The organism is Ruegeria sp. CDSA077, from assembly GCF_059612265.1.
The window spans coordinates 54,271-109,581 of the sequence record NZ_JBXWQG010000006.1; the positions used below are offsets into that span (position 1 = coordinate 54,271).

Annotated in this window: 57 protein-coding genes (1 of these 57 only partly in view); 36 read left to right on the forward strand and 21 right to left on the reverse strand. The window is 58.1% G+C overall.

The genetic code is table 11. From position 1 onward, the window contains the following. From AC2FLE_RS13215 to AC2FLE_RS13230, 4 genes are all read left to right on the forward strand, one after another. On the forward strand, positions 1 to 214 hold the final stretch of the coding sequence (locus AC2FLE_RS13215; RefSeq protein WP_496692539.1) for a hypothetical protein. It extends 275 nt beyond the left edge of the window; the window shows 214 of its 489 coding nt (coding positions 276–489); its start codon lies beyond the left edge, outside the window; it ends in the stop codon at positions 212 to 214. A 109-nt stretch (positions 215 to 323) separates the two neighbouring features. Beyond that, positions 324 to 941, forward strand: coding sequence for a ribonuclease HII (gene rnhB, locus AC2FLE_RS13220; RefSeq protein ID WP_496697563.1), 618 nt, complete (start codon positions 324 to 326; stop codon positions 939 to 941). A 106-nt stretch (positions 942 to 1,047) separates the two neighbouring features. After that, the gene (locus AC2FLE_RS13225) at positions 1,048 to 2,151 is read left to right on the forward strand and encodes a site-specific DNA-methyltransferase (protein WP_142637139.1); all 1,104 of its coding nucleotides are present in this window, start codon (positions 1,048 to 1,050) and stop codon (positions 2,149 to 2,151) included. A 145-nt stretch (positions 2,152 to 2,296) separates the two neighbouring features. Beyond that, positions 2,297 to 3,679, forward strand: coding sequence for an adenylate/guanylate cyclase domain-containing protein (locus tag AC2FLE_RS13230; protein ID WP_496697565.1), 1,383 nt, complete (start codon positions 2,297 to 2,299; stop codon positions 3,677 to 3,679). 84 nt (positions 3,680 to 3,763) lie between these two features. Here the strand turns inward: AC2FLE_RS13230 and AC2FLE_RS13235 are convergent, their stop codons facing one another. Continuing rightward, on the reverse strand, positions 3,764 to 4,900 hold the full coding sequence (locus tag AC2FLE_RS13235; RefSeq protein ID WP_496697567.1) for an alkane 1-monooxygenase: 1,137 nt from the start codon (positions 4,898 to 4,900) through the stop codon (positions 3,764 to 3,766). A 58-nt stretch (positions 4,901 to 4,958) separates the two neighbouring features. Further along, a complete protein-coding gene (gene mutY / locus AC2FLE_RS13240) occupies positions 4,959 to 6,014 on the reverse strand; it encodes an A/G-specific adenine glycosylase (RefSeq protein ID WP_496697569.1) in 1,056 nt (351 codons plus the stop codon). 81 nt (positions 6,015 to 6,095) lie between these two features. On the opposite strand from mutY, the gene AC2FLE_RS13245 reads away from it, so the two are divergent. Further along, positions 6,096 to 6,602 (forward strand): DUF721 domain-containing protein, encoded by a 507-nt coding sequence (locus AC2FLE_RS13245; protein WP_496677841.1) that lies wholly within the window; start codon positions 6,096 to 6,098, stop codon positions 6,600 to 6,602. A gap of 14 nt (positions 6,603 to 6,616) precedes the next feature. Continuing rightward, positions 6,617 to 7,279 carry a DsbA family protein gene (locus tag AC2FLE_RS13250; protein ID WP_496697571.1) on the forward strand — a complete coding sequence of 221 codons (663 nt, stop codon included), beginning with the start codon at positions 6,617 to 6,619 and terminating at the stop codon, positions 7,277 to 7,279. A 36-nt stretch (positions 7,280 to 7,315) separates the two neighbouring features. Here the strand turns inward: AC2FLE_RS13250 and lpxK are convergent, their stop codons facing one another. Genes lpxK through AC2FLE_RS13270 form a run of 4 tightly spaced genes read right to left on the reverse strand, consistent with a single transcriptional unit; the run spans position 7,316 to position 11,666 of the window. Next, entirely contained in the window at positions 7,316 to 8,314 is a 999-nt protein-coding gene (gene lpxK, locus AC2FLE_RS13255) for a tetraacyldisaccharide 4'-kinase (RefSeq protein ID WP_496697572.1), read from the reverse strand. After that, entirely contained in the window at positions 8,301 to 9,536 is a 1,236-nt protein-coding gene (locus tag AC2FLE_RS13260) for a 3-deoxy-D-manno-octulosonic acid transferase (protein ID WP_496697573.1), read from the reverse strand. Before AC2FLE_RS13260 ends, lpxK begins: the two co-directional genes overlap by 14 nt. Then, positions 9,533 to 10,333, reverse strand: coding sequence for an inositol monophosphatase family protein (locus AC2FLE_RS13265; protein WP_496697575.1), 801 nt, complete (start codon positions 10,331 to 10,333; stop codon positions 9,533 to 9,535). The genes AC2FLE_RS13260 and AC2FLE_RS13265 overlap by 4 nt, the downstream gene beginning before the upstream one ends. Continuing rightward, positions 10,320 to 11,666, reverse strand: a complete 1,347-nt coding sequence (locus AC2FLE_RS13270) for a TldD/PmbA family protein (RefSeq protein ID WP_496697576.1) — start codon at positions 11,664 to 11,666, stop codon at positions 10,320 to 10,322. The genes AC2FLE_RS13265 and AC2FLE_RS13270 overlap by 14 nt, the downstream gene beginning before the upstream one ends. Positions 11,667 to 11,830: 164 nt before the next feature. Here AC2FLE_RS13270 and AC2FLE_RS13275 point away from each other — a divergent pair, with 164 nt between their 5' ends. Beyond that, positions 11,831 to 12,565 (forward strand): FkbM family methyltransferase, encoded by a 735-nt coding sequence (locus AC2FLE_RS13275; RefSeq protein WP_496697702.1) that lies wholly within the window; start codon positions 11,831 to 11,833, stop codon positions 12,563 to 12,565. 35 nt (positions 12,566 to 12,600) lie between these two features. Here the strand turns inward: AC2FLE_RS13275 and AC2FLE_RS13280 are convergent, their stop codons facing one another. Continuing rightward, on the reverse strand, positions 12,601 to 14,130 hold the full coding sequence (locus tag AC2FLE_RS13280) for a DUF2125 domain-containing protein (RefSeq protein ID WP_496697578.1): 1,530 nt from the start codon (positions 14,128 to 14,130) through the stop codon (positions 12,601 to 12,603). 139 nt (positions 14,131 to 14,269) lie between these two features. Here AC2FLE_RS13280 and AC2FLE_RS13285 point away from each other — a divergent pair, with 139 nt between their 5' ends. Genes AC2FLE_RS13285 through AC2FLE_RS13295 form a run of 3 tightly spaced genes read left to right on the forward strand, consistent with a single transcriptional unit; the run spans position 14,270 to position 16,352 of the window. Then, the gene (locus AC2FLE_RS13285) at positions 14,270 to 15,013 is read left to right on the forward strand and encodes an SDR family oxidoreductase (protein ID WP_496697703.1); all 744 of its coding nucleotides are present in this window, start codon (positions 14,270 to 14,272) and stop codon (positions 15,011 to 15,013) included. Then, a complete protein-coding gene (locus AC2FLE_RS13290) occupies positions 14,995 to 15,618 on the forward strand; it encodes an enoyl-CoA hydratase/isomerase family protein (RefSeq protein WP_496697579.1) in 624 nt (207 codons plus the stop codon). Before AC2FLE_RS13285 ends, AC2FLE_RS13290 begins: the two co-directional genes overlap by 19 nt. Next, the gene (locus tag AC2FLE_RS13295) at positions 15,615 to 16,352 is read left to right on the forward strand and encodes a VOC family protein (RefSeq protein ID WP_496697581.1); all 738 of its coding nucleotides are present in this window, start codon (positions 15,615 to 15,617) and stop codon (positions 16,350 to 16,352) included. The genes AC2FLE_RS13290 and AC2FLE_RS13295 overlap by 4 nt, the downstream gene beginning before the upstream one ends. On the opposite strand, the gene AC2FLE_RS13300 is transcribed toward AC2FLE_RS13295, so the two are convergent. After that, positions 16,353 to 16,649, reverse strand: a complete 297-nt coding sequence (locus tag AC2FLE_RS13300) for an HNH endonuclease (RefSeq protein WP_496697583.1) — start codon at positions 16,647 to 16,649, stop codon at positions 16,353 to 16,355. It lies immediately after the preceding gene. Positions 16,650 to 16,696: 47 nt separating this feature from the next. On the opposite strand from AC2FLE_RS13300, the gene AC2FLE_RS13305 reads away from it, so the two are divergent. Further along, positions 16,697 to 17,869 (forward strand): TIGR03862 family flavoprotein, encoded by a 1,173-nt coding sequence (locus AC2FLE_RS13305; protein WP_496697585.1) that lies wholly within the window; start codon positions 16,697 to 16,699, stop codon positions 17,867 to 17,869. Here the strand turns inward: AC2FLE_RS13305 and holA are convergent. The 4 genes from holA to AC2FLE_RS13325 all read right to left on the reverse strand — a co-directional run bounded on the left by holA (position 17,866) and on the right by AC2FLE_RS13325 (position 22,478). After that, on the reverse strand, positions 17,866 to 18,894 hold the full coding sequence (gene holA / locus AC2FLE_RS13310; RefSeq protein ID WP_496697586.1) for a DNA polymerase III subunit delta: 1,029 nt from the start codon (positions 18,892 to 18,894) through the stop codon (positions 17,866 to 17,868). The genes AC2FLE_RS13305 and holA overlap by 4 nt on opposite strands. After that, positions 18,891 to 19,394, reverse strand: coding sequence for an LPS assembly lipoprotein LptE (gene lptE, locus AC2FLE_RS13315; RefSeq protein ID WP_496697588.1), 504 nt, complete (start codon positions 19,392 to 19,394; stop codon positions 18,891 to 18,893). Before lptE ends, holA begins: the two co-directional genes overlap by 4 nt. Then, complete coding sequence (gene leuS / locus AC2FLE_RS13320) at positions 19,381 to 21,918, reverse strand: leucine--tRNA ligase (RefSeq protein ID WP_496697590.1); 2,538 nt, start codon at positions 21,916 to 21,918, stop codon at positions 19,381 to 19,383. Before leuS ends, lptE begins: the two co-directional genes overlap by 14 nt. A 71-nt stretch (positions 21,919 to 21,989) precedes the next feature. Further along, a complete protein-coding gene (locus AC2FLE_RS13325) occupies positions 21,990 to 22,478 on the reverse strand; it encodes a DUF3576 domain-containing protein (RefSeq protein ID WP_142637277.1) in 489 nt (162 codons plus the stop codon). A 283-nt stretch (positions 22,479 to 22,761) separates the two neighbouring features. Here AC2FLE_RS13325 and AC2FLE_RS13330 point away from each other — a divergent pair, with 283 nt between their 5' ends. Next, entirely contained in the window at positions 22,762 to 23,799 is a 1,038-nt protein-coding gene (locus AC2FLE_RS13330; protein WP_496692521.1) for a porin, read from the forward strand. Positions 23,800 to 23,901: 102 nt separating this feature from the next. After that, the gene (locus tag AC2FLE_RS13335) at positions 23,902 to 24,561 is read left to right on the forward strand and encodes a YggS family pyridoxal phosphate-dependent enzyme (RefSeq protein WP_496697592.1); all 660 of its coding nucleotides are present in this window, start codon (positions 23,902 to 23,904) and stop codon (positions 24,559 to 24,561) included. Here AC2FLE_RS13335 and AC2FLE_RS13340 read toward each other — a convergent pair. Together AC2FLE_RS13340 and ribA are read right to left on the reverse strand one after the other, a co-directional pair. Then, entirely contained in the window at positions 24,545 to 25,045 is a 501-nt protein-coding gene (locus tag AC2FLE_RS13340) for a L,D-transpeptidase family protein (RefSeq protein ID WP_496697594.1), read from the reverse strand. The genes AC2FLE_RS13335 and AC2FLE_RS13340 overlap by 17 nt on opposite strands. Continuing rightward, on the reverse strand, positions 25,042 to 26,136 hold the full coding sequence (ribA, locus tag AC2FLE_RS13345; protein WP_496689928.1) for a GTP cyclohydrolase II: 1,095 nt from the start codon (positions 26,134 to 26,136) through the stop codon (positions 25,042 to 25,044). The genes AC2FLE_RS13340 and ribA overlap by 4 nt, the downstream gene beginning before the upstream one ends. Before the next feature lie 163 nt (positions 26,137 to 26,299). Here ribA and AC2FLE_RS13350 point away from each other — a divergent pair, with 163 nt between their 5' ends. The 6 genes from AC2FLE_RS13350 to AC2FLE_RS13375 all read left to right on the forward strand — a co-directional run bounded on the left by AC2FLE_RS13350 (position 26,300) and on the right by AC2FLE_RS13375 (position 30,308). Further along, on the forward strand, positions 26,300 to 26,986 hold the full coding sequence (locus AC2FLE_RS13350; RefSeq protein ID WP_142637092.1) for a response regulator transcription factor: 687 nt from the start codon (positions 26,300 to 26,302) through the stop codon (positions 26,984 to 26,986). Between the two features lie 228 nt (positions 26,987 to 27,214). Beyond that, the gene (locus AC2FLE_RS13355) at positions 27,215 to 27,607 is read left to right on the forward strand and encodes a GFA family protein (RefSeq protein WP_496697596.1); all 393 of its coding nucleotides are present in this window, start codon (positions 27,215 to 27,217) and stop codon (positions 27,605 to 27,607) included. A 71-nt stretch (positions 27,608 to 27,678) separates the two neighbouring features. Then, entirely contained in the window at positions 27,679 to 28,467 is a 789-nt protein-coding gene (locus AC2FLE_RS13360; protein ID WP_496697598.1) for an exodeoxyribonuclease III, read from the forward strand. A gap of 75 nt (positions 28,468 to 28,542) precedes the next feature. Then, a complete protein-coding gene (gene trxA, locus AC2FLE_RS13365) occupies positions 28,543 to 29,457 on the forward strand; it encodes a thioredoxin (protein ID WP_281995418.1) in 915 nt (304 codons plus the stop codon). Between the two features lie 27 nt (positions 29,458 to 29,484). Continuing rightward, positions 29,485 to 30,126, forward strand: coding sequence for an LON peptidase substrate-binding domain-containing protein (locus tag AC2FLE_RS13370; RefSeq protein ID WP_496697599.1), 642 nt, complete (start codon positions 29,485 to 29,487; stop codon positions 30,124 to 30,126). Then, entirely contained in the window at positions 30,123 to 30,308 is a 186-nt protein-coding gene (locus AC2FLE_RS13375) for a Trm112 family protein (protein ID WP_496697600.1), read from the forward strand. Before AC2FLE_RS13370 ends, AC2FLE_RS13375 begins: the two co-directional genes overlap by 4 nt. On the opposite strand, the gene AC2FLE_RS13380 is transcribed toward AC2FLE_RS13375, so the two are convergent. After that, complete coding sequence (locus AC2FLE_RS13380; RefSeq protein WP_496697601.1) at positions 30,305 to 31,567, reverse strand: FAD-dependent monooxygenase; 1,263 nt, start codon at positions 31,565 to 31,567, stop codon at positions 30,305 to 30,307. The two genes, AC2FLE_RS13375 and AC2FLE_RS13380, sit on opposite strands and share 4 nt — an antisense overlap. A gap of 53 nt (positions 31,568 to 31,620) precedes the next feature. Between AC2FLE_RS13380 and AC2FLE_RS13385 the strand changes: the two genes are divergently transcribed. The 4 genes from AC2FLE_RS13385 to AC2FLE_RS13400 all read left to right on the forward strand — a co-directional run bounded on the left by AC2FLE_RS13385 (position 31,621) and on the right by AC2FLE_RS13400 (position 37,777). After that, positions 31,621 to 32,949, forward strand: a complete 1,329-nt coding sequence (locus AC2FLE_RS13385; protein ID WP_496697603.1) for an amidase — start codon at positions 31,621 to 31,623, stop codon at positions 32,947 to 32,949. 107 nt (positions 32,950 to 33,056) lie between these two features. Continuing rightward, positions 33,057 to 34,238, forward strand: a complete 1,182-nt coding sequence (locus AC2FLE_RS13390) for an aminotransferase class I/II-fold pyridoxal phosphate-dependent enzyme (protein ID WP_496697605.1) — start codon at positions 33,057 to 33,059, stop codon at positions 34,236 to 34,238. A 14-nt stretch (positions 34,239 to 34,252) separates the two neighbouring features. Then, the gene (locus AC2FLE_RS13395) at positions 34,253 to 37,141 is read left to right on the forward strand and encodes a DNA translocase FtsK (protein ID WP_496697607.1); all 2,889 of its coding nucleotides are present in this window, start codon (positions 34,253 to 34,255) and stop codon (positions 37,139 to 37,141) included. A 39-nt stretch (positions 37,142 to 37,180) separates the two neighbouring features. Continuing rightward, entirely contained in the window at positions 37,181 to 37,777 is a 597-nt protein-coding gene (locus tag AC2FLE_RS13400) for a LolA family protein (protein ID WP_496697608.1), read from the forward strand. Between the two features lie 12 nt (positions 37,778 to 37,789). On the opposite strand, the gene AC2FLE_RS13405 is transcribed toward AC2FLE_RS13400, so the two are convergent. Further along, complete coding sequence (locus AC2FLE_RS13405; RefSeq protein WP_496697610.1) at positions 37,790 to 38,371, reverse strand: transglycosylase SLT domain-containing protein; 582 nt, start codon at positions 38,369 to 38,371, stop codon at positions 37,790 to 37,792. 60 nt (positions 38,372 to 38,431) lie between these two features. Continuing rightward, positions 38,432 to 39,313 (reverse strand): AEC family transporter, encoded by an 882-nt coding sequence (locus tag AC2FLE_RS13410; RefSeq protein ID WP_496677830.1) that lies wholly within the window; start codon positions 39,311 to 39,313, stop codon positions 38,432 to 38,434. Between the two features lie 80 nt (positions 39,314 to 39,393). On the opposite strand from AC2FLE_RS13410, the gene hspQ reads away from it, so the two are divergent. Then, positions 39,394 to 39,720, forward strand: a complete 327-nt coding sequence (hspQ, locus tag AC2FLE_RS13415; RefSeq protein WP_142637073.1) for a heat shock protein HspQ — start codon at positions 39,394 to 39,396, stop codon at positions 39,718 to 39,720. A gap of 34 nt (positions 39,721 to 39,754) precedes the next feature. On the opposite strand, the gene AC2FLE_RS13420 is transcribed toward hspQ, so the two are convergent. The 3 genes from AC2FLE_RS13420 to AC2FLE_RS13430 all read right to left on the reverse strand — a co-directional run bounded on the left by AC2FLE_RS13420 (position 39,755) and on the right by AC2FLE_RS13430 (position 42,356). Further along, positions 39,755 to 41,332 carry a gamma-glutamyltransferase family protein gene (locus AC2FLE_RS13420; protein ID WP_496697612.1) on the reverse strand — a complete coding sequence of 526 codons (1,578 nt, stop codon included), beginning with the start codon at positions 41,330 to 41,332 and terminating at the stop codon, positions 39,755 to 39,757. 212 nt (positions 41,333 to 41,544) lie between these two features. Further along, positions 41,545 to 41,985: an ATP-binding protein gene (locus AC2FLE_RS13425; RefSeq protein WP_496692511.1), complete on the reverse strand. Its 441-nt coding sequence runs from the start codon at positions 41,983 to 41,985 to the stop codon at positions 41,545 to 41,547. A 32-nt stretch (positions 41,986 to 42,017) separates the two neighbouring features. Then, complete coding sequence (locus AC2FLE_RS13430) at positions 42,018 to 42,356, reverse strand: STAS domain-containing protein (protein ID WP_142637067.1); 339 nt, start codon at positions 42,354 to 42,356, stop codon at positions 42,018 to 42,020. A 100-nt stretch (positions 42,357 to 42,456) separates the two neighbouring features. Between AC2FLE_RS13430 and AC2FLE_RS13435 the strand changes: the two genes are divergently transcribed. The 3 genes from AC2FLE_RS13435 to AC2FLE_RS13445 all read left to right on the forward strand — a co-directional run bounded on the left by AC2FLE_RS13435 (position 42,457) and on the right by AC2FLE_RS13445 (position 44,752). Next, a complete protein-coding gene (locus AC2FLE_RS13435) occupies positions 42,457 to 43,629 on the forward strand; it encodes a thiolase family protein (protein WP_496697615.1) in 1,173 nt (390 codons plus the stop codon). A 73-nt stretch (positions 43,630 to 43,702) separates the two neighbouring features. Then, positions 43,703 to 44,158, forward strand: a complete 456-nt coding sequence (locus AC2FLE_RS13440; protein WP_496697616.1) for a GAF domain-containing protein — start codon at positions 43,703 to 43,705, stop codon at positions 44,156 to 44,158. A gap of 69 nt (positions 44,159 to 44,227) precedes the next feature. Then, positions 44,228 to 44,752 (forward strand): GNAT family N-acetyltransferase, encoded by a 525-nt coding sequence (locus tag AC2FLE_RS13445; protein WP_496697618.1) that lies wholly within the window; start codon positions 44,228 to 44,230, stop codon positions 44,750 to 44,752. Between the two features lie 39 nt (positions 44,753 to 44,791). Here the strand turns inward: AC2FLE_RS13445 and AC2FLE_RS13450 are convergent, their stop codons facing one another. Then, positions 44,792 to 45,133: a DUF1294 domain-containing protein gene (locus AC2FLE_RS13450; RefSeq protein WP_496697620.1), complete on the reverse strand. Its 342-nt coding sequence runs from the start codon at positions 45,131 to 45,133 to the stop codon at positions 44,792 to 44,794. 57 nt (positions 45,134 to 45,190) lie between these two features. On the opposite strand from AC2FLE_RS13450, the gene AC2FLE_RS13455 reads away from it, so the two are divergent. The 9 genes from AC2FLE_RS13455 to AC2FLE_RS13495 all read left to right on the forward strand — a co-directional run bounded on the left by AC2FLE_RS13455 (position 45,191) and on the right by AC2FLE_RS13495 (position 55,219). Beyond that, positions 45,191 to 45,760 (forward strand): helix-turn-helix domain-containing protein, encoded by a 570-nt coding sequence (locus AC2FLE_RS13455; protein WP_142637059.1) that lies wholly within the window; start codon positions 45,191 to 45,193, stop codon positions 45,758 to 45,760. After that, positions 45,760 to 46,383 (forward strand): LysE family translocator, encoded by a 624-nt coding sequence (locus AC2FLE_RS13460; protein ID WP_281973074.1) that lies wholly within the window; start codon positions 45,760 to 45,762, stop codon positions 46,381 to 46,383. The genes AC2FLE_RS13455 and AC2FLE_RS13460 overlap by 1 nt, the downstream gene beginning before the upstream one ends. A gap of 5 nt (positions 46,384 to 46,388) precedes the next feature. Further along, positions 46,389 to 46,769: a GFA family protein gene (locus AC2FLE_RS13465; protein ID WP_496697623.1), complete on the forward strand. Its 381-nt coding sequence runs from the start codon at positions 46,389 to 46,391 to the stop codon at positions 46,767 to 46,769. A 15-nt stretch (positions 46,770 to 46,784) separates the two neighbouring features. Further along, positions 46,785 to 49,235, forward strand: coding sequence for a GcvT family protein (locus tag AC2FLE_RS13470; protein WP_496697625.1), 2,451 nt, complete (start codon positions 46,785 to 46,787; stop codon positions 49,233 to 49,235). 19 nt (positions 49,236 to 49,254) lie between these two features. Then, positions 49,255 to 49,731: a cupin domain-containing protein gene (locus AC2FLE_RS13475; protein WP_496697627.1), complete on the forward strand. Its 477-nt coding sequence runs from the start codon at positions 49,255 to 49,257 to the stop codon at positions 49,729 to 49,731. A gap of 2 nt (positions 49,732 to 49,733) precedes the next feature. Beyond that, positions 49,734 to 50,786, forward strand: a complete 1,053-nt coding sequence (locus AC2FLE_RS13480; RefSeq protein ID WP_496697629.1) for an alcohol dehydrogenase family protein — start codon at positions 49,734 to 49,736, stop codon at positions 50,784 to 50,786. A gap of 12 nt (positions 50,787 to 50,798) precedes the next feature. After that, the gene (locus tag AC2FLE_RS13485; protein ID WP_496697630.1) at positions 50,799 to 51,689 is read left to right on the forward strand and encodes a homocysteine S-methyltransferase family protein; all 891 of its coding nucleotides are present in this window, start codon (positions 50,799 to 50,801) and stop codon (positions 51,687 to 51,689) included. Positions 51,690 to 51,701: 12 nt separating this feature from the next. Beyond that, positions 51,702 to 52,676, forward strand: coding sequence for a GlxA family transcriptional regulator (locus tag AC2FLE_RS13490; protein WP_496697631.1), 975 nt, complete (start codon positions 51,702 to 51,704; stop codon positions 52,674 to 52,676). Between the two features lie 89 nt (positions 52,677 to 52,765). Next, positions 52,766 to 55,219 carry a GcvT family protein gene (locus AC2FLE_RS13495; protein WP_496697632.1) on the forward strand — a complete coding sequence of 818 codons (2,454 nt, stop codon included), beginning with the start codon at positions 52,766 to 52,768 and terminating at the stop codon, positions 55,217 to 55,219. The last annotated feature ends 92 nt before the right edge of the window (positions 55,220 to 55,311 follow it).

Genomic DNA, 55,311 nt, shown 5'->3' on the forward strand with positions numbered 1-55,311 from the left:
GCGCTATAGTCTGCCGCAACGGTGCCTGGAAACCTTCAAGGGCTATGGCAAAAAGCGCCCGCTTCTGGGGACGCGCTGCTTGGATAAGCACTACAAATACGCCAATAGCCTGCCCAAAAAGTGCAAGGTCGGTTTCTGGAATGGCAATAAAGTCAAGCGGGCCTATGAACCCGCCTGCCTGCGCCAACAGGGATACCGCGTCGTTTACAAGTAATACGGTTCGAGCAGGAGTGGTGCCTTAGAAGCATCACGTCGGAGAGGGCAGCGATTGCTGTCCTCTCTTTTTTCTTGCGCAATGGGGGAAAACAGGATTTTCCCAAAACATGACTACACCAGATTATGAGATTGAAAAAGCCGCTCTTGCGCAGGGATATCTGCGGATTGCCGGTGTCGATGAGGTTGGCCGAGGTCCACTGGCCGGTCCTGTTGTGGCGGCGGCGGTGGTCCTGAACCCCGCGGAAATTCCCCAAGGTCTGAACGATTCAAAGAAACTCTCGGCCAAGCGCCGGGCCGCATTGGATACTGCCCTGCGTGGCTGCGCCGAATTCGCGGTGGCCGAGGCTTCGGTGGTCGAGATAGATGAACACAACATCTTGCGTGCCTCGCATCTGGCGATGGAGCGCGCGGTGGCGGCGCTGGATCCCCCCCCGGATTATCTGTTGATCGACGGAAATATGATTCCGCGCGGACTGGCCATTCCGGCGCAGGCAGTGGTCAAAGGCGATGCCCATTCCGTGTCGATCGCCGCAGCTTCGATCCTTGCCAAAAACTGGCGCGATCAACTGATGGTGGATTTGGCGCAACAGCATCCGGGATACGGCTGGGAGACAAATGCCGGTTATCCGTCAAAACAACACAAGGATGCGCTGCGAAATCTTGGTGTGACCCCTCACCATAGAGTTTCGTTCAAGCCCGTCCACAATATGTTGTATCAAGAGTAAATCGTAAGCCGCTGATTCAAAAAAGAAATTGACGGCGAATCGTCTTTGACTCATCCTTGTCTCAACCAAATGAGCGCATAAGCGCCGTGGAACTTGAGGCAGCGATATGACAACGACCACCAAAAAGGGCGCGACAGCGCTCCCTGTAAACACGATTCTATCCGGGGACTGCATCGAAGTGATGAACAGTCTGCCCGAGGCATCGGTTGACCTGATTTTTGCCGATCCCCCATATAACCTGCAGTTGAAAGGGCAACTGCACCGCCCCGATAACAGCCAAGTGGATGCAGTCGATGATCACTGGGACCAGTTTTCCAGCTTTGGCGTCTACGACCAGTTCACGCGGGAATGGCTGAAGGCGGCCCATCGCCTGCTGAAGCCCAATGGCGCGATCTGGGTGATTGGATCGTATCACAACATTTTCCGCGTTGGGTCTGCGTTGCAGGATGCTGGGTATTGGATCCTCAACGATGTAGTTTGGCGCAAATCGAACCCGATGCCGAATTTCCGTGGCAAGCGGTTCACCAATGCGCATGAGACAATGATCTGGGCCTCCAAGCGTGAAGGGGCGAAATACACCTTCAACTATGAGGCACTGAAAGCGTTGAACGAAGGCGTCCAGATGCGCAGCGACTGGGTGCTGCCGATCTGCACTGGCCATGAACGGCTCAAGGATGAAAACGGCGACAAGGCGCATCCGACGCAGAAACCGGAATCATTGCTGCACCGCGTGCTGGTTGGATCAACCAATCCGGGTGACGTTATTCTGGACCCGTTCTTTGGCACCGGGACTACGGGGGCCGTGGCCAAGATGCTGGGTCGCGAATTCATCGGGATCGAGCGCGAAGAAAGTTATCGCAAAGTGGCTGAAAAGCGCATCGCGAAAGTGCGTAAATTCGACCGCGAGGCGCTGGAGGTCAGCGCCAGCAAACGCGCCGAGCCACGCGTGCCCTTTGGCCAGTTGGTCGAGCGAGGCATGCTACGCCCGGGCGAGGAACTCTATTCCATGAACCAGCGTCACAAGGCCAAGGTCCGCGCCGATGGGACACTGGTGGGGCAAAATATCAAGGGTTCGATCCATCAGGTTGGCGCCCATCTCGAGAATGCGCCCTCCTGCAACGGCTGGACCTACTGGTGCTTCAAGCGCGACGGCAAAACCGTGCCGATCGACGTCTTGCGTCAGCAGATCCGGTCCGAGATGCACAACTGATAGACCAATACCGCCGGTGCCTGTGGCCTGACACAAGGCACTAAGCCTTGCCCCGCCGATCAACGGCGGGGTCTTTTGTTTCTTTCCCTGATGAGTTCCGATATGAGCCTAATGAAGCAATCGGCGCAGTGTAGGAGCTTTCGCAATGTCGGACACAGCAGCCAGCGAACCTCGGGCTAGGCGGTTCTTTTTCACCCGTCCGAACGAAGTAGAAATCGAGAATAAATACACCGAAGCTGCGCTGGAACGGCACAAGCGCGAGGGGCTGGAGCTTGCTGTCCGGGCCCGCTGGATCGCAATGGGTCTGACTGGCCTTTTGCTGATATACCTGAACCCGCATTGGGAGGTCCTTTGGTATCATTTCATCCTTTTGCTGATTTGCGCAAATGGTTGGATGATCCGACGGGCAGGCCGTGTGGGGCAATCTCGGACAGAGCTGCTACTAATCTTTGTTGACCTTTTGATTATGACTTTGGGAATGATCATTCCCAACCCGTTCAGCGATGATGTGCGCCCATTGGCAATGCAATTCCGGTTTGACAACTTTCAGTATTTCTTCGTCATTCTTGCAGCAGGAACCATGGCCTATTCCTGGCGCACGGTGATTGCCATAGGCACATGGACTGCAATAATCTGGACTACCGGATGGGTGATCGCCTGGTGGGTTGCGTTTCCGATTCCCGGCATAAGTGAGAAAGTGGCCGAGGCCTTGCAGGGGTATCCGGATGTAGCCGAGATGTTGGATCCAAATAGTTTCAGATCTTCGATCCGAATCCAGCAAGTGATTGTGTTCTTGATGGTGGCGGTGACGCTGGGCGTGTCGATGCGGCGGCTCAATCATTTGCTGATGACCAATGCTGGGTTGGAACGGGAACGAGCGAACCTGTCGCGATATTTCTCACCAAATGTGGTGGAGGAACTGAGCCAAAATGATGATCCGCTCAAACAGGTGCGAAAAGAGAATGTCGCAGTGCTCTTCATCGATATTGTGGGGTTCACCAAATATGCGGCGGGTCGTGATCCTTATGACGTGATCGAGGTGCTGCGTGGATTTCACGCCAGGATGGAGGCCGAAGTGTTCCGCCATCATGGGACATTGGACAAGTACTTGGGCGATGGTCTTATGGCAACTTTCGGGACCCCGGTGACGACACCGTTGGATGCGACCAACGCGGTATCCTGCGCGCGCGGCATGGTGACTGTGATTGACCGGTGGAACATAGAACGTAGACGTGCCGGAGAGCCCGAGATTCATGTTGGCATCGGTGTCCATTATGGCTCGGTTGTTCTGGGGGATATTGGCGCCAACCGTCTGGAATTTGCTGTGATCGGTGATGCGGTAAATGTCGCTGCGAAACTTGAGGCAATGACTCGCGAGCTGCAGGCCCGGATCGTGCTGAGTGATGCGGTGCGCCTGCAGCTTGAGCAGGAAGGGAGCAGTGCCTCCGAACTGACAGCCGAATTTACCGAAAACAAGAGCCACCCTGTGCGCGGTGTTGAATACCCTATGGATATCTGGGTGATGTAGCTTAAGGCTCTCTCGTCGATGGACCATGCATCAAAGACGCAGGGCCAGTCGTTGGGCCGGGCAGCGCGCCGAGGCACGCTGCGGTCAGGACCCTGGCATCGGGTTTTGTGACTTGTTGTAGGGTTGCCAGTCTGTGACTTCGGGGTAGTACCGGCGGCGCCAATCCCGCACACGGGGGTTCATGACACGCCGCCAGAGCGGTGGGATCATCGCGGCGATCGTCATCACTGGGTATCCGTAGGGCAGTTGCGGTGCGGTGTTCTGATCGTGATGTTGAAGCAGTGGAAATCGACGGTTGGGTTTGTAGTGATGGTCCGAGTGGCGCTGTAGATTGATCAGCAGCCAGTTCGACGCTTTTTGCGACGCGTTCCACGAATGACAGGGCAGGACGTGTTCGTACTTCCCCTGGCCCAGATATTTTCGGGTCAGCCCGTAATGTTCGACATAGTTCACCAGTTCAAGCTGCCAGATGGCGACGCCGGCCTGAATCAGAAACAGGACAAGGCCGGACCATCCGCCAATCAAACCTGCCAACGCCAGCAAGCCGCCCTGTAATATCCAATACCGCCAGAACGGGTTTGTGCGGTCCGTCCAGGGGCGGTCCTTGCGCGCCAGTTTCTCGCGCTCGGCATGAAAGGCGGAGGCCAGACATTGCCACAGAACACGCGGATAGAAGCGATGAAAGCCTTCGTTGTACCGTGCTGTTACCGGATCGCGCGGGGTTCCGACATAGCGGTGGTGAACCAGCAAATGTTCGGACCGGAAGTGCGAGTACAAGACCATGGCCAGCAGGATGTCGCCAAGCCCGCGCTCCAGCCGGCCCTTCTGGTGCATCAGTTCGTGGCTGTAGTTGATCCCAATCGTCCCCGACACCACACCCATGCCAAAGAACAGGCCGATCTTTTCTGGTGAAGACAGGTGAGAGCTGTGCGTCACATACCAAAGCAGCCCGTAAAGGGTCAGGAACTGTACCGGAACCCAGGCTTTGGTCAGCAGGATATACCAGCGCAACATGCTGTCCGGCGTCTCTGGGTCCGCATTTTCGAGGTCGAGCCCGGTGAGCTGATCCAGCGCGGCAAATATCCACCATGTTGAAAGCGGCACCAGCAAGACCCACCAGCCACCCACAAAGGCCGTGGCCCAAATCAATGGAATCAGCAAAAACGAGACCCAGAATGGAAGGGTGGATTGCCAGCGAGTCAATGTTTCAGATGCGATCATCAAAAGCTCCGGTCGACGCGGGACAGACTATCCGCAGGTCGTGTTTCAGCATAATGTGTTACTGGTTGCGCCAGAGGTCAAATGCCTTGCGCATGACCGTCGGCAGATCGCTAGGCCGAAAGGCATGTTTATCAAGCAAGATCACGTCCTCCGGTGCCGCAACGGGCGGTAAAGAGGTTGCCCAAACCTGCAGGATCAGGTGGAAATGCGTGAACGTGTGGCGCACTTCGCCCGGTAGAACGCGCCAGTCCGCCGCAAATGGCGCGGTGTCAGACGGCGCATCGGACCATTCGGATCCCGGCCATCCCAGCATACCGCCCAAAAGCCCTTTGTCTGGGCGGCGTTCAAGCAACATCGCCCCGTCCGCTGTCTGGGTGATGTAGACATGGCCATAACGTGTGGGTTTTGGCTTTTTCGGTGTTTTGCGGGGCAGATCGGCCTGGGTACCCGCAGCGCGGGAGCGGCAACGCGTGCGCATTGGACATATCCCGCATGCCGGGGATCTTGGGGTGCAGACAGTCGCACCCAGATCCATCACGGCCTGCGCATAGTCGCCCGGACGCACCGCTGGGGTCAATGCAGCTGCCCGTTGCTTGAGTTGTGGTTTTGACCCCGGCAGCGGATCGTGAATGTCGTATAGGCGGGCCATGACACGTTCGACATTGCCGTCCAACACGGTTTCCGGACGATCAAAGGCAATGGCTGCAATCGCGGCGGCTGTATACGGGCCTATGCCCGGCAGGTTCAGCAGCTCATCGTGTGAGTCGGGAAAACAGCCATCATGACTTTCAGCCACAACGCGCGCGCATTTCAGCAGATTGCGGGCGCGGGCATAATATCCCAGACCGGCCCATTCCCCCATGACCTGCTCGTCAGGCGCTGCGGCCAGTGATTCAACTGTCGGCCACCGGGATGTGAACCGCAGGAAATAGTCGCGCACCGCTGCCACAGTTGTCTGCTGTAGCATGACTTCGGACAGCCAAACCCGATAGGGGTCAGGACGCATTCCGGAAGACCTATCGGCAGGACCAATGCGCCATGGCATTTCACGAGCATTGCGGTCGTACCAGGCCAGCAACTCATCGCTGAAGTCAATTTCGTGGGTGTCACGCAAGTTTTACATATCTCCTTGTCGGGTTTCGCTGGCGCCCGGTGTTCTGCCCTTTACAATAGAGAGACAGGAGTTGGAAACCAGATGCAGCCCAGACGTTCTTCGACACGCGGATTTAAACGTACTGCGACATTGCTGAACGGCCAGATCAGGCGCGCCGGGGAAAGCCGGGGATTCGCCGTTTCACGCCTGTTGACCCATTGGGCCGAGATCGTGGGGCAGGATGTGGCCTCGATCGCGCGGCCGGTTAACGTGGGCTATGGCAAGGGCGGTATGGGGGCCACGCTGACGGTGCTGACCACCGGCCCGCAGGCGCCGATGCTGGAAATGCAGAAGGAACAGCTGCGCGGTAAGGTGAATGCGGTCTATGGCTATAATGCGATTAGTCGGGTGCGCATCACCCAGACGGCTCCTACAGGATTTGCCGAGGGGCAGGCCAGCTTCGACCACAAGCCGAAACAGGTGAAACCCACAATCGAACCAGAAATTGCAGCCGAGGCAGATCGGGCTGCGCAGGGCGTCCATGATGGCGATCTGCGTACAGCCCTTGAACGTCTGGGCCGTAACGTTTTATCCAAGCAAAAACGCTGAGAAAGGGCTGATTCATGAGCCGTATTGCAATCGGAATCTGCGCGGCTGTCGCCATAGCCGCAGGTGGCTGTTGGCTGTCGCTGTCAAATTCCTCTCCGTCCAACCCGCTGGTCAGCAGCGCCGAGGCACAACAGGCCGATCTGGACACTTCGACCATCATCGAAATGGTGCAAGGGTCCGCGGACGCGCCCGTCGAGATCATCGAATATGCGTCCTATACCTGTCCGCATTGCGCGAGTTTTCATCAGGGGCCGCTGAAGAAAATCAAAAAGGACTACATCGACACCGGCAAGGTCAAGTTTACCTACCGCGAAGTGTATTTTGACAAATACGGACTTTGGGCCTCGATGGTCGCGCGCTGCGGCGGCCCCGAGAAGTTCTTCGGCATCTCCGACTTGATCTACAAGGATCAGGCTGAATGGACCCGTGCCGGTGGACCTGCGGAGATCGTGGATGAACTGCGCAAGATCGGACGTTTAGCTGGGATCAGCAATGACCAGCTTGATGCTTGCCTGCAGGACGGAAATCGTGCGCAGACCTTGGTGGCCTGGTATCAGGAGAACGCAGAACGCGACGACATCAGAGCAACCCCATCCTTTATTGTGAACGGCAAGAAGGTCGACAATCAGTCTTACGAAGAATTCAAAAAGCTGATCGACGCTGAACTGGGCAGCTAAATCCAAACACGACCGGCCTGTCAGGGCCGGTCGTCTTCAGGGCGCGGGCGCGACCTGCAGTAGCAACTGTTTGACCCGGTCGCCCTCGTCCATATTCAGCCGGACGGGCAGGGTGATGACCTTGCTGCGAAACGCGGCTGGCAGACGAACCGCATCTTTTTCCGTTGTGACCATCTGAGCGCCCAGCAGGCGCGCTTCATTCTCTAGCCGTGTCATCAGGGCCGGTGTCAGGGGCTGGTGATCGTCCAGCGCCTCGGCCCGCAGCAGGGTGGCGCCCTGTTGGCGCAGGGTGGCAAAGAACTTCTCCGGATGGCCGATACCGGCAAAGGCCAGAACTGGCGTGTCGGTCCATTCCATTCCGGTCTGCAGCGGCTCGACCGCGCCGGTGGCATGCGGAACCGTCAGCATGTCGCCCCAGCGGGCGGCGAACCTTGTCTGCGCGTCTGTGCCGCCCAGCGACAGCACCAGATCGGCCCGTTGCTGCCCCACATCGACCGGTTCCCGCAGTGGACCCGCAGGCAGGCACAATCCGTTGCCGAACCCCCGCTCGGCATCCACTACGATGACCGAGAAATCCTTGGCGACCGAGGGGTTCTGAAACCCGTCATCCAACAGGATTACCGTTGCCCCGGCCTGGGCAGCGGCTTTTGCGCCAGCGGCGCGGTCCTTGGCCACCCAGACATCCGCAAATGCGGCCAGCAGCAGCGGTTCATCCCCGACTTCTGCCGCCGTATGTTTGCCAGGATCGACGCGCACAGGTCCTGTCAGTGCGCCGCCGTGGCCTCGGGTGACAACATGGGTCTGATGCCACGCGTCCCGCAGCTGTTCGATCATCCAGATCACGGTTGGTGTTTTGCCGGTCCCGCCTGCATTCAGGTTTCCAATGCAGATAACGGGGAGGCCTGGGTTGAAACCTGTTTCCGAGGCCAGCCTGCGGGCTGTCGCCGCCGCATAAACCCGTCCCAACGGGGACAGCAGCCGGGCCCTGAGGTCCAACTGATCCGGAGCGGTGTTCCAAAAGTCAGGTGCCCGCATCGTCGGTGCTCCGTTCGTCCAGATAGTCCTGTACCAGTTCGATCAGCTGATCTGATTGCGGCGCGCCGTCGGTCACGATCTGCCAGCCTGCTAAAGCCATATCCGCCGCGCGGTCAGGCGCAAGTAACTCTACCACGGCATCCCCAAGTTCGGTTGCGGTTCTGACCGTCAAAGCGGCGCCTGCCTGGTCCAACTGATCGTAGGCTGTCTGATGCTGGTCAACATGTGGGCCGTGTATGACAGCCGATCCCAGGGCGGTCGCACCAAACGGATCCTGTCCCCCGTCGCCCCGTTCGAGCGAGTTGCCGATAAAGGACACTGCCGAAACACGGTACCACAAGCCCAAATCCTCTGGGTCCGAGGACAAGACGACCTGTGTGGTATCTTCAATCATGCCGCCATCGTCCCAGTTGATGCAGCGCAAGTCCATGGCTTCGAGCCGCCGGTGCAGTGGGGCGGCTTCCTGTATGTCGGCGACATGCAGGATTAAGGTCAACCGGGGCAGCATCCGCATGGCCTGACGGTGGGCGCTGAGGACCGAGATGAACTCTTTATCCTTCACCCAGGCCGCAAGCCAGATGGGTCTGCTTGAAAAGGCGTGATTGGTTTCGATCAGTTCGTCTTCGGGCCACGGAGAAGGGTTCGGACTTATCAGCAGAGGAGGCGCCTCGCTGACCTTGGTGAAGGCGATTCCCAGTTTGCGGATCTGCCGGGCCGTTTCGTTGCTGGTAGCCAGAATTCGTTGAAAGCAATCGAGAGTGTACCGGCTGATATCGGGCAGCCACCGGGTCCCACGCGCGGTGTTCAGGTCGATTTCAGCTTCGATCAGGATCAACGGCACTTCGCGCTCGTGGGCACGGGTAATCACATTGGGCATCAGCCCGCCGCCAACCCAAATGCCAATATTCGGACGCCAATAGTCCAGAAACACCCGCGCGGCGCCGGTTTGTTCCGAAGGTAGGTTCACAAGAATGTATTTCGCGCAGTCCCACTGACTCAGGTCCGCTTCGGGTGGGGCCGACAGGACAACCGACAGGCCCGGGCGCGACTGCAGCAGCCTGTGGCAGAAATCCATCATCGCGCGAAGGCGACCCGGATTGGCGATGTGAATCCAGATCAGATCTCCTGATGGTCGGGGCACATAGGGTTGGTCCCCGTTGCCGGGTACGCCCCACGAAAGCACGCGATAGGCCGCCAGACTAAGGGATCGCGGTTTGCTCATGGCGCAATGCCCGCACTGTCTGGGTCAATCTGATCCGCCAGTTGCCGGTGCAATGGCGGGTTTGCCGCGATGACACCATTCAGGCGCGGATGTGGGTTGTTAAAGCGCAGTGGGGCGCCAAGCCGGTCCGTACATATGCCACCTGCCTCTTGGACGATCAAATCCCCTGCGGCGATGTCCCATTCCCAGCTGGGGCGCAGTGTCAACATTCCGTCAAAGCGACCCTGCCCGACCAATGCCAACCGATAGGCAAGCGACGGGCGATAGTTTCGACGGAATTGAGGAACCCGGCCCTCACACCAGTGCCGGCTGTCCAGATTGGGTTTTGCGGCCAGGATCTCGGCCGTCGTGATGTCTTGGGTGTCTGATACGACAATCGGCGCGCCGTTTAGTGTGGCCCCTTGGCCCTTGGCCGCCGCATACAACAGGTCACGCAAGGGCAGGTAAATGACCGCCGCCGTCACCTGACCATGTTCCGCCACAGCCAGGGAATGCGCCCAGGTCGAGGAACCTTCGGTGAAGCTGCGGGTGCCGTCGATCGGGTCAATGATAAAAACCCGGTCCCGGGACAGGCGATGCTGGGTGTCCTCGGTCTCTTCGCTGAGCCAGCCGTAACCCGGTCGCGCAGAGGGCAATCGCTGTTCGAGCATCGCGTTCACGGCCAGATCAGCCTCGGTTACCGGGCCTGCACCATCGGGCTTATCCCAGCGTTGTGCTTTTGCCCCGGAATACCGTGTTGCGATCTTTCCAGACTCGCGCGCGGCGTCAATCAGCAGGGGCAGGTCAGTTGCCGGCAAGTGTCATTCCCTCGATCAGCAACGATGGGACCACACGCGACAAATAGGGGCGGGCGTCATTCGCCGGAATAATCCGCAGAAGCATATCGAGCAGATTTCCGGCGATGGTGCATTCGTTGACCGGATGGGTGATCTCTCCGTTTTCGACCCAAAAGCCCGAAGCCCCACGAGAGTAATCCCCTGTATTGGGGTTGATGGTCGATCCGATCATCGACGTTACCAACAATCCTGTTCCCATATCGCGCAGCAGCTCTGCGCGGCTGTGCTCGCCCTGTGTCAGGCTCAGGTTCCAGTTGCTGGGCGACGGAGGCCCGGACACGCCGCGTGTCGCGTTCCCGGTCGAGGCCATCTCAAGCTTGCGCGCGCTGGACAGGTCCAATGTCCAGCCGGTCAGTACACCGTTTTCGATGATCGCGCGGCGTTGCGTGGGCAGGCCTTCGGCATCAAAGGGGCGCGACCCGGACATGCGCGGGCGATAGGGGTCTTCGATCAGCGAGAGATGTTCGGGCAGAACCTGTTGTCCTAGGCTATCCGACAACCAGGACGAGCCGCGCGCGATGGATGTGCCGTTGCTGGCGCCCAGAAGATGCCCGATCAGCGACGAGGAAATCCGTTCATCGAACAGAACCGGATAGACGCCTGTTGCAGGCTGGCGCGCGCCGACCTGTGCCACTGCACGTTCGCCTGCGGTCCGGCCAATCTCGTCCGGGCTGCGCAAATCGCTTTGGAAGGTGCGGCTGTCGCCGTCGTAATCCCGCTCCATCCCGGTGCCCCGGCCCGAGATTGCCACGCAGGAGGTCGACCGGCTGCTGCGCTCATACCCGCCGGAAAAGCCGTTGGTGGCGGCCAGATGCACGCGGTGGGTGCCATAGGCGGCTGCGGCATCCGACACTTGTGTGACACCGTCGACCGTAAGCGCCGCGGATTCCGCCGCCAGAGCGTCCTGCAAAAGGTCTTCGGCCGTGGGTTCCGGTGCGGGATCGCGCAGTTCCAGCGCCTGAATATCCCAATCCCGGATCAGCTGGTCCTCATTCGCCAGACCGGTAAACGGGTCTTCGGGCGCTTCGCGGGCCATGGCAACGGCGCGTTCGGCCATGGCTGTCAGAGTTTCGGACCGGCTGTCGGAACTGGAGACGATGGCCTGACGCTTGCCCAGAAACACCCGCAGCCCCAGATCGGTGCCCTCGGACCGCTCGGCGGCCTCAAGCGCGCCAGAGCGTACCTCTACCGAGACCGAAGACTCGTCCAGCACAATGGCATCCGCGGCCTCGGCCCCGGCCTTACGAGCCGCATCCAGCAGGTGTTGGCTGATCTCTTCGGGTGTGCGCATCATGTGGCCTCCGGTCTTGCTTCTTTGGACCTATCGTCCGCCCGTCCGTCCCGCAAGACCTGCGGTCATTTTCGGGGGTTTGCAGAAAGGCCAGAAAGGCGAATTTCGCATGTGGCTGCAATAATTCCTCTGTTTTGTCCGTAGCCGTAGGTTAGTAGTTGATCCAAGTGGATGAGAATGAGACGACTGGGCAGGAAGAACGGGCAGGCGACAACATGCAGAACAATCTATCGCTGCGCGGGGTTACAATCCCCGATGATCCGCAGATCATTACGCCTAAGGTCAAGCGTTCAATCCTGGCCGAGCGTTACGAAAAAGACGAAGTGACCGGTCTGCCGAAATTTATCGACCCGAAGGATCGCGTGGTAGAGCTGGGCGCTGGGATCGGCTTCATCTCGTCCTATCTGGTGACGCAACTTGGTGTACGCCACGCAATGTGCATCGAGGCCAACCCGACGCTGTGTGAATTCATCGGCCGTGTCCACAAGGCAAATGACATTGCGAATGTCGAGGTGATTAACGCGGTTGCTCTCGGCGATACACGGGTTCCCGGAACGGCCCGATTTTACATACGCGAACCGTTCTGGTCCTCATCTCTGGACCCTGATTCGGACTATGTCAGAGAGGTCAGCGTGCCGGAACGTCCTCTGTCAGAAATTCTGCGGGACTTTGAAGCCAACGTGCTGATCGTCGATATCGAAGGGGGCGAGAAGTTTCTGTTCGACGGGGTCGATCTTGTGAATGTCCAGAAAGTCTATCTTGAGGTCCACACCCGTAAGATCGGATTGCATGGGATCAAGGCTTGTTTCGATCATCTTTCGGCACTTGGGTTTGCCTACGATCAACGTGTCAGCAGCGGTGGGTCGGTGCTGTTCCGGCGTGTTCGCCGGCGCTCGTCGTAAAAGGGAAGGCAGCCGGGCCGCCTTCCCTGTTTCTTTTATTTGATGCGCTGTCCATTGGCCAGAATTTGACCATCTTCCTTGAACTCGATTGTCGAATTCAGCGTGTCGGGCTCTTCCCCTGGCACTGCCATGAGACCCATCATCATTCGCGCGCCCATTGCGTCTTGTTCGGCAATCAGACCCATACCGATCAGAGTGTCGATCAGGGCATTCGCACCAACCAGTTGTAGGTTCGCAACGCCAGCGGGGGTCGGCAGACCGCCCAGTTCCTCAGTGTTGGAATTGTCGAAGGTGAAGTCACCATCGCCGGACAGTTCCGCACCGACCATAGAGACCAGCAACTCGTTGATCGTCAGAGAGTGCAATTCACCCGGCGCTTCGTCCGCAAACTCAAGCGCCTCTACGGCCTCGGGGTCAAAGAAGTTGGTCAGCACTTTGGCCGTACCGGAAAGGTCCAGCGCAATCGTGGCCGGATCGCGTGGCAGGGCGGCTGCAGGGTCAAAAATGCTCCACAGCACGTCTGACATAGTGAAGTCCGTCAAGTTTATCGCCAGCCCAAAGGGTTGAATCTCTTCGGATTCCTGTACCGGGAATTCGAACTTGAAACCGCCACTTTCCATGGCAATTTCGATTGGAAAGGGCAGTTCCGCCGTTGTTACAGCAATTTTGGCGCTGTTTTGTTCGACGTCATAAGCAATTCGGTTGGCGTCGATGCTGCCGGAAAGCCGTCCGCCTTCGGATTCGCTGGCCATCGAAAAGTCTTCGCCTTCGCTGCTGCCCGCCATCGAAGACTGGCCCGATCCGTAAGTAAAGAGACCCGAGAAGGCAAAGCCAGCGTCATAGAATGCCTGCGGGTCAGAGAAATTGAAATCTGAAGGGATAATGCTGGTGCCGTCGAAGGCCAGATCGCCAAGCGTGCCGTCGAATTTTCCAGCGTCGTCGCTTTCGGGATCCTGAAATGCCAAGCTGTAGGTCATCTCTGATGCCGTAAAGCTTTGGTCGACATCGCGGTTTTCGCCGATCTTCATTTGCGAGGTGCCGCTCACATCCGCCATTTCAAGGTAGCCACCGACCACTTCGGGCGCCAACGTTTCACCGTCGACTTCGATGTTACCCAGCTTGATTCCAAGGCTGTCTGCAGAGTAATCGTAAGTCACATCATCAGGATCGCCAGAGACGGTCATAACAAGCCCGCTGTGGACGTATTCGATATCGACTGTAAATGACTCGTCCTGACCATCGACATTGCCGGTGACGGTCATGGGGAAACTTTCCGGGACACCAATATTGACGCTCCCGTCGCCATTGTCGGTGAGGGTCATTTCAGGCATGGCCATGCTGAACGATCCCTCTTCTTCCGGGAGGTCCATCGACATTGTCAGGTTTTCGATGGTGATACCATTGCCGGTATCTGTCTGGTCACCTGATACAGTATAGCCCATCTGCGCCAGATAGGACTGCCAGTCATCCCAGACTTCCTGTGGAGTAACGTCGGCAAGCGCCCCCTGCGAAATGACAGTGTAGGCCAGAACTGCGCCGCAGGTGCGGCGGAGAAAAACGGACATCATAGAACCCTTCTTGATCAAATTTGCGCGCATGGTGATGCCGGTGGCGGCGGGCGTCAAGGGGGAAGGGCTGGACCCATTCCCCGTTCGCAGGATAGAGGTTCATAAATTCTCAGGACAATGGAGGTACTGGAACCTTATGCAGGGGAAAACCGTACTGATCACTGGGGCCAGTCGCGGCATCGGGGCCGAGGCAGGGCGCGTATTAGCCGCAGCAGGGGCTAATGTCGTGCTAGTGGCGCGTAATCGGGATCAAATTCAGATATTGGCGTCGTTGCTTGGTGAAAACGCTATTGCACTGGCCTGCGACGTCAGTGACTTCGCCCAGGTCGAGCTGGCCGTGGCAGAGTGTGTAAACAAGTTTGGCGGGCTGGATGTTCTGATAGGCAATGCTGGTGTCATTGACCCGATTTTCCATTTATCCAGCGCCGATGTCACGTCCTGGGGTAAAGCGATCGACATCAACCTCAAGGGCGTATTTCACGGAATGCGCGCCGCGCTGCCGGTTATGCGCGCTGCGGGTGGGGGGACTGTCCTGACGGTCTCTTCCGGTGCGGCGTCGAACCCAGTCGAGGCCTGGAGCCATTATTGCGCCTCGAAGGCCGGTGCCAAGATGCTGACGGAATGTCTGCATCTTGAGGAATCCTCAAATGGGATCCGCGCCATGGGCCTGTCGCCCGGCACGGTTGCAACCGATATGCAGCGGGTCATCAAGGCCAGCGGGATCAACGCCGTCAGCCAGTTGGATTGGACCGATCATATCCCCGCCGATTGGCCGGCGCGGGCGCTGTTGTGGATGTGTTCGTCAGACGCGGATGAGTTTCTAGGCACCGAAATTTCGCTACGGCGCGAAGATATTCGGCAATGGGTTGGATTGACGTGATTGAATTGAACAAAGCGGACGGGCTGTGGACAGTCACGCTCAACAACCCCGACAAGGCAAATGCGCTGACCGGTGCGATGCTGACCGAGCTGTGCGAGATTGCCGAGGCCGCTACCGACGCAAGTGCGCTGATCCTGACCGGGGCTGGCAAAGTGTTCAGCGCCGGCGCCGATCTGGAAGAGGCGCGCGCCGGCCTGGCGACCTCGGATCTGTGGGAGCGGTTGTCGGCTGCCATCGCCGCGTTACCCTGCCTGACGGTTGCCGCACTGAACGGAACGCTGGCTGGTGGGGCCAATGGCATGGTTCTGGCCTGCGATATCCGCATCGCCGTACCGGAAGCCAAGTTCTTTTATCCGGTTATGAAGCTGGGTTTTCTGCCACAACCCTCTGATCCCGCACGCATGGCGGCCCTGATCGGTCCGGCTCGGACAAAGATGATCTTGATGGCCGGGCAAAAGATCACTGCGGATGAGGCTTATGCCTTTGGGCTGGTCGATCGCGTGGTTGCACCTGAAGACCTGATGCAGACCTCCCTTGATCTAGTGGCTGACAGCGTCGCCGCCAATCCTGAAATTGCGACCGGTATTGCGCGGTTATGTTCATGAGGTTGTCTGCCCTGCGTCTGCGCGTGGCTGACACGGATCGTCTTGCCGAGTTTTACAGGGATGCAATGGGTATGACTGCACGCCGGCAGGGCGCAAGCCTGCGATTGGGATATGTCGGGCAGGATGCCGATCTGCTTTTGATGCCCGGCGGGGGCGGGTACACACATGATCGGGGCCAGAGATATTGGAAGATCGGCATCACCCTGCCGGATGTTGATCTGGCTGCCGCTTTTTTGTGCGAAAAAGGCATCGAGGTTTCAGAGCCGGACCAGTTTCTGGATATCGGCTATATGTGCCACCTGACTGATCCCGAGGGTTTCGTGATCGAACTGCTGCAACACGATTTCCGTGGCAATCGCCCGGACAATGCCGCCGATCCCAAGGCCCCTTTCGCCGATGCGCGGATTGGACAGATCACCTTGCGCACCGGGGATATCGCGGCCGAGGATGCGTTTTGCCGTGCACAGGGGATGCGGCTGTTGTCTGTGCAGGATGTGGCGCAATATGGGTTTGACCTACACTTTTATGCCTTCACCGACGAGGTTCCCCCAAATGCGGACCTATGGTCCGTTGAGAACCGCGAATGGCTTTGGAAACGCCCCTATACCACGCTCGAGTTTCAGCACAGCGCAGGTGCTACGTTTGCTCGGGCCCCCGATTTTCGGGGGCTTGAGATGCAGGGCTTGGCCCAGCCCGGCCATGATGCTTTTGGCGACCCTGTCCTGCCGGGCTGATTACCGACAACGCCGTTTTCCCGGCACTCTGGATCGAAAATCAGGGGGCCGTTTGCGAATCCAGCTTAGAAATCTTTCTAGGCGAGGGTGGGCGCGCAAAGCTTCGATCGTATTGAAATCCCGTGCCAGCTCCGCTTCGGTCAGGGTGGCGTGGATCTCTTTGTGGCAGATCACATGCAGAAAAACCGTGGGGCCGCCCTTGCCCCCTTTCAGTTTTGGGATCAGATGGTGCAGGCTGCCGTTCCCATCGGGGATCGGCCGGTCGCAGAGGGGGCAGATCGGGTCGCGGTCGGTCATATCAGCGTAACGTCGCTCCGCAGGGCGCGAAAGGCAAGAGGACAGCAATGGCACAAGCCGTCGTGATCGGAGGCGGGCCAGCGGGCCTGATGGCGGCGGGTGAACTTGCCGCCGCAGGTCATGATGTGCTGGTGGCCGAGGCCAAACCCTCGGTTGCCCGAAAACTCTTGATGGCGGGGAAGTCTGGCCTGAACCTAACCAAGAATGAACCGCTCGAAACACTTTTGTTGTCTTATGGCCCCGGTGCTGAGTGGCTGCGCCCTATGGTGGCGGAATTTGATGCCGCCGCCGTTCAGGACTGGGCGCGTGATCTGGGACAAGAGGTATTTACAGGCTCAACGGGGCGGGTGTTTCCAAGCGCAATGAAGGCCTCACCTCTGTTGCGGGCTTGGCTGGGGCGTCTTGATGCGGCTGGTGTGCAAATCAAAACCCGATGGCGGTGGACCGGATGGAACGGCGATGCTCTGGAATTCGATACTCCGAAAGGTCACCGGCAGATTGAGGCTGACACGACGATTCTGGCCATGGGCGGCGCAAGCTGGGCGCGGTTGGGATCGGATGGCGCCTGGGCCCGGCTGCTGCAAGAGGCGGGTGTCGACCTGTCGCCATTTGCCCCGGCGAACTCGGCCCTGTCAGTGGATTGGAGCGCACATATGCAGCCGCATTTCGGCGCTGCGATCAAATCCGTTGGGTGGACTGCCGGGGGTGTGATCAGTCGCGGCGAGGCGACGATTTCATCCAAAGGCCTTGAAGGCGGAGGGCTCTATTCCCTGACGCCCGCTTTGCGAGAAGGTGCGCCATTGAGTGTTGATCTGGTTCCCGATCTGGATGTAACTACCTTGCAGCAGAAAATTGCAGCCAAGAAATCCAAGACGACGCAGTCGCAATGGATGAAGAAATCTCTGCATCTGTCTCCGCAAAAGATCGCTCTGTATCACGAGATGAACAGGGGAAGCGGTCTGAGTGTCGAAACGTTGAAATCTCTGCCCCTCAGCCACGCGGGGTTGCGGCCAATGGATGAGGCAATCTCAACCGTTGGAGGTGTTCGGCAAGGCGCTTTGGACGAAGGGTTGATGCTGAAATCCAGGCCCGGAATGTTTTGTGCCGGCGAGATGCTGGATTGGGAAGCTCCGACTGGTGGGTATCTGCTAACTGCCTGTCTGGCGACAGGGCGATGGGCCGGGAGATCAGCTGCAAACTGGCTGGCGCGGACCGCTTAACGCGACTTTGCCAGCATCGCCAGACGGATCATGGCACGTTCGACCAAAGCCATGGCTGGGGCCGTTTGCCCAGCTGACCGCAATGACAGATCCGTATCAGTCAGAACGGTCAAAGCGGTCTGCAGTTTGGGTGCCCCCCATCCCTGTGCTTGCCGCAGAATACGATCACGCCGCTTTCCATAGACGGGTGGGCGCAGCTTGCCGACGCCCTGTGCCGCACCACCGGGATCGGCGGCACAGGCGTAAAGCGTTCGAAAGTGTCGGGTTGCTCCGATACACAGGCTGACCGCATTTGTACCTTGCGATTGCAGCCGTCGTATCAGCGGGCTAATCTCTCCGGCTCTGCCTTCGGCGACCACGTTCAGGACATCGTCCAGGGCGGCCTCGGTCGAGCTGGGTGCACAGGCCTCGATATCTTCGAGAGCCAATTCAGTATCGTCTCCGCGCTTGTAAAGAGACAATTTTTCAATGGTTTGCGTAAAGTCCCCGGGGCTGATGGCCGTGGCAAGTTCGGTGATGGCCGACATTGCATCCGGTGGAATGTTTTTGACTCCGGCCTGTGCCAGAACCCGTTCAACCTCGGCCCTAGAGGGCGGATCGTCATAGACCCCAACGGCATAGGCTGCGGGATGCGACTCGAATGCCTTACGGATCTTTGAGCTGGGTTTGAGCTGCCCAGCAGTCACGATGATCTGAGCGTCGCCCGTTGCCCAATCCTCGAATGCGGTAATGATGGAAGGGGCGGCGACATCAGTTGCATCTTCGACGAAAACTGCACGTGGGCCGGGGAAGAACCCGACAGCCTTGACCGCGTCCAGCAACAGTGCCGGTTCCCCGCGTAGATCACCACCTGGCATTCGGGTCAGGCGCATTTCCTCTTCGGCGCCTTCTCCCAGCAGGGCTGACAAGACCTGTTGCCGTTTCAAGGCCACACGCATCGCATCGGATCCGTAAATCAACAACCCTGCCTTGCCCGCGTCTGGTTTGGCGAAATACCCCTCAGCCTCGCGCGGGCTGAGCTTCATTGGGTCAGGCCCGGTGCTGCATAGAGGCGGTTCACGATCTGATCGGACAGGATGACCATCAGCCGTTCGGTCGCGTCACGCTCATCCGCAAGCGTCGAAACGGTTGAGCCCGCGGCGGAATAACCCACGAAATCATGGACATTTCCCGAAGCCACAATCCGCCCGGTTTCGGTGGATCTGAGGGCAAATTCCGCGCGCCCTTCGATGGTGTAGCGGTTGGTCTCGTTCGTTGTGGTGATCGCGGCAGATCGTGTGGCCGTCGAAACCGAGACATCCAGATCATAAAGCTTTTGTGCGCTCGCATCCCGGCCCAGCCGCTGCTCCAGATTCTGGACAAGCAGATAGCTTTCCACGGAATTCGGCTCGGATACGGCAACTTTGCCATACAGGGCCGACCCGGTTCCGCCCGGCGCATAGACGGGTTGGAACCCGCAGGCGGTCGCCAGCAAGCAAGCTGCCAGCGGCATCATCAAAAGGCTTCTGCGATTAAACAACGACATTCACGATCCGACCCGGGACAACGATCACTTTCTTCGGTACGGCACCGTCCAGCGCCTTTTGCACAGCTTCGGTGCTGAGCGCGATTTTTTCAACCTCTGCCTTGTCCATATCTTTTGGAACGCTGATTTCCGCGCGGCGTTTGCCGTTGATCTGGATCGGCAGGGTTACAGTGTCATCGACCAGCATAGCTTCGTCCGCGACGGGCCAGGGGGCTGTTGCGATCAAACCTTCGCCGCCCTGATGCGCCCAGATATCTTCGGCCAGATGTGGTGTCATCGGCGACATCAACTGTGCCAGCGTCTTTATCGCCTGCTTTTGGGCCGCTGCACCCGCTTTGGATTTTGCCAGCGTATTGGTAAACGCATAGAGCTTTGCAATGGCGGCATTAAAGCCGAAGCTATCAACACCAAGCGTCACGTCATGGATGGCTTTGTGCATCTCGCGCAGCAGGTCTTGATCCCCGTCGCCTTTTGCCTCGGGGTCCATCGCGCCGATTTTGTCGCAGAGGTTCCAGACACGGTTCAGGTGCTTGAATGCAGCCTCTGCGCCTGATGCTGTCCACTCCACATCCCGCTCGGGCGGTGAATCGGATAACACGAACCAGCGCGCGGTATCCGCGCCGAAGGCCGAGATGATGCTGACCGGGTCGACCACGTTTTTCTTGGATTTCGACATCTTGGCGGAGGGGATGATTTCGACCTCAGTGCCATCGGCGAGTTTGCCGTCGGTCACATCCTCGGGCAGGTGATAGACCGGACGGCCATTGGCGTCGCGGGTTTGATAAATCTCGTGCGTGACCATGCCTTGGGTGAACAAGGCATCAAAGGGCTCGATGGCCTTTTTCGGCAAATGGCCAGTGATCTGCATTGCCCGCGCAAAGAAGCGGGAATAGAGCAAGTGCAGGATAGCGTGTTCGATGCCGCCGATATACTGATCGACATTCATCCAGTATTCAGCCTCGGCCAGATCGGTCGGCGTTTCCGCGTGCGGAGCCGTAAAGCGGGCGAAATACCACGACGAATCGACGAACGTATCCATCGTGTCGGTTTCTCGCTTGGATGGCGCACCGCAAGACGGGCAGGCGCAGTCGCGCCAGGTCGGGTGGCGGTCCAGAGGATTGCCCGGTTTGTCAAAAGTGACATCGTCGGGCAGGCGGATCGGCAAGTTTTCTTTCTTTTCGGGCACCACGCCGCAAGAGTCGCAATGCACCACGGGAATCGGGCAGCCCCAATAGCGCTGACGGGACAGACCCCAATCGCGCAGGCGATATTTGGTGACACCTTCACCCCAGCCCGCCTTTTCCGCGAAATCGACGGTGGTGTTGATTGCGTCATCACCCGTGGCCTCGGTCAGGCCGGCGAAGTGGTTTACCCAGCGGACTTTCTCGGTTTTCGGCGGCACGAATGCGGTTTTGTCGACCGGCGTGTCATTATCAAGCGCAAAGAACGTGTCGACGACGGGCAAACCGTACTTACGGCAGAAATCCAGGTCGCGCTGGTCGTGGGCCGGGCAGGCAAAGATGGCACCGGTGCCGTAATCCATCAGGATGAAATTGGCGATCCAGACCGGCAGCTCCCAATTCGGATCCAGCGGGTGTTTGACCTTGATACCAGTGTCATAGCCCAGCTTTTCGGCGGTCTCTATGGCCTCTTCCGTTGTGCCGCCCTTGCGGCATTCGGCAACGAACTCAGCCACTTCGGGGTTTTCGGCCTCAAGTTGCTTGGCAATCGGATGGTCCGGCGAGATGCCGACGAAAGACGCACCCATCAGTGTATCGGGGCGCGTTGTATAGACGGCGATTGGCTCACCACCATCGATGCGTTCAAAGCCAAACTGCAGCCCGCGCGACTTGCCGATCCAGTTTTCCTGCATCAGGCGCACTTTTGCAGGCCAGTTCTCCAGCGTGTCCAGCGCATCCAGCAATTCCTCAGAGTAATCGCTGATCTTGAAGAACCATTGCGTCAGCTCGCGCCGTTCAACCAATGCGCCCGAGCGCCAGCCGCGCCCGCCTTCGACTTGTTCATTGGCCAGTACGGTCATATCGACCGGGTCCCAGTTCACCACTGCGTTCTTGCGGTAAACCAGACCGGCCTGCAGCATATCCAGGAACAGCGCCTGTTGCTGGCCGTAATATTCTGGGTCACAGGTGGCGAATTCGCGGGACCAGTCGATGGACAGGCCAAGAGGCTTCATCTGGCTGCGCATGTCGGCGATGTTGCCATAGGTCCAGTCTTTCGGGTGACCGCCAATAGCCATCGCAGCGTTTTCTGCAGGCATTCCGAACGCGTCCCATCCCATCGGGTGAAGCACGTTATGGCCGGTCGCAAGCTTGTGGCGCGCGATCACGTCGCCCATCGTATAGTTGCGCACATGTCCCATATGGATGCGGCCAGACGGGTAGGGGAACATTTCAAGCACGTAGTATTTCGGCTTGTCCGCCTTGTGGTTGGCGGTGAAGATTCCGGCCTTGTCCCAGGCCTCTTGCCATTTTGCTTCGATTTCGGTGGCCGAATAGCGCGACATCGTGCGGTCCTTCGTAATGAAAACGCCGGGCATGAACCCGGCGTGGTAATATTGTGATTTGAAGCGGGTTGCTAGAGCTTGTTGTCCGCAATGCGCAGCTGACGGGCGCGGGACAGGATTGCATCTTCGATTGCGCGTGTGGTTGCCGCGCTGACCGGGGCACCCCCGCTGGTCTGCAGCGCAACCGACAAGGATCGTGCCGCCAGGGCGGGATCGCTGATGTGAACCGTGGCCCTGTATTGCCGTCCGCCACCCGGAGGCGTGCCGTAACCTGTTACGATTACACCGGTAAAGGGATCGACTTCCTGCACAGGCAGAAAGTTAAGGACATCCAGCGAGGCAGCCCACAGATAGCGGTTCACATTGGTAACCTGCTCGGCGTCTGCGGTGTTGAATACATCCCAGATCGTTGAGCGATTCGGATCGTTCAGCTCACGCTCGTCCGAGCGACCGCCATCCACATTGAGTGGCGTTGCACTGGGTTCTGCGTTGCGATTCTGTCCGCAAGCCGACACCGCGGCTGTCACTATGATCAAACCGAAAATTGTCTGCAGGCGCATGTTGGACAGGTTCCGTTTCGTTGGTTTTAGGTTATTCACGTTACTCCTAGACAAGGTCTGGTTCGTCAACAAGCTTAATCTTGTCACATCCAGAGCAGGCTTCGGGGTTGATTCAGCGGGCAAATCAGACTGTGGCATCCTTGCACCAATTCTAGGCCAATGCGCGTCAGTTTTTATGCCAAGCTTGCGTGACAGGGGCAAAAAGGGCGAAACGGTTCCCGTGCTGAGACATGTGCCTAAGCACGTGTCGAGTTAAAAAACTTTTGAAACCGAGGGAAACAAGATGAAAAAAGTTCTCTTCGCATCGACCGCACTGATTGCAACCGCAAGTGTTGCAGCGGCCGAAGTTAAGTTCAGCGGCTACGGCCGTTTTGGTATTGGTTATCAGGAGGACCGCACAGCGGCCACCACCACCACCACTACCACCACCACTACTGCAAGTAGTGCAACTGTTCAGAACGTTAACGTGTTCGCGAACGACACTGACGACGCAATCCTGGTCTCGCGCTTCCGCTTGAACATCGACGGCACAGCCGAAACCGATGGCGGCGTTGAGTTCTCGGCTCGTGTACGTCTGCAGGCTGACGAAGACTCGTCCACCGGCGAAGCCAACTCGGCTGGCCTGAACGGCGCGCGCTTCTCGGTCATCTACGGTGGTCTGCGTGTTGACGCCGGCAACGTTGCTGGTTCTTTCGACAACTTGGCAAACTACTACGGTAACGAGCCTGGCCTGGAAAACTTCATCGGTCAGTATTCTGCCGTTGACTATAGCTTCCTAGGTTACTCGTCGACCGGTTCGGGTTCGAACGCTGTGTTCTTCCAGTACGCAGTTGGTGATTTCGCCTTTGGTGCGTCGTACGACCAAGCAACTATCTTTAACGGTGGTGGCAGCACAACCGACGCGGATCGTTGGGACGTAAGCGCGACTTACACCTTCAACAACATCACTGCAGCGCTGGCCTATGGTCAAACTGACGCGGGCACTGGTGGCGACGATCCAAGCCTGCTGGTCTTCACCCTGGGTGCAGAATTCGGCGACTTCTCGGGTACGCTGTTTGTTGCTGACGATAAAACCGAAGTTGACGCCACCGACGGCACTGCTTGGGGTGTATCGGGTGCCTACAATGTTGGCGCCGCGACCACTCTGACCTTCGCCTACGGTGACGGTAACGCTGATGCGGACACGCAGCAGTACGGCATCGGCGCCATCTACGACCTGGGTGGCGGTGTATCGCTGCGCGGTGGTGTAGGTGTCAGCGACTGTGACGTCTGCGACGACTCGACCACACGTGCCGACTTTGGTGCACAGTTCAACTTCTAAGTTGATCTGAGCCGCAAGGTTTAAGGGCAGGTCTTCGGACCTGCCCTTTTCTTTTTGTCCGACATAGTGTTTTTCTTCGCCCATAACTGATCGAGGACCCAAATGTCGCTGCAAGAAATATCTGCCCGGATAACCAATGCCGAAACTGCCTCGGGGCGGGACGTCGGGGCCGTGAAGCTGATCGCCGTGTCAAAGGTTCAGCCGAATGAGCGTGTAGCGGAAGTGCTTGCTTTAGGGCATCGCTGTTTCGGTGAAAACAGGGTTCAAGAAGCCGTCGGAAAATGGCCGGAATTCAAATTGCAGTACCCGGATGTCGATTTACATCTGATTGGGCCGTTGCAAACGAACAAAGCCCGTCAGGCGTTGGATCTGTTCAGCACGATCCATTCTGTTGACCGCCCCAAACTGGCCAATACTCTGGCCCGGCTCGCGCAAGAGGTCGGCACTTGCCCGGACCTGTTCATTCAGGTCAATACCGGTGAAGAGGATCAAAAGGCAGGAATTCTGCCCACTGAGGCAGACGCATTTATTGCCGATTGCCGCGGGCTCGACCTTCCGATTCAGGGCCTGATGTGCATTCCGCCTGTCGAGGAAGAGCCATCTCTGCATTTCGCCTTGCTTGCCAAGATAGCTGAACGCAATGGTCTGAAAGGGCTATCCATGGGGATGAGCAGCGATTTCGAGCAGGCCATTGCACTTGGCGCGACCCATGTGCGCATCGGCTCGGCCATTTTCGGCGAACGAGTTAAGCCTGAGGGATAATCAGCCGCGTGCCTGGCTCGATTCGACGTGCGATCCACCGCAGATGGTCGCGCCGAAAGGCAACGCAGCCTTCTGTAGGAAAACCGGGCCGTCGCCATTGATGCAGGAAAATTGCTGAACCGCGCCCGGCCACCGCATTGGGCCAGTTCCAGTCAGTGATCAGAACCAGATCGTAAAGCGGGTCCGCGCGGCGCAGTTTTTCGTGGCTGAAAGGATAAGGTGTGCTGACCATATGATTGTACTGCGTGTCTTGCACATCATCTGACCAGAGGTCCTGAGGACCGATTGGGATGGCCCAAGGCGACGGTCTTGCGAGCCGGTCGGGCCGGTACAGCATACCAACGATGTAGAGGCAGCCGGTCGGCGTGGCGCCGTCCCCCTCACGCTTGCTGTTGCTTAACCCACCTTTCCCGATAGTACAGGGAAAATACCCGCCGCGAAAACGAACGCCGCGGCGGGTTAGAACCAGATCTGCGGGTGTCACAGCAAATGTCCCGACTTGGCTGCTTTGGTGGCCAGATAGTCGCGGTTATGGGCAGTTTCGCCGACTTTCAGCGGGACGCGCTCGGTGACGGCGATGCCGGTCTTCTCCATCATCGCGATCTTGGCGGGGTTGTTGGTCAACAGCCTTACGGAACTGAAGCCGAGCAATTTCAGGATGTCCGAGCCCAGACGGAAATCGCGCTCGTCATCCTCGAACCCGAGACGGTGATTGGCCTCGACTGTATCGAACCCTTGATCCTGCAGGAAATAGGCGCGCATCTTGTTGGCCAAGCCAATCCCGCGGCCTTCCTGATTCAGATACAGAAGTACTCCTGCCCCTTCAGACCCCATCTGGGCCAGGGCCCCACGCAGTTGTGGGCCGCAATCACATTTCAGGCTGCCCATCAGATCACCGGTGAAGCAGGCCGAATGCAGCCGAGCCAATACCGGTTTGCTGCGGTCGGGGCGGCCGATCTCGATTGCGTAATGTTCCTCGCCGCCATCTTCAGGGCGAAAAACGTGCAGGCGCCCGGCTTCGGATACCTCCATCGGCAGTCGGGCGGCGACGACCTCATTCAAAATGCTTCGATCCGACAGATGTGGCGCGGCGCGGGTATGGTCAATACATGTCAGGCCATGTGCAGTAGCGAAGGTTCGGCCGTCGTGGACAGGAACAACGATTGCCGCCGGCAGAAGGTGGGCTGACTTGGTCAAAGCAATGGCAATGCGATGCAGATTGGCGTTGCCCTGACGCTCTGTCATCAGTGGGCCTTTCATAGGCGCGTTCAGATCGTCCGAGGGATCGGCCACCGCCTGTACCCAGGCAACATCGGCATCTGCCGGAACGATCACACGTGCCAGGTCACCGTCATAGGCCCGTGCCTTTAATGTCTCGGCCCGTCGGACAGTCACTGCGACAACAGGATCGCCACCCAGACCTTGCAAGTCGGCAAGCCGCTGTGCGCTCAGCGTTTCCGACGCAATGGCCAGTACGCTAAAGCCGGTGTCATCCGTCAGGGCGACCGGCAAGCCCATGCGCAGGTCAGCCCGTGCCCGAGCAAGCAGTTCCGAGATATCCGGGATAAGACTCATCTGTTGTTACCCTGTAACGATCAGCCCTTCATGTAGCCTGATCAAAAGGAAATGTGAAACAATTCCTCATCCTGAGACACGAGGGCGTGAAACGGTTGCAGCAAACCTTGTTGATTGCATCTTTCGCGCGCAAGTGGTGGAAAAGGGCTTAGGAGGACCGGATATGGCACAGCTAAAGAAAATCCTGCTAGTGGATGATGATGAGGATCTGCGCGAAGCGTTGAGCGAACAGCTCGTGATGACCGAGGATTTTGATGTATTCGAAGCGTCGGACGGGGCATCAGCCATGGAGCGGGCTCGCGAGGCGATTTACGATCTGGTCATTCTGGATGTTGGCTTGCCCGACACGGATGGGCGCGAGCTGTGCCGCCTGATGCGCAAGCAAGGTGTGAAAAGCCCGATCCTGATGCTGACCGGTCATGACAGTGACGCGGACACCATCCTGGGTCTGGATGCTGGTGCCAATGACTATGTTCCCAAGCCGTTCAAGTTTCCGGTCCTTCTGGCTCGTATCCGTGCGCAGCTTCGCCAGCATGAACAATCAGAAGACGCGGTATTTGTGCTCGGGCCTTATACGTTCAAGCCGGCGATGAAGATGCTGATCACCGACGAAGACCGCAAGATTCGACTGACCGAGAAGGAAACCAATATCCTCAAGTTCCTGTACCGGTCCGCCGACGGTGTCGTCGCCCGTGACATTCTGCTGCATGAGGTCTGGGGCTATAATGCCGGTGTCACCACACATACGCTGGAAACTCATATCTATCGCCTGCGTCAGAAGATCGAGCCCGATCCATCCAACGCGCGCCTTTTGGTCACAGAATCGGGTGGATATCGCTTGGTATCGTAACTTGATGTGGATTGACTTGGATCAAAGTGATACCCTGTAGACATCTTTAAGTTACTCCCAACCCGTACATGTCCGGGTAATGACATGTACCTCCCTGTTGGACTGCCGGGCCTGATGGCCCGGCCTTTTTTGTTTGTGCTGCAAAGTGTTTTGCGGCTCCTAGCGGATTGCGACAAAGTGTATGTTCATGTAATGTTCTATTTCTGGAGTGCAAAATTGGAGGCGAAAGTGATTCATGGAAGTTGCCTGTGTGGCGCCGTAAAATTCCAACTTACCAGTGAACCTTCGGTTATGGGAACATGCCATTGTTCGCGTTGTCGGAAGGCAGGTGCAAGCACTGTTGTCTTCGTCAAGAAACATGATGTTGTTTGGCTGGACGGTAAGGACCGAGTTGTCACTTACCAGCCTGAACCGCCCTATAAATATGGCAGGTGTTTCTGCGGCACCTGTGGGACGTCGCTTGGTGAAATCCTGGCTGATGCCGACAGTTTTCCAATCGCGGCCAATGCGCTGGATACCCCGTTTGAGCTGACAGTCCAGTTTCACGAGAATGTTTCCGAAAAACCGCATTGGTACGAGATTTGCGATGATGCACCCCAATCGTCCGGGCATCCGTCCTGATATTTTCTTTTACGATGGCACCTGAGAATGCGCCGCGTTAGGGTGCGCCAACCGCGACAGAGGAATTCCCTATGCCTTTTACTCTTGCCACATGGAACATCAACTCGGTCCGCCTGCGCGAGCCTATCGTGCTGAAATTGCTGCGCGAAGAGGCTCCGGATGTTTTGTGCCTGCAGGAATGCAAGTCGCCGGTGGACAAGATCCCCACCGAAGGATTTGCCAAACTGGGGTACACCCACATGGTTGCGCGGGGGCAAAAGGGCTACAACGGCGTTGCGATCCTGTCTCGTTTGCCGATGGTCGAGGCGGGCGACAAGGATTTCGCAGATCTCGGCCATGCGCGCCATATCGCGGGGCGGCTGGAAAACGGCGTGACGATTCACAATTTCTATGTGCCTGCGGGCGGGGATGTGCCGGATCGTGAGGTGAATGAGAAATTTGGCCAGAAGCTGGATTACCTGACCGATATGCGTGACTGGTTCCACGCGGAAAAGCCGGAAAAATCCATTCTGGTTGGTGATCTGAACATCGCTCCGCGTGAGGATGATGTCTGGTCGCACAAACAGTTGCTCAAGGTCGTTTCGCATACACCGGTCGAGGTCGAGGCTTTGGCCGAAACACAGGACTCAGGCGGTTGGGTCGATGTCACCCGGCAGGACATCCCCGAAGGGCAGCTTTATAGCTGGTGGTCCTATCGCGCGCGGGATTGGGACGTGGCCGACAAGGGGCGGCGGCTGGATCACGTCTGGGCGACCCCGGATATCTCGAATGCAGGCCATTCCAGCCGCGTTCTGCGCAACGCGCGCGGGTGGGAAAAGCCCAGTGATCACGCCCCGGTCTTTGCGACCTTTGACGTCTGACGTGAAACTCTGCCCTTGGTTTCCGGGTCAAGCGACTGCATATAGAGCGCAAGTTTAATCGAAAGAGTGACAGCCATGGACCTTCTGAACGGCGCAGACACCCCCGCCACCGATCTGATCAAGGACGGGACCGAAGCCACTTTTATGGCGGATGTGGTCGAAGCCTCGCAGGACGTGCCGGTAATCGTTGATTTCTGGGCACCGTGGTGCGGCCCGTGCAAAACGTTGGGCCCGCTGTTGGAAGAGGCTGTGACCGCCGCCAAGGGTGCGGTCAAGATGGTCAAAGTCAATGTGGACGAAGCACAGATGATCGCCTCACAGATGCGCGTTCAGTCTATCCCGACCGTGTATGCCTTTCACAAAGGCCAACCGATCGACGGATTTCAGGGCGCAGTGCCCGGATCCGAGATCAAAGCATTTGTAGATCGCGTGATCGAGGCGACAGGTGGCGAAAGCCCGGGTGGTCAACTGGACGATGCTGTCGAGGCTGCCGAGGAAATGCTGACCGAAGGTGCCGCAGCGGATGCCGCTCAGACCTTTGCTGCCATTTTGGGTGAGGATCCGAACCACGCCACCGCTTATGGTGGGCTGGTACGCGCGCATATCGCCACTGGCGATTTGGAGCAGGCCGAGGCAATTCTGAACGGTGCCCCGGCGGAGATTTCCACATCGCCAGAGCTTGAAGCGGCAAACGCACAGTTGGAACTGGCCAAGCAAGCGGCAGATGCCGGCCCGGTGGCCGAATTGACCGCAGCGGTTGAGGCCGATCCTGACAACCATCAGGCACGGTTCGATCTGGCGCAGGCCCTGCATGCCAATGGCGAGGTTGAAGAGGCGGTGGCGCAGCTGCTGGAAATGTTCCGCCGTGACCGTGAATGGAACGAAGGCGCGGCCAAGTCTCAGCTGTTCACGATATTTGATGCGCTTAAACCTAATGATCCGATTGTTCTGAACGGGCGGCGCAAGCTCAGCTCGATGATATTTGCCTAATTCTGGATCAGAGCTACACTCGGGTACATGATGCATCCCGCTGATCTGCCGGATACGGTATCCGTTTTCCCTTTGCCCGGGGCGCTGTTGCTGCCCCGATCGCGTTTGCCGCTGCATATATTTGAGCCGCGCTATCTGCAGATGTTGGACGACGCTTTGAAAACCCAGGAACGGTTGATCGGGTTGGTTCAACCGAACCCCTGTCAAAGCAACGAAAGCAAGCTGCACCAAATTGGCTGCGCGGGACGGGTGACGCAGTTTTCCGAAACTGAAGACGGCCGCTATCTGATCACTCTGACCGGCATCTCCCGGTTCCGTATTCAGGCCGAGTTGGATGCATTTACCCCATACCGCCGTTGTAACGTGGCCTGGCGCGGGTTTGACCGTGATCTTGGCAAGGTCGAGCACGACGAGGGTTTTGATCGGGTGGGGCTTTTGAAGCTGTTGGAAAAGTTCTTTTCGTCGCGAAAGTTGTCGGCTGATTGGGATATGTTGAAAGACGCGAATGATGAACTGCTTGTGAATTCGCTGTCGATGTTGCTGGATTTTGATCCGGAAGAAAAACAAGCCTTGCTAGAGGCTCCCTGTTTGCGCACCCGGCGCGAGACTTTGGTGACACTGATTGAATTCGCCATGCGCGGCGGAGCGAATGAGGAAACACTACAATGACCACCGTTGAACACGCTTTTGACCGCCACATGCTTGAGGCGCTAATTTGTCCGAAGACGCATACAACGCTGCATTATGACGCTGAAAAGCAGGAACTGGTGTCAAAAGCGGCGAGTTTGGCCTTTCCTATCCGCAATGGCATTCCTGTCATGTTGGTGGATGAGGCGCGCGCGCTGGACTAGATCGCCCGCCCCTGCAGCAGCTTCGGCAGGTCTCCGGTCAACCCGGCTGCCTCGCGCACGAAACCACGGCGCAAGCCGGGCAGCGAACCGACGATACCCATCCCGATATCCCGACCGATCCGCAGCAGTGGATTATCGTTGGAAAACAGCTTGTTGAACACATCCGTCGCCATCGCCAAAGACGCGGTGTCGAACCGCCGCCATTCCTGAAAACGTTCCAGTACCAGTGGTGATCCGATATCTTCGCCGCGTCGTCCAGCCAGGGTCAGCACCTCGGCCAGGGCGCCCACGTCGCGCAGGCCCGCATTCAGGCCCTGGCCTGCAATCGGGTGCATTCCATGGGCTGCGTCTCCGACCAGCGCCATCCGTTCTCCGATGAAAGAGTTGGCGATGGTCAGGTTCAGCGGATAGGTAAACCGATCTCCGGCCAGACGGATTTCGCCCAGGAAATCGCCGAATCTGGGGCGCAGGACCTGCAGATAGTCCTCCTCGGGCAGGGCGTTGATGCGCTTGGCCATTTCTGTTCGCTCGCTCCAGACGATAGAGCTGCGATTGCCGGTCAGAGGCAGAATAGCCAAAGGGCCGGGTGGCATGAAGAACTGATGCGCGATGCCGTGATGCGGCAAGTCATGTTCGATGGCGCAGACCAGCGCGGTCTGCCCGTAATCCCATCCTGTGCGTTTGATCCCGGCACGTTCCGCTGTGCCGCTGCGACGCCCATCGCATCCGATCAGCAGCGCACCCTTGACGACCGCGCCATCATCCAATGTCAGGCTGACGCCTGTTCCCGAGGTCTGCTGTGACACTACCGTCTTGCCGCTGATCTGGGTAATGGCCTTTTCCGCGGCCATCGCGTCCAGAAAGGCACGGCGCAGGTGGCGGTCTTCGACCATAAAGCCCATCGGACCTTCTTCGATCTCGGCATGGTCGAAATGCATGAAAAACGGCGACGGGCCAGCGCCTGCATGGCCATCGGTGACCTTGATTTCGAGCATTGGCTGCGCGTGTTTGGCAACCCGTGTCCAAACCCCAATCGCCTCTAGCAGGCGCTGCGAGGCCAGGGCCAACGCATAGGCTCTGCCGTCAAAAGCCGCATTTTTGCGAACCTTTTCGGCCAGCGCGTCAATGACGGTAACTCTGTGCCCTGTTTGTGCCAGTGCCAAAGCCAAAGCGGGGCCATTCAAGCCGCCGCCGACGATCAGGATATCCGAGCTCTGTTCCATGCTGCGCACTATGCGCGCCCATTCGGGATTGTCCATGTGCGGTCCTGTCGCTACCGTCGCTGGGAATGCAGAAATTGAAGGGGGCAGTGATGCAGGATTGGTTGTCGATGACGGCTTGTGATCTGGGTCGGGGCATTGGCATGGGCCAGATTGACCCGGTTGAACTGACAGAGACCTTTCTGACTGCGATAGCAGCCCACCCGCATCGCGACCGTATCTATGCTCGCGTGACCGAAACGCGCGCCCGAGCCGAGGCTGAGGCGGCGCAGGAGCGGGCCAAGCTGGGATTGCGCCGATCATTGTTGGATGGGGTGCCGATCAGTTGGAAAGACCTGTTCGATACTGCCGGGACTGCCACCGAGGCAGGAACGGTACTGCTGAAAGACCGGGTTCCCAAAACTGATGCAATCGTGCTGCGAAATGCCAGTGCCATGGGCGCTGTATGCCTTGGCAAAACCCATATGAGCGAGCTGGCCTTTTCCGGCCTGGGTTTGAATCCAATCACCGGAACGCCGCCCTGCATAGATGATGAGGATGCGGTTCCCGGAGGATCATCTTCGGGGGCTGCGGCATCCGTGGCTTGGGGATTGGCGGCTTGCGCGATCGGCTCGGATACTGGTGGGTCAGTGCGGATACCGTCAGCCTGGAACAATTTGGTTGGGCTGAAAACCACCGCCGGGCGGGTCAGCCTGGAGGGTACAGTCCCGTTGTGCCTGCGGTTTGATACCGTTGGACCGCTGGCCCGCTCGGTCGAAGATGCGGCCCATATGCTGGCCATGCTGGAGGGCGGTACGCCAGCTGATTTGCGCGGAGCCAATCTAAAGGGGCGTCGTTTCGCGGATTTACAGACTGTCGCCAAGGATGATTTGCGCGCAGAGCCGCGTGTCGCTTACGAGGATGCCCTGGATCGGTTGCGTGAGGCCGGTGCAGATATCCTGCCTCTCGAGGTCCCTGAACTGACCGACGCGATGGGGCTGTCGGGGGTTCTTTACACCACCGAAGCCTATGGCCTGTGGCGCGATGTGATCGAGGCCAACCCAGATGTGATGTATCCCGAAATACTCGAACGGTTCCGTGCCGGACGAAATGCTTCGGGCCCCGATTATGTTGCAGCCTGGTCAAGGCTGAAGGCGTGTCGCGGTGCATGGGACGTAGCCACTGCCGGGTTTGACGCCGTTTTGGCCCCAACTGCACCGATCCTGCCGCCCAATCTTGAACGGCTGATGAGCGATCATGACTATTACGTTACCGAAAACCTGCTGGCTTTGCGGAACACCCGGATCGGCAACCTCATGGGGCTGGCAGCGCTGACCTTGCCGACCGGAAAACCGGGCTGCGGGCTGATGATGATGGGTTATCCGGGGTCCGAAGAGGCGCTTTTGCGGCTTGGTTCCGCGGCCGAGGCCGCATTGGCCTGAATGCCACAATCCCCTGATTCGGCACCTCTTTGTCTGGACGAAGCCCCGCCCGGCCTGTAACCTGCTTGAAAACGGGGCGAAATGATCCCGATATTGAGGCAGTAGTTATGAATTTCCCCGAGCGGTTTTCGAACCTTCCGGAATACGCATTCCCGCGCCTGCGCACCCTGTTGGATCATCACCAACCGGGCGGTGAAGTGATTCACATGACCATTGGTGAGCCGATGCACGCATTTCCTGCCTGGGTCAGCGATGTTATCGCGGAAAACGCTGCCGGGTTTCAGGGATACCCGCCGAATGAGGGCTCGGCCGAGCTGCGCGGCGCGATCACTGACTGGATTGCACGCCGCTATGGCGTCACGATGGACCCGGACACGCAGGTTATGGCCCTGAACGGGACGCGCGAAGGGCTGTATAACGCCGCCATGGCGCTGTGCCCCGAACAGAAATACGGACAAAAACCGGTCGTTCTGTGCCCGAACCCGTTCTATCAGGTCTATATGGTTGCCTCGATCTCGGTCGGGGCTGATCCGGTTTTTGTCCCGGCCACGGCGGCCACAGATCATCTGCCGGACTATGCGGGATTGCCCACGGATGTGCTGAACCGCACTGTCGCCGCTTATATCTGCTCACCAGCCAACCCGCAGGGCGCAGTTGCCACGCGCGAATATTGGGCCGAGTTGATCCGGCTGGCTGAGACATATGATTTCCGTATCTTCGCCGATGAATGCTATTCCGAGATCTACCGTGACACAGCGCCTACAGGTGTTCTGACGGTCGCAAAGGAACTGGGCGCTGATCCCGAACGGGTCACGCTGTTCAACTCGCTGTCAAAGCGGTCGAACGTGGCCGGGCTGCGGTCTGGCCTGATTGCAGGCGGGCCGGAAACGATCAAGCGGGTCAAGCAGTTACGCAATTATGCAGGCGCGCCATTGCCGCTGCCGTTGCAGGCCGCCGCCGCAAGGCTCTGGGCCGATGAGGCGCATGTGGACGAGAATCGCGCGCTCTATCAGGAAAAATACGCCATCGCAGACCAGGTGTTTGCAGGCATCCAGGGCTATATGCCGCCCGAGGCAGGGTTCTTTCTGTGGCTGCCGGTCGAGAATGGCGAGGAAACCGCATTGAAACTGTGGCAGCAGACCGGAGTTCGGGTGCTGCCGGGGGCATATCTTTCTCAAGGTGATCCGGGGCAAAACCCGGGCGAGCAATTTATCCGGGTCGCTATGGTGGCCCCAAAAACAGAGATGCGGCAGGGGCTGATCACGCTCCGCGACTGCATCTATTCGTGAGGTACGAGGGCAAAATGGCATCATATAACGCGCGCAACCGCGATCCATTGCTGGACAGCACGACTCAGGCCGCCATCGAAAGGCGCAGCAAAGAGTTGATCGGCATCGCCCTGATCCTACTTGGGTTGGCTTCGGCGGCAATGATCTGGTCCTACACACCGGATGACCCGAACTGGATGGTGTCGACGGATGCACCAGTGCAGAACTGGATGGGGCGTGTTGGTGCCTCGATCGCGGCGCCATTGTTCATGATTGTCGGTTGGGGCAGTTGGAGCATCGCGTTGGTGTTGATCGGCTGGGGTGTGCGTTTTGCCGGACATTTCGGTGAAGATCGTGCCGTCGCCCGCCTGATATTTGCACCGATCTGGATCGCCATTGTCTCGGTCTATGCGGCGACATTGGTGCCGGGTGAGGCTTGGCGCGTAACGCATAGTTTTGGGCTGGGTGGATTGTTTGGGGATACGGTCATGGGTGCCTTCCTGACCTTGTTGCCCATATCCTCGCATTTTATTGTCAAGCTGATGTCTCTGGCGATGGCTATTGGGATGCTGACGCTGGGCGTGTTTGTTCTTGGTTTCACCAAGGACGACGTGCGCAAGGGGTTCCGCGCCTTCCTGCTGGGATTGGTCATGTCCTATGACATACTGATGAATCTGCTGGGTCGTGGGGCTGCCGCAACAGCGGAGGCTGCGCGCGAACGTCGTGCCCAATGGGACGAACGCAAGACGGCCCGCGCCGAAGGGGCCGTGTTCGACGACGAGATTGCCTTTACGGACCCTGTTTTCAACGAGCCACTTCTGGAAGCGCCCGAACCGATAAAGACCGGCCTTCTGTCGCGCATTCCTGATCTGATCCGTCGCCCGGACCCCATGCCCGAACCCGAGCTGATCGACCGTGAACCTGTCGCGGGTTACGAGGAAATGCCGGGCGAGGATCGTATCCGTTCAAAGATTTCTGCCGCCGTGCGCAACCGTAAAGTTGCAGTCGGAGAGATGGCTCCTGAGCCCGATCCCGACCTGCCGCTGACCAAAGGGCGGGGCCGTGGACCCGACCCGTTGATCCTGAACGCAGGGCCTGCGGACGATCTGCCGCCCGAGCCGCCAGTGACATCAACCGGGCTGCCGCCCGAGCCGATGCTGTCAGCGCAGCCTGAAACAGAATGGCAGGAACCGCTGCATCAGGATTTTGCGCCCGAGCCGGATTTCGATGACGAGGCCGTTTTCGAGGATGACGCCGATGAGATGCCGCAAGCCCGCCCGGCGATGAAAATCCCCGTGGCCGAGCCGCGCAAGCCGGTGGTTGCGCAACCCGTGCGCCGCACCCCGCCGCCCTCGCGCCGGGCCCAGGCCGAGGCCCAGCCCGCGTTGTCGTTCGAGGAAAAGCACTCCGATTTCGAACTGCCTCCGCTGGGCCTGCTGTCCAACCCCTCCAGCATTCAGCGCCATCACCTGAGCGATGAGGCCCTGGAAGAGAATGCGCGGATGTTGGAAAATGTGCTGGATGACTATGGCGTCAAAGGTGAGATCGTCAGCGTCCGCCCCGGTCCGGTTGTCACCATGTACGAACTTGAGCCGGCTCCGGGTTTGAAAGCCAGCCGCGTTATTGGTCTGTCGGATGACATTGCCCGCTCGATGTCGGCCCTCTCGGCGCGGGTTTCGACCCTGCCGGGCCGCTCGGTCATCGGGATCGAACTGCCCAATGAAAACCGTGAAATGGTGGTGCTGCGCGAAATCCTTTCGAGCCGTGACTTCGGAGACGGCAATCAGGCGCTGCCTTTGGCGCTGGGCAAGGATATCGGCGGTGAATCCGTTGTGGCCAATCTGGCCAAGATGCCCCACCTGCTGATCGCGGGGACCACCGGTTCCGGTAAATCGGTGGCGATCAACACGATGATCCTGTCGTTGCTGTATAAGCTGACGCCGGATGAATGCCGCCTGATCATGATCGACCCCAAGATGCTGGAATTGTCGGTCTATGACGGCATCCCGCATCTGCTTTCTCCGGTCGTGACAGACCCGAAGAAGGCGGTTGTCGCCTTGAAATGGGTCGTGGGCGAGATGGAGGATCGCTATCGCAAAATGTCCAAGATGGGTGTGCGTAACATCGCGGGCTATAACGGCCGGGTGAAAGACGCGCTGTCCAAGGGCGAGATGTTCAGCCGCACGGTCCAGACCGGTTTTGACGACGAAACGGGTGAACCGATGTTCGAGACCGAGGAATTCGCACCCGAGTCGATGCCCTATATCGTTGTTATTGTCGACGAGATGGCCGACCTGATGATGGTCGCGGGCAAAGAGATCGAGGCCTGCATCCAACGTCTGGCGCAGATGGCGCGGGCCTCAGGTATCCACCTGATCATGGCCACGCAGCGCCCCTCGGTCGATGTGATTACCGGCACGATCAAGGCGAACTTTCCGACTCGGATTTCCTTCCAGGTGACGTCAAAGATCGATAGCCGCACCATTCTTGGTGAAATGGGCGCCGAACAACTGCTGGGTCAGGGTGACATGCTGTATATGGCGGGTGGCGCGAAGATCACCCGTTGCCACGGTCCGTTTGTCTCGGATGAAGAGGTCGAGGAAATCGTCAACCATCTGAAGCAATTCGGCCCGCCGGATTATATGAGCGGTGTGGTCGATGGACCGACCGAGGAAAAGGCTGATAATATCGACGCTGTTCTGGGTTTGAACACCGGGGGCAACACCAATGGCGAAGACGCCCTTTACGATCAGGCCGTGGCGATTGTGATCAAGGATCGCAAATGCTCGACCTCGTATATCCAGCGGAAACTTGCCATTGGCTATAACAAAGCTGCGCGTCTGGTTGAGCAGATGGAGGACGAAGGCATTGTTTCATCGGCAAATCACGTCGGAAAACGCGAAATCCTGGTGCCAGAGCAATAGGATATTTAATAACTAGGGCAGAGCGCTTATCTGGGTCTTATGAAACAGATTGCTTTTGCCCTTGCACTGACACTTGCCACACCCGCCGCCTGGGCTGCGGACAAGTTGCCGCTGTCGCAGATATCGAATTACCTGAATGGTCTGAAAACTGTCGAGACGACATTTACACAGGTCAATGATGATGGCTCACTGAGCACAGGAAAGCTGTGGATCGCGCGGCCTGGAAAGATGCGGTTCGAATATGACCCGCCAGACAGCGCCGTTGTGTTGGCACGCGCCGGCACTGTTCAGATCTTTGATCCGAAATCCAACCAACCGCCCGAGCAATACCCGCTAAAGCGAACACCTCTGTCCCTGGTTCTGGCACGGAATGTCGATCTGGGTCAGGCCAATATGGTGGTCGGGCATGACTTTGACGGAACCGCCACTGTCGTGACAGCACAGGACCCGAAAAACCCCGAATCCGGTCGGATTGAGCTAATGTTCACTGGCGATCCGGTTGAGCTGCGAAAATGGGTGATCCACGATAATGCAGGCGGGCAGACAACCGTTCTGCTGGGTCAGCTTGATACCGAAAAAAATCTAAGCAGCAGCTTGTTTTCGAACAAGAACAGAAGCGGGTCAGGCAATCGCTGACCCGCGAATTGTTCAGTAACGACAGCCTGACAGTTGCGCCTGGTACATCTGGGCGCGCGCATCCACATCATTGGCCACGTTCAGCAACCACGTCTTGCTGTAATGGCTGCCGCGGGCGTAGCCAGTATGGCCTTCGTGATAGGCCAGATACTGGTTGCGCGTGTCGCTTGGCTGGATGCCATTGCGCTCATAGCTTTTGTTCATATACCAGCCGATGAAATCCGACGCGTCGCGAATGCGATCCCGCTTGGCCCGGCGCTTGCCAGTTTCGCGCTGATACTCATCCCATGTCCCGTCCAGCGCCTGGCTAAAGCCATAGGCGCTGCTCTGGCGGCCCATCGGGATCACGCCCAGAACATATTGATGCGGTGTGCGCGCATCGTGGCGATACCGGCTTTCCTGATAGATCGTTGCCATCTGAACGTGAACGGGGATTCCCCATTTCCGCTCGGTGCTTTTGAACGCCTTGATATATTCAGGCCGTTCACGCGCAATGCTGCATGCATCATTCAGCTTGCTGGGTGGCTGGTTGGAACCACCCCCGCAGGATGCCAAAAGCAGCACCCCGAAGAGTACGATAAGAAATCTGCTCATGTGCCTCGTGCCTTTTTTCTTCATTCTAGCGCAGATTGAGCGATTAGGAAATCACAATCGCTACAGAACAATAGCTAGAATTATAGGCAAAGCGCCGACGGACATCAGGGTTGAGACCATAACCAGCCCCGCAACCGCGTCAGAATCCGCCTCGAACCGTTCGGCCAGCAGGTATGAGGTTACGGCAACCGGCGTACACATCTGCACCACCAGAACGCCGAACGCGACGTTATCCAGATCAAACCCTTTTGCGATTGCCCATGCCAGGGCAAAACACACGACCAGTTTCAACGCCGATAGCCAGACCGCTTGCCCTAGCTTTCTGGTGGTCAGCCGCGCAATCGCAACACCAAGCGTGATCAGCATCATCGGAATCGCCATCTGTCCCAGCAGGTCCAGCGTATTGGTCACGAAGACAGGTGTTTGCCAGCCCTGCCACAGAAACAGCGCCCCCAGCAGAGTAGCCCAAACCATGGGTTCACGTGCTACCTTGCCGAAAGCGCCTTTTCCCGCCACCAGGTAGATCCCGTAAGTAAAGGAAAACAGGGCGGTAACGGCCAGAAATATCACCGCGAAACCCAAGCCTGCCTGCCCAAATGCGAAAATGGCCAGAGGCAGGCCCAGATTCCCCGTGTTGCCGAATATCAGCGGCGCCAGATAGGTGCGCCTTTCCAGCTTGCTGGCCCGGACAAATACGCCAAATGCGACCGCCAGCCCGACATGGCCTGTGATGGCGGCCAAAGTGAACCGGGTCAGCTCTCCGGGTGGGATCTGGGTTTGCATCAGGGCCACGAAAATCAGGCTGGGCACGGCGAGCGTCACCGCAAGGCGGGTCACAAATTGCAGCCTGTATTCAAAGCCAAGTTTGACCCAGGCAAACCCGATCCCCGCCAAGAGGAAGACCGGGGCCACGATTTCGAGTACTGTCAGTAAGAGGTTCACAGACTGTTTCCCATTATTTTAGATCAATGATTGGCATTCCTATGAGGAAACGGGTAGTAAGACCTTTGGGGGCAAACGTGATGCTAAAGACACAAGCAAAGTACCGGCTGGGCCAAGTCGTCCGCCACAAAAAACATCCCTTCCGAGGGGTGATTTTTGACGTGGACCCAGAGTTTTCAAATACCGAAGAATGGTATCAGGCCATTCCCGAAGACAGCAGGCCGATCAAAGATCAGCCGTTTTATCATCTGTTGGCGGAAAATGACCAATCCTTCTATGTTGCTTATGTTTCTGAACAAAATCTGATTGCTGACCAGTCCGGAGAACCGGTCGAGCATCCGGATATCCCCGATATGTTTGGTCCTTTTGAAAACGGCGCATATCCGTTGCATTTCCATTTGAACTAAAAATGGAAGCGCGGGTGAAACCGGGCCCATACAGTCAATAACCAAGCGCGCACCCATCTTTTCGTGGATCGCTTGCGCCTTGCAAAACGCCGCTCTTCTGGATTCGGATCGCTTGAGCCCCACCAAGAGGTGTTTCTGAAATCAAAACTTTGTGGCCGATTTCAGATAATTGTTGCGCAACATTACGCGGAATTCCGCGTTCCAGTTTCAAGACAGGTCCGTCTGCAAAGGCGCGCGGTGTGTCTATCGCCTGCTGCAGCGCAAACTCATCGTCGGTTAGCAGCGAGACCAGCTTTGCATGTCCTGTGGGCTGAAAGGCACCACCCATCACGCCGAAGGGCATCAGGATTTTGCCTTTCTGTTTCAACATGCCGGGAATGATCGTGTGCATCGGACGTTTACCGCCGCCAAACTCATTCGGATGGCCTGATTGCAACGTAAATCCAGACCCACGGTTTTGCAGCAGAATGCCGAATTTCTCAGAAGCGATACCCGATCCAAAGCTATGAAAGATCGAATAGATCAGCGATACCGCCATCCTGTCCCTGTCGACCACCGTGATATAAACCGTGTCCTTGTGGATGGCTTCGGTCAGTGGGGCAGCAGCGGGCATCGCTTGGTTTGGGTTGATAAGCTCTGCCAACCGATCAGCTGTTGTCTGGTCCCAAAACCTGTCTGCGCGTGTCGTATGATCCGGATCGGCGATGAATCTGTTGCGGGCATCGTAGGCGAGTTTTGAGGCTTCGGCCTCGATATGCAGACGCTCTGCGGATAGCGGATCCATGGATCCGAGGTCAAAGTTCTTGAGGATATTCAGCAGCAAAAGGGCGGTTGCACCTTGGCCATTGGGCGGATGTTCCAGCAGGTCCAAGCCACGATAGTGCCCTGCGACCGGAACTGTAGGTGTGGCAGCGGTCGCGTCCAGATCTTCGGCTGTGTGTACCCCGCCCATGGCCGTCAGGGTCGAGATAATATCTTCAGCGACCTCGCCCGCGTAAAACGCCTCTCGTCCGTATTTGGCGATTCTGCGCAGCACTTCTGCCTGCCCGGCGGACCGGAACATGTCTCCGGTCTTTGGAACGTCTCCTTTCAGCAGATAGTGGTTCCTGGCTGCCCCCTGCAACGTGTTAGCACCCGGGCCCCAATCAAAAGCCACACGTGGGGCGACCGGCACGCCCTGGTCTGCATAGCGGATGGCGGGTTGCAGGATGGCGTCCAGCCCTAGTTTGCCCTCGGTTTCGGCCAGCTGGCAGAACGCCTCGACTGCGCCGGGAATGGTGACCGCATCCGGTGTATTGAGCGGAACTGCAGTCAGTCCCTTATCGCGCAAGCTGCCAGCGTTGGCTGCTGCCGGTGCCCGGCCAGAGCCGTTGAGGGCCCGAACCTCATCTTCTCCGGCGCGGTTGTACAAAACAAAGCAATCTCCGCCCAGGCCGGTCATTTGTGGTTCGCAAAATCCCAAAAGCACCGCCCCGGCGATGGCTGCGTCCATCGCGTTGCCACCTTGCTGTAGGATGCCAAGGGCCGCTTGGGCTGCCAGCGGGTGAGATGTGGCGCACATCCCTTCGGTCGAAAAAACTTCGGATCTGCCTGGTGCCTGAAAATCCCGCATTGCGCTGCCTTCCCGTGTGATCGCGCAGAAGGTATCGCGCGTCCGGGTATTGTCCAGTCAAATCAAAGGGGAAGTTCCTCGGCATCGTTCACTGGGTGGGGGCTGTGACATACGATGCCGAGGGAAGCTATCTGAGCTACAGTTAAGACTTTGATCTTTGTTTGCGGCGCTACAATGGTTCGAAAAGGGCCTTATTGTGACGTTTTATAGCCCTAATCCGCGTCGAGAAAACTGAATCGCAGTGACAACCGGTTGCAGCCTTCGCTACGGTCATAGCGGATTTCACTGGTCAATTGGTGGATCAGAAACCATCCAAATCCCCCCTCGGGTAGGTCTTCACGTCTTTCCCCCAGAGGTGCAGGTGCACCTTCTGGTACGCGAAAGCCGGGAAGGGGATTGCCGGTATCCGAGATGAGGATTTCCAACCAGTTCTGATGCAGGCGGCAGTGTACCTTGACGCTGGCGGGCGTGGTTCCGGCATAGGCGTGTTCAACGACATTGTTAATGGCTTCGGCCAGGGCAATTCTGACATCAGCCGCTTTGTGTGAAGGCAGCCCTTTAGACGACAGTGCCTGGCTCAACTTGGCAATGCCAGAACTTGCTTCGACCTCGGTCGCAGCGAAGCTCAAATCGAAACTGATGCCGTTACACATTAGCCTTACGCCTGTTCAGTTTCTCCTTGTGTTCAATCCGGCGCACCGGACAGTGCGTCATCCATCGTTGGGTAAAGCTTGAACACTGTGTCCATGCGCGTAAGACGAAACACCTTTTCCACAAAAGGCTGAAGACCTGCCAGATCCAGGCGTCGTTCAGCCCCGAGTTGTTTCATGGCGGCGACAATGGCGCCCAAACCGCTGGAATCGATGAATTCGACGCCGCTGAGGTCCAGAACCACACGCACAGCCCCACCTTCGGTTTCCGTGCGCATGTTTTCTTTGAACTGAATGGCCATTGCCGCATCAATCCGGTTGGATTGTACAGTAATTATTTGAATATTGTTGGTCGTAGTACTGGACAGGCCCATACGTGACGGTCCTTTAACTGAAATCGCTCGTAGAAATACGCTAGACGGGAATTCTTACCATTCGGTATCCATCGAATGACAAGAATTTAGGAGCGCCCAGATGAAGCAAGTTGTAATCGCCGGAGCAGCACGTACCCCGATGGGTGGATTTCAAGGAATGTTCGATGGTGTTTCTGCCGCCGATCTGGGCGGAGCCGCGATCCGGGCTGCGCTGCAGGGTGCCGGTGCTGATACGGTTGACGAAGTGCTGATGGGCTGCGTTCTGCCAGCCGGGCAGGGTCAGGCCCCTGCACGTCAGGCTGGGTTTGCAGCCGGTTTGGGCCAAGAGGTCCCGGCCACGACGCTCAACAAGATGTGCGGATCGGGGATGAAGGCTGCGATGATGGCCTTCGATCAGATCGCATTGGGCCATGCCAACACAATGATCGCAGGCGGGATGGAGAGTATGACGAACGCGCCCTACCTGTTGCCCAAAATGCGTGACGGTGCGCGCTTGGGGCACGCTCAGGTCGTCGACCACATGTTTCTGGACGGGCTGGAGGACGCCTACGACAAAGGTCGTCTGATGGGCACTTTCGCAGAAGACTGTGCCGAGGCGTTCCAGTTCACCCGCGAAGCGCAGGACGAGTACGCCCTGCAGTCCCTATCCAACGCGCTGGCCGCGCAGGACAGCGGCGCGTTCGACGGTGAAATCACTCCGGTAACCGTCCGCACAAGGAAAGGCGAGGTCACGCAGTCCGCGGACGAGCAGCCGAAAACCGCCCGCCCGGAAAAGATACCTTCGCTGAAACCGGCTTTTCGCAAGGGTGGAACGGTGACGGCGGCCAACGCGTCGTCGATCTCTGATGGGGCGGCAGCTCTGGTTCTGGCGTCAGCTGAAGCCGCCGAAGCGCAAGGTCTCTCGGTTCGGGCGCGCATTCTGGGTCATTCCAGCCATGCGCAGGCTCCGGGATTGTTCACGACTGCGCCAGTTCCCGCTGCGCAAAAGCTTTTGGCCAAAATCGGCTGGTCCAATGATGATGTGGATCTGTGGGAGGTAAACGAAGCCTTTGCCGTGGTGCCGATGGCATTCATGCATGAGATGGGTCTGACGCGTGACAAGGTAAATGTGAATGGTGGTGCATGCGCCCTGGGTCATCCTATCGGCGCCTCGGGGGCGCGTATCATGGTCACCCTGCTGAACGCGTTGGAAAAGCGGGATCTGAAACGCGGCGTGGCGGCGATCTGCATCGGTGGTGGAGAGGGCACTGCAATCGCGATTGAGCGCGTTTGACGCGGGGCCGATTCCACCATAGGTCCGGTGCTGTAGAACCTGTTTACAAGATCACTGACCGGACCCGCCCCCCATGACCGTTGATTACGATACGCTGACCAAGACAATCGTCGCCCTAACCGCAGGCGAGACAGATCAAGTTGCTCTGATGGCGACAATCGCCTGTGAAGTTCATCACGCCGATGATCGGTTTGACTGGACGGGGTTCTATCGCGTAACAGATCCGGGCATTTTGAAAATAGGCCCCTATCAGGGTGGTCACGGGTGTCTGGTTATTCCCTTCGGGCGCGGTGTCTGTGGTGCCGCGGCGCGGACCGGAAGGGTACAGTTGGTGGCGGATGTGCATGCGTTTCCAGGTCACATCGCCTGCGCCTCGTCTACGCAGTCCGAACTGGTGCTTCCGGTGCGCAATGCCTCGGGCGAGGTCATCGCGGTTTTTGACATCGACAGTGACCAGCCGGATGCGTTCACGGATGAGGACGCAGAAAAGCTGTCTGCCATATTGTCAAAGGCGTTTTCGGGCGAGTAAAGAGGGGCCTGACGCAAAATCGGCCCGTCTGTTAGACTGGAATGGACACTAATTGCGACTGGCCAAGGCATGATCCCGGACCAATTCACCACAGAGCGGCTTGCCGTCTGCCACTGGCAAGTGGAAGTCTCTGAAGCTGGTCGCCTTTCAGCGTTGACGGCCGAGTTGGCAGCCGTCCTGACACCAGCGGTTCTTGAGCCCCTGCCGCCTTCGATGCAGGTCGAAGAAACGCCCAGCGGGATGACCGACTGGATCGCGGCACGCAAGACCGAAAGCGATGTTCTTCTTGTTCGGCTAAGGCAAAATAATCAGCTGATCGGACTGCTGATACTGGCCTCAGAACCCGAAGATCAGGCCGCACCAACCATCCACCTTGGATATCTGTTTGCCGAACGAGCCTGGGGCTGTGGCTATGCAACCGAACTTGTGTCCGGCTTTATCGCGGCCTGCGGCACGAGCCGCGCCATTCGGGTTTTGGCCGGGGTCGAGCACAGCAATCCCGCCTCTGCCCGTGTGCTACAGAAATCGGGGTTCACGCGATCCTCAGCGCACTCCACCGACGATACCGATATGTATGTCTGCGACATTTCCTAGATCCCATCGGGATCTTACGTGGCTTGCGGATCAAGCCAACTACAGAATGTCAGGCAGAATTTCCGTGATTAGGAAATATGCCAGCCCGACCTGAGTCGCAAAGATCGCAAATAGCGACAGGGAAAACCGACCTTTTCGGGACTTGTGATTGAAAATCCAACGCCCGACCAGGGCACCGGGACTGCCGCCCAGTGCAGCCAGCCACAATAGCCTGCGTTCCGGAACCCGGCTTTTTCTGCGTCTGGCGCGCAGCTTGTCCCAGCCAAAGGCCAGCAAAGTCAGGCCGTTGATGACCCACAGGTATATAACCGCAATCCACATAGCTGACGGATAGCTAAATGCGTCGATTTTCCCAAGTGAAAAAATGCTTGGAATTTTCACCGATTCGCGGCATCGTGAAAAACACGAGGAAAATTTCACCAGATATCGGAGAGTTCGGTGAACAGCCAAGCCCCCCACAGTGCAACGCTCGGAGCCGACATTCGCGCATTGCGTAAGGCGCGTGGGTTGACGCTGACCGAGATCGCAGAGCGGTTGAACCGGTCGGTCGGATGGCTCAGCCAGGTTGAACGCGACAAGTCCGAACCGTCAATTTCAGACCTGCGTCAGATCGCGGAATGTCTGGGTGTGCCGATGTCCATGCTGTTCGCCCATTCTGCCGCCCCCGCCAATGAACAAGGCTATGTCGTGCGCGCCGGGTCGCGCCGCCCTATGGGGTCGGGCGAAGAAGGTCTGATCGAGGAACTGCTGTCACCCGATCTGACTGACGATTTTGAGATGGTGCATTCCACCTTTGAGCCGCATTCCAAGATGCAGAATCCGGCGGACCGCCCCACGCAAGAGGTTGGCTATGTGATTTCCGGTCAGTTGAATCTGACCATCGGCGCGCAAAGCTTTTCGGTTGGGCCCGGTGACAGTTTTCGGATCAAGAACGAACCCTATATTTGGGCGAACCCTCATGATGAGCCCGCTGTGGTCATCTGGGTCATCGCACCTCCGGTGTACTGATGAGTTTCGAGGCCTGGACCATATTCGCGCTGTTCTGGGTGGTGTTTGTAACTACACCGGGGCCTAACGCGGTGAACTGTATCTCGAACGGGATGAGCCTGCCCTTCGCAAAAGCGATGCTGGGTGTCTTGGCGATCCTGACCCAAGCCAGCGCCTTTTTGGTTTTGTCGGCACTTGGGGTGACGGCCTTGATCGCGGCCTCACCCACTGGATTCTTCATCGCCAAGCTGGTGGGCGCAGGGTTTCTGATCTGGCTGGGTGTCCGAGGCTGGAAGGCTGCAGCAAATCCCGCCCCTATTTCCGAACGCCCTGCACGGCATGTCTATCTGCACGCGCTGGCCGTCGCGACAATCAACCCCAAAAGCGTCGCGGGTTATCTTGCTGCATTCTCGCAATTCGTGCAGCCGGATGTGCCGATCTGGGAGCAAATGTTGGTCATCATGCCAACGGCGCTGATCATCACAACGCTCAGCTACATCGGGTTCACTCTTCTAGGTGCGCTTATGGGGCGGGCCGCGCTGGGGGCCGTGTTCAACATCTGGGTGCGCCGGGTCATGGCCACCTGTTTCATCATTTATGGCGTGTTGCTGGGCACCACCAGCGCGCCAGCAGCAAGGGGATAAGCGAAATGCATACAGGTTCCTGTCTGTGCGGCTCGGTTGCGTTCAAGATCGAAGGCGATCTTCCTGCCGCCTCGGCCTGCCATTGCGGTCAATGCCGCAAACAGTCGGGTCATGTCTGGGCCTCGACCTCGGCCCATCAAGACGACATCACCTTCACCGCCAGCGATACGCTGAGCTGGTTTCGTGCTTCCGACATCGCCCGACGGGGATTTTGCAACGCCTGCGGCTCTTACCTGTTCTGGCAGCATAAGGACGAAGACCGGATTGCCATTGCTATGGGGGCGCTGGATGCACCCACCGGACTGACCCTCGCCCGCCATATCTTTGTGGCCGACAAGGGCGACTATTACAACATCACGGACGATCTGCCTCAAGAGGCACAGTAACAGGGACTGAAAGACATGAGTGATTTTCCGACAAAAGCCCGCGTGGTTATTATCGGTGGCGGAGTGGTGGGGACATCGTCCCTGTATCATCTGGCCAAAAAGGGCTGGACCGATTGTGTTCTGCTGGAGAAAAACGAGCTGACCGCCGGGTCGACCTGGCATGCAGCTGGCAACGTGCCGACCTTTTCGACCTCTTGGGCGATCATGAACATGCAGCGCTATTCGACCGAGCTTTATGCGCGGCTGGGTGAAGAGGTCGACTATCCGATGAACTATCACCAGTCCGGCTCAATCCGGTTGGCCCATTCGAAAGAGCGGGTGCAGGAGTTCGAGCGGGCAATGGCGATGGGCCGTTATCAGGGCATCGAGATGGAGATGTGGTCACCCGAACAGGCCAAAGAGCATTACCCGTTCCTGGAAACTCATGACCTTGAAGGTGTTCTGTTCGACCCGACCGATGGCGATATCGACCCGGCGCAGCTGACCCAGGCACTGGCCAAGGGTGCGCGCGACATGGGGGCGAAGATCCTGCGTTTCTGCCCGGCCACGGGTGTGACCCAGAAGGAAGACAAGACCTGGATCGTGCATACTGACAAGGGCGATATCGAAGCGGACCACGTGGTCAATGCCGCCGGGTATTACGCCCAGCGTGTGGGTGAATGGTTCAAACCCTTCGGCGGTCGCACCGTTCCGGCCATGGTGATGAGCCACCAGTACCTGCTGACCGACGAAGTGCCCGAGATCGAGGAATGGTCTAAGGCCAATGGCGGTAAAAAGCTGCCGCTGCTGCGCGACGTGGATATCTCGTATTACCTTCGGCAGGAGAAGAACGGATTCAACCTCGGCCCCTATGAGCCCAACTGCAAGGGCCACTGGATGACCGAGGATGATCCGATGCCCGAGGATTTCAGTTTCCAGCTATGGAATGATGATCTGGACCGGATCGAAGACATCGTCACCGACGCGATGGAGCGGGTGCCGCTGATGGGGACCTCGGGAGTGGGCCGGGTGATCAACGGGCCCATCCCCTACGCGCCGGACGGGCTGCCGCTGGTTGGCCCGATGCCGGGCGTGGCCAACGCGTTTGAGGCGCATACTTTTACCTTCGGCATCGCGCAGGGCGGTGGTGCCGGCAAGGTGCTGGCCGAATGGATCGTCGATGGTGCAACTGAGTGGGATATGTGGGCCGTCGATCCGCGCCGTTACACCGATTACACCGATCAGGATTACTGCAACCAGAAGGGGCTTGAGGTCTATGGCAACGAATACGCCATGCATTTCCCGCACCATGAATGGCCCGCCGCGCGCGACAAAAAGCTGTCGCCTGTCCACACCAAGGTCAAGGAATTGGGTGGCGTGATGGGGCCCTATAACGGCTGGGAACGCGCCAACTGGTTTGCGCAACCGGGCGACGATACCTCTGAAGAAGCGACCCATACCTGGGGCCGTTCGGGGCCATGGGAGAAGCGGATCAAGGAAGAGTGCGAGGCTGTCCGTGATCATTGCGGCGTATTGGACTTGCCCGGATTTTCGCGTTTCATCGTAAAAGGTGAGGGTGCCGCCGAGGCGCTGCGGTCGCTGGTCACCGGCGGTTTGCCCAAGGTGGGTCGCATCAACCTGGTCTATATCTCAGATGGTCGCGGCCGGATCCTGACCGAAATGTCCTGTATCCGCCTCGGCGATGACGAGTTCGTCATGATCACGGCCGCTACAGCGCAATGGCATGACCGCGATATCCTGACCGAGGCAATGCCCACTGGCGTCACCGTCGAGGATGTCACCACCACTCGTGACACGCTGATCGTGACAGGTCCAAAATCGCGCGACATTCTGGCGGGGCTGAGCGATGCGGACCTGTCCAGTGGCTGGCTGACCCATCAATCGGCCACGGTTGCAGGTCAGCCCGCATTCCTGATCCGCGTCTCGTTTGCAGGAGAACTTGGCTGGGAGGTTCACGCGCTGAACGACCATATGCCCGCGATCTATGGCGCGATCCTTGACGCTGGTGCCAAACCGTTCGGGATGTACGCCCTGAACTCTCTGCGCATTGAAAAGGGTTATCGGGCTTGGAAAGGCGATCTGTCCACTGATTACTCTCTGTTGGAAGGCGGGTTGGAACGGTTCGTCAAACTTGACAAACCGCAGGACTTCCCCGGCAAGGCCGCGATCCTGAACGAAAAGCAGCAGGGCGTGAAAAAGGCGTTTGCCACCATGCTGGTCGATGCTGGTGACGCGGACGCGCCCTATATGTCCTGTATCTGGCACAACGGCGAGATCGTTGGCGAAACCACCTCGGGCGCGTGGGGGTACCGCGTTGGTCAATCCGTTGCCCTGGGCATGATCCGTCCTGAACTGGCGGTGACAGGCACCGAGCTTGAGGTTGAAATCTTCGGTGAAAAGCGGCGCGCCGTGGTACAGGACGATAAACCGCTCTGGGATCCAGAAAACGAGCGGCTGCGCGCCTGATCGCCCGAAGGAGACCTGCATGAGCACGTGTTATTCAAAACTGGGGCCCGGAGAGGGCCTCAATTACGACTGGGAAAATGACCACACGTTTGTGAAGGTTTCGACCCGGGATACTGATGGCGCCTATACGCTCATGGAAGACAATCTGAAGGCCAGCTTTGCACTTGGCCTTCATCGCCATGAAACCCATGCCGAAAGCTTCTATTTTCTGGAAGGCGAAGTGGACTTCTACGTTGATGGCGACTGGCATCGCTGTGGGCCGGGCAGCACGATGCATGTGCCGCCCGGTATGCCGCATGCCTGCCGCGTTGCTGGTAAAGCACCAGCCAAGATGCTGATGATTTTCCAGCCTGCCGGTTTTGACGGCTTCCTTGCTGAGCTGGCCAAGATGACCGAGGCGGACTTCGCCGATGAGGTGAAAATGGCCGAATTGAACGCGCGGTATGACATTGTCCCGATGGGCTCTGTGCCGCCTCATCCCGATGACGAGGTTTGATCATGACACTGCCTAAAACGATGTCCGGTGTATTCCTGACCTGTCACGGCGGGCCCGAGGCGCTGGAATGGCGTGACGATATACCCGTCCTAACCCCTGCGCCGGGGCAGGTTCTGGTCCGTGTGGCCGCAGCCGGGGTGAACAACACCGATATCAACACCCGTATCGGCTGGTATTCCTCGGACGTGACCGGCGCCACAGATGCCGTGGATCAAGAGGTCGAAGCCGGAGGCTGGGGCGGCGCGTTGAACTTCCCGCGCATTCAGGGCGGCGACATTTGCGGCATCGTCGAAATCGCGGGGCCCGAGACTGGGTTCACCCCGGGCCAGCGCGTGACCTGTCCGATCAACCTGCCACGTCCGCGACCGGGCAACCCGACAGGCTTCATCGTGCTTGGGTCCGAGATTGACGGCGCCTTTGCGCAATATTGTTTGGTGCAGGCCGATGACCTTTATGATGTCAGCGCCTCACCCCTGTCCGACATTGAAATCGCTGCCATCCCCTGCGCCTTTGGAACCGCCGAGGCTATGCTGGTGCGGGCCGGTGTGACTGCCGGACAAAAGGTGCTGATCACCGGGGCGTCGGGCGGTGTAGGCCTTGCCGCCGTGCAACTGGCGGCGCTGCGCGGTGCCTCGGTCTGGGGCGTGACCGGTGCGGCCAAGGCCGAAGCGGTGAAAAGCCAGGGCGCGACCGCCACGTTCGACCGGGATGCGTCGCTGCCCACCGACATGTTCGACGTGGTCATTGACGTGGTGGGCGGGCCTGCATGGGCTGATCTGATCCTGGCGCTGAAACCCGGCGGTCACTATGCCGTTGCGGGTGCGATTGCTGGCCCGATTGTTCAAGCCGATCTGCGGGATATCTATCTGCGCGACATTACCATTCACGGTAGCACCCATCAGCCGTTCGAGGTCTTCGGTCGCCTGGTCGAACTGATGAATGCGGGGCGGATCAAGCCGCTGATTTCAAAAACCTATCCGCTGAAAGACATTGCGACGGCGCAAGAGGATTTTCAGTCAAAGATGTTTCCGGGAAAACTGGTTCTGGTTCCCTGAGGAGGTTCATCAATGGCAGACATAACCCTTCTGGATGGGTCTATCGGACAGGAACTGGTCAAACGCAGCGGTGATGCGCCGACGCCTTTGTGGTCGACCCGGGTGATGATGGACCATCCCGAGTTGGTCGGGGATGTGCATGCGGATTATTTCTCACGCGGTGCGACTGTGGCCACGACAAATACCTATGCTGTTCACAGGTCGCGTCTGGACCGTGTCGGCTTGGGTGATCAGCTGCCAGATCTGATCGAGGCGGCCCTGTCGCAGGCCGAGCGTGCGCGCCCCGCGGGTAGGCGCATCGCTGGGGCTTTGGGTCCGCTTCTCGCCTCTTACCGGCCGGACCTGAATCCAGAGGTCGAAGAGGCGGCAGAGAAATTCGCCGAACTGGTGACGATGATGACAGATCGCGTTGACCTGTTCCTGATCGAAACCGTGTCGTCGCTGCAAGAGGCCGAAGGCGCGTTGCGCGGGATGGAGCAGACAGACAAACCGGTCTGGCTGGCGCTGTCCGTGATGGATGATGATGGGACGCGGCTGCGGTCGGGTGAGCCATTGTCGGGAATAGCATCTTTGGTTGATCGCTTTACGCCCGAGGCCGTGCTGATCAACTGCTCACGCCCGGAGGCGGTGCCTGCTGCGCTGAATATTATCGCTACCTTCGGGCGTCCGTTTGGAGCATATGCCAATGGCTTCACCGGGATTACCCAGGAATTTCTGCAAGACGCCCCAACCGTTGATGCGCTGCAACAGCGCCACGACCTTGGGCCGGATGAATATGCTGATCAGGCGATGGGGTGGGTGGCGCAGGGTGCAACTATCATCGGCGGATGCTGCGAAGTCGGTCCCGATCACATTCAGCGACTGGCAGATCGGCTATGCGCTGCTGGCCACAGCATCGTCTGAAGGGGGGTAAAGATGCGGCAACGACCAGATAGCTTGACCGACAAGTCGCAGACACATTTCGATGTTCTGGTCGCGCCAGGCTATGTGCTGTTGGAACTTGCCGCATTGATTGAGGTTCTGAGGCTGGCCAACCGCGTCTGCCCCAACCCGCCCTTCAGCTTTACCTATCGGTCTCTGAAAGGTGGGCCCGTTGCCAGCAGCAGCGATGCGACGGTCCAAACGGAACCTGTATCAACCCATCCGAAGGCGGATTATCTGTTTGTGATCGGAAATTCCGACCCTGACCACCCCGATCTGTCCATCGGACGGGTTGTATCGGACTATACGTTCCGAGGCGCTCAGGTCTTTTTGCTGGCCGAAGCTGCCAGCCGCTATATCGACGAATTCGGCTCCGCAGACATGGCGACCCATTGGGAAAACGCCTCTTTCCTGAGTGAACGCGGGGCCCGGTTCGAGGCGAAGCTGTCGATAGCCACAGAACAGGGCCAGGTCGTGACCTGCGCAGGGATGGAGGCGACAACCGATGTTGCTTTGTCCGTGATCGGACGCCACATCTCGGGGCCTGCCAAGATGACGGTGGCCAATATCATGCTGCACGAAAATATCCGCGACTTTTCATCGATGCAGCCTTTCTCGGGGGCGCAACTGACAGCAACTGGGGACGCCAAGCTGGATCAATGTATCAAGCTGATGCAGGCCAATATCGAAGACCCCTTACCCATCCAGCAAATTGTCGAGGCGTTAAATCTTTCGAACCGATCGCTTGAGCGAAAATTCAAAGCTTTCTTTGGCACCAGTCCAAACGGTTTCTATCGCGAGATGCGGCTGGCGAAGGCTAACAACCTGCTGCTGAACACCACGATGAGCGTTCGGGAAATAGGTCTGGCCTGCGGCTTTCCGAACGGTTTCTCCTCGGTTTACAAAAGCTTTTTCGGGGTCACGCCCTTTGTTCTGAGACGCGAAAGACGGGCTGCGTCACATAGGTGAAAATCGCCCATAACATGACGCTTTTGGTGCATTTATTGTCGATCTTCCATGGCAACGTGCCCAAAACCTGATTCAGCGGAGACCTCAGGATGGTTGATCTTCCAAACAAAGCCCGAGTTGTCATCATCGGCGGCGGCGTCATCGGATGCTCGGTCGCCTATCATCTGACCAAGAAAGGTTGGAGTGATGTTGTGCTGCTTGAACGCAAGCAGTTGACCAGCGGCACCACATGGCATGCGGCGGGTCTGATCGCTCAGCTGCGGGCCTCGTCCAACATGACCAAACTGGCGAAATACACGCAGGAGCTTTACGGCGCGCTGGAAGAGGAAACCGGTGTGTCCACTGGGCTTAGGCGCTGTGGATCGATCACCGTGGCGCTGACCGAGGAACGCCGTGAAGAGATCTATCGCCTGGCCGCCATGGCCCGCGCCTTTGGCGTTGAGGTCGAAGAGATTTCCAATGAGCGCGTCAAGGAAATGTATCCGCATCTGAATGTCGAAGACGTCAAGGGCGCGGTCTATCTTCCGCTGGACGGGCAGGGTGACCCGGCCAATATCGCGCTGGCCCTGGCCAAGGGCGCACGGCAACGCGGTGCCATTACCAAGGAACGGGTGAAGGTCACCGACATCACCAAACAGGGCCGTACCGTGACGGGCGTGGACTGGGTTGCCGATGACGGCAGCGCCTCGGGCCATATCGAATGTGATATGGTGGTGAACTGCGCCGGCATGTGGGGGCATGAGGTCGGCCGGATGGCCGGTGTGAACGTCCCGCTGCACGCCTGCGAACATTTCTACATCGTCACCGAAGGCATTGACGGACTTTCGCAACTGCCGGTTCTGCGGGTGCCGGATGAATGCGCCTATTACAAGGAAGATGCGGGCAAAATCCTGCTGGGTGCTTTTGAGCCCAATGCCAAGCCCTGGGGGATGAACGGCATCCCAGAGAGCTTTGAGTTTGACCAGCTGCCTGAGGATTTCGACCATTTCGAGCCTATTCTAGAAGCTGCGTGTAACCGGATGCCGATGTTGGCCGAGGCGGGCATTCATACCTTTTTCAACGGCCCTGAATCCTTTACTCCGGATGACGCTTATCATCTGGGTCTCGCGCCCGAGATGGACAATGTCTGGGTCGCGGCGGGCTTCAACTCGATCGGCATTCAATCTGCGGGCGGTGCGGGCATGGCGCTGGCGGAATGGATGGATAGCGGCGAGAAACCGTTTGATCTGGGCGATGTGGATATCAGCCGGATGCAGCCGTTTCAGGGCAATAAGCAATATCTGTTTGAGCGTTCGAAAGAGACGCTGGGCCTGCTGTACGCCGACCACTACCCCTATCGCCAGAAAGCCACTGCGCGCGGTGTTCGGCGCACCCCGTTCCATCACCAACTGAAAGAGCAGGGCGCGGTGTTTGGTGAACTGGCGGGCTGGGAGCGTGCAAACTGGTACGCAAATCCGGGGCAGGAGCGCGAATACCAGTACAGTTGGAAACGTCAGAATTGGTTCGAGAACTCAGCTGCTGAACACCGCGCGGTGCGCGAGAATGTGGGCATGTACGACATGTCTTCTTTTGGCAAGATTCGCGTTGAAGGACCGGATGCCGAGGCGTTCATGAACTATATCGGGGGCGGCGATTATTCGGTGCCGAACGGCAAGATCGTCTATACCCAGTTCCTGAACCGCACCGGCGGGATCGAGGCGGATGTGACGGTGACCCGTCTGACCGAGACCGCCTATCTGGTCGTGACCCCGGCGGCGACGCGGCTGGCGGATCAGACCTGGATGATGCGCCATTTGGGTAGCTTCAACGTGGTCATAACCGATGTCACCGCTGGCGAAGGCGTTTTGGCCGTGATGGGCCCCAATGCGCGCGCTTTGCTGGAAAAGGTCTCGCCGGCGGATTTCTCGAACGCGACCAACCCCTTTGGCACCGCACAAGAGATTGAGATTGGCATGGGCCTGGCCCGCGCTCATCGGGTGACCTATGTGGGCGAACTGGGATGGGAGATCTACATGTCCGCCGATATGGCGGGCCATGTGTTCGAGACGCTGCATGAGGCCGGTCAGGACATGGACCTGAAACTCTGTGGCATGCACATGATGGACAGTTGCCGGATCGAAAAGGGCTTTCGCCATTTTGGTCATGACATCACGTGCGAGGACAACGTCGTGGATGCCGGGCTTGGTTTTGCGGTCAAGGTGGACAAAGGCTGTGACTTTATCGGGCGCGAGGCAGTGATTGCCCGCAAGGAAAGCGGGCCGAAAAGCCGCCTGGTTCAGTTCCGCCTGACCGACCCGGAACCGCTGTTGTTCCATAATGAACCGATCGTGCGGGACGGGGAATATGTCGGCTATCTCAGCTCGGGCAATTATGGTCATACTTTGGGTGGCGCTATCGGTATGGGCTATGTGCCCTGCGAGGGTGAGAAGGCGGCGGATGTTCTGGGGTCAACCTATGAGATCGACGTGTGCGGCGTGAAGGTAATGGCCGAGGCGTCGTTGAAACCGATGTACGATCCGAAATCCGAACGCGTCAAAGTGTAATCAAATTGTCGGAGCGCTGCGGCGCTCCGGCTTTGTTCTGGTCTCACATATCAAATATCCTGATGGGTTGCTTCACAGTTTTCGCGGTTCCC

Excerpts from the sequence above, each read along its gene's own strand:
- rnhB (WP_496697563.1), top strand. The coding sequence starts at position 324 with ATGACTACACCAGATTATGAGATTGAAAAAGCCGCTCTTGCGCAGGGA.
- AC2FLE_RS13225 (WP_142637139.1), top strand. The coding sequence starts at position 1,048 with ATGACAACGACCACCAAAAAGGGCGCGACAGCGCTCCCTGTAAACACG.
- AC2FLE_RS13230 (WP_496697565.1), top strand. The coding sequence starts at position 2,297 with ATGTCGGACACAGCAGCCAGCGAACCTCGGGCTAGGCGGTTCTTTTTC.
- AC2FLE_RS13235 (WP_496697567.1), bottom strand. The coding sequence starts at position 4,900 with ATGATCGCATCTGAAACATTGACTCGCTGGCAATCCACCCTTCCATTC.
- AC2FLE_RS13245 (WP_496677841.1), top strand. The coding sequence starts at position 6,096 with ATGCAGCCCAGACGTTCTTCGACACGCGGATTTAAACGTACTGCGACA.
- AC2FLE_RS13250 (WP_496697571.1), top strand. The coding sequence starts at position 6,617 with ATGAGCCGTATTGCAATCGGAATCTGCGCGGCTGTCGCCATAGCCGCA.
- lpxK (WP_496697572.1), bottom strand. The coding sequence starts at position 8,314 with ATGCGGGCACCTGACTTTTGGAACACCGCTCCGGATCAGTTGGACCTC.
- AC2FLE_RS13260 (WP_496697573.1), bottom strand. The coding sequence starts at position 9,536 with ATGAGCAAACCGCGATCCCTTAGTCTGGCGGCCTATCGCGTGCTTTCG.
- AC2FLE_RS13270 (WP_496697576.1), bottom strand. The coding sequence starts at position 11,666 with ATGATGCGCACACCCGAAGAGATCAGCCAACACCTGCTGGATGCGGCT.
- AC2FLE_RS13280 (WP_496697578.1), bottom strand. The coding sequence starts at position 14,130 with ATGTCCGTTTTTCTCCGCCGCACCTGCGGCGCAGTTCTGGCCTACACT.
- AC2FLE_RS13285 (WP_496697703.1), top strand. The coding sequence starts at position 14,270 with ATGCAGGGGAAAACCGTACTGATCACTGGGGCCAGTCGCGGCATCGGG.
- AC2FLE_RS13290 (WP_496697579.1), top strand. The coding sequence starts at position 14,995 with ATGGGTTGGATTGACGTGATTGAATTGAACAAAGCGGACGGGCTGTGG.
- AC2FLE_RS13295 (WP_496697581.1), top strand. The coding sequence starts at position 15,615 with ATGAGGTTGTCTGCCCTGCGTCTGCGCGTGGCTGACACGGATCGTCTT.
- AC2FLE_RS13300 (WP_496697583.1), bottom strand. The coding sequence starts at position 16,649 with ATGACCGACCGCGACCCGATCTGCCCCCTCTGCGACCGGCCGATCCCC.
- AC2FLE_RS13305 (WP_496697585.1), top strand. The coding sequence starts at position 16,697 with ATGGCACAAGCCGTCGTGATCGGAGGCGGGCCAGCGGGCCTGATGGCG.
- holA (WP_496697586.1), bottom strand. The coding sequence starts at position 18,894 with ATGAAGCTCAGCCCGCGCGAGGCTGAGGGGTATTTCGCCAAACCAGAC.
- lptE (WP_496697588.1), bottom strand. The coding sequence starts at position 19,394 with ATGTCGTTGTTTAATCGCAGAAGCCTTTTGATGATGCCGCTGGCAGCT.
- leuS (WP_496697590.1), bottom strand. The coding sequence starts at position 21,918 with ATGTCGCGCTATTCGGCCACCGAAATCGAAGCAAAATGGCAAGAGGCC.
- AC2FLE_RS13325 (WP_142637277.1), bottom strand. The coding sequence starts at position 22,478 with ATGCGCCTGCAGACAATTTTCGGTTTGATCATAGTGACAGCCGCGGTG.
- AC2FLE_RS13330 (WP_496692521.1), top strand. The coding sequence starts at position 22,762 with ATGAAAAAAGTTCTCTTCGCATCGACCGCACTGATTGCAACCGCAAGT.
- AC2FLE_RS13335 (WP_496697592.1), top strand. The coding sequence starts at position 23,902 with ATGTCGCTGCAAGAAATATCTGCCCGGATAACCAATGCCGAAACTGCC.
- ribA (WP_496689928.1), bottom strand. The coding sequence starts at position 26,136 with ATGAGTCTTATCCCGGATATCTCGGAACTGCTTGCTCGGGCACGGGCT.
- AC2FLE_RS13350 (WP_142637092.1), top strand. The coding sequence starts at position 26,300 with ATGGCACAGCTAAAGAAAATCCTGCTAGTGGATGATGATGAGGATCTG.
- AC2FLE_RS13360 (WP_496697598.1), top strand. The coding sequence starts at position 27,679 with ATGCCTTTTACTCTTGCCACATGGAACATCAACTCGGTCCGCCTGCGC.
- trxA (WP_281995418.1), top strand. The coding sequence starts at position 28,543 with ATGGACCTTCTGAACGGCGCAGACACCCCCGCCACCGATCTGATCAAG.
- AC2FLE_RS13370 (WP_496697599.1), top strand. The coding sequence starts at position 29,485 with ATGATGCATCCCGCTGATCTGCCGGATACGGTATCCGTTTTCCCTTTG.
- AC2FLE_RS13375 (WP_496697600.1), top strand. The coding sequence starts at position 30,123 with ATGACCACCGTTGAACACGCTTTTGACCGCCACATGCTTGAGGCGCTA.
- AC2FLE_RS13380 (WP_496697601.1), bottom strand. The coding sequence starts at position 31,567 with ATGGACAATCCCGAATGGGCGCGCATAGTGCGCAGCATGGAACAGAGC.
- AC2FLE_RS13385 (WP_496697603.1), top strand. The coding sequence starts at position 31,621 with ATGCAGGATTGGTTGTCGATGACGGCTTGTGATCTGGGTCGGGGCATT.
- AC2FLE_RS13390 (WP_496697605.1), top strand. The coding sequence starts at position 33,057 with ATGAATTTCCCCGAGCGGTTTTCGAACCTTCCGGAATACGCATTCCCG.
- AC2FLE_RS13395 (WP_496697607.1), top strand. The coding sequence starts at position 34,253 with ATGGCATCATATAACGCGCGCAACCGCGATCCATTGCTGGACAGCACG.
- AC2FLE_RS13400 (WP_496697608.1), top strand. The coding sequence starts at position 37,181 with ATGAAACAGATTGCTTTTGCCCTTGCACTGACACTTGCCACACCCGCC.
- AC2FLE_RS13405 (WP_496697610.1), bottom strand. The coding sequence starts at position 38,371 with ATGAGCAGATTTCTTATCGTACTCTTCGGGGTGCTGCTTTTGGCATCC.
- hspQ (WP_142637073.1), top strand. The coding sequence starts at position 39,394 with ATGCTAAAGACACAAGCAAAGTACCGGCTGGGCCAAGTCGTCCGCCAC.
- AC2FLE_RS13420 (WP_496697612.1), bottom strand. The coding sequence starts at position 41,332 with ATGCGGGATTTTCAGGCACCAGGCAGATCCGAAGTTTTTTCGACCGAA.
- AC2FLE_RS13425 (WP_496692511.1), bottom strand. The coding sequence starts at position 41,985 with ATGTGTAACGGCATCAGTTTCGATTTGAGCTTCGCTGCGACCGAGGTC.
- AC2FLE_RS13430 (WP_142637067.1), bottom strand. The coding sequence starts at position 42,356 with ATGGGCCTGTCCAGTACTACGACCAACAATATTCAAATAATTACTGTA.
- AC2FLE_RS13435 (WP_496697615.1), top strand. The coding sequence starts at position 42,457 with ATGAAGCAAGTTGTAATCGCCGGAGCAGCACGTACCCCGATGGGTGGA.
- AC2FLE_RS13440 (WP_496697616.1), top strand. The coding sequence starts at position 43,703 with ATGACCGTTGATTACGATACGCTGACCAAGACAATCGTCGCCCTAACC.
- AC2FLE_RS13445 (WP_496697618.1), top strand. The coding sequence starts at position 44,228 with ATGATCCCGGACCAATTCACCACAGAGCGGCTTGCCGTCTGCCACTGG.
- AC2FLE_RS13460 (WP_281973074.1), top strand. The coding sequence starts at position 45,760 with ATGAGTTTCGAGGCCTGGACCATATTCGCGCTGTTCTGGGTGGTGTTT.
- AC2FLE_RS13465 (WP_496697623.1), top strand. The coding sequence starts at position 46,389 with ATGCATACAGGTTCCTGTCTGTGCGGCTCGGTTGCGTTCAAGATCGAA.
- AC2FLE_RS13470 (WP_496697625.1), top strand. The coding sequence starts at position 46,785 with ATGAGTGATTTTCCGACAAAAGCCCGCGTGGTTATTATCGGTGGCGGA.
- AC2FLE_RS13475 (WP_496697627.1), top strand. The coding sequence starts at position 49,255 with ATGAGCACGTGTTATTCAAAACTGGGGCCCGGAGAGGGCCTCAATTAC.
- AC2FLE_RS13480 (WP_496697629.1), top strand. The coding sequence starts at position 49,734 with ATGACACTGCCTAAAACGATGTCCGGTGTATTCCTGACCTGTCACGGC.
- AC2FLE_RS13485 (WP_496697630.1), top strand. The coding sequence starts at position 50,799 with ATGGCAGACATAACCCTTCTGGATGGGTCTATCGGACAGGAACTGGTC.
- AC2FLE_RS13490 (WP_496697631.1), top strand. The coding sequence starts at position 51,702 with ATGCGGCAACGACCAGATAGCTTGACCGACAAGTCGCAGACACATTTC.
- AC2FLE_RS13495 (WP_496697632.1), top strand. The coding sequence starts at position 52,766 with ATGGTTGATCTTCCAAACAAAGCCCGAGTTGTCATCATCGGCGGCGGC.